Genomic DNA, 55,533 nt, shown 5'->3' with positions numbered 1-55,533 from the left:
ATCTGCATCGGGTTGCTCGGGTCGAGGATGACGTTGTCGAAGCGGTAGTCGTTGTGGACGATGCTGGAGGTCGGGTGATCGGTCGGCATCTTGTCGTTGAGCCAGGCTTTGACCTGTTCCCAGTGCGGTGCGTCCGGGGTCAGGGCTTTTTCGTAACGCTCGCTCCAGCCTTTGATCTGGCGGGCGACGTAGCCTTCCGGTTTGCCCAGATCGCCGAGGCCGCAGGCGTTGTAATCGACCCGGTGCAGCTCGACGAAACGGTCGATGAAGCTCTTGCACAGGGCTTCGGTTTTCGCCGAATCCAGCCCCAGCTCCGGCGGCAGGTCCGAGCGCAGAATGATCCCCTTGACCCGTTCCATCACATAGAACTCGGCGCCGATCACCGAATCGTCGGTGCAGTGCACGTAGGCTTTCGGGCAATACGGGAAACCGTCGCGCAACTGGTTGAGGATGCGGAATTCGCGGCCCATGTCGTGGGCGGACTTGGCCTTGTGGCCGAACGGCGGACGGCGCAGGACGAATTCCTGGTCCGGGTATTCCAGCAGGTAGGTCAGGTTCGACGCGCCGCCGGGAAACTGGCTGATCTGCGGTGTGCCGGTCAGGCCCGGAATATGCGCCTTGAGGTACGGATCGATCAGGCTGGCATCGAGTTCTTCGCCAGAGCGGATACGGGTGGACTGGTCAGTAAGCGCCATGCTTATCCCTTCTGCTTATTTTGGAGGCCAGACATCATTGGCTAATCTAATGGCGCGCTCGGGCGGTCACAAGCGCGGTTCGGTCTTATAGGTTAGCGTGTTGGACGATAATCACCTTTGGGAATGTGCGCGGCAGGCCGCTGGCGACTAAGGTTTAGCGCAGATGCCTTGTTCACAAAGGAGCTTTGAAATGGGCTGCCCGCAAGTCTGTGCCAGCGCCACCCTGCAATGCAGTTTCGGCGCCGCACCGGCGGTGCTCAACGTGCTGCCGGTCAACCGCACGCTGACCGGCGGGATGCCGGCGGCGAACATCATGGATCATATTCCGCTGGTCAACGTCACCACCTTCGGCATGTGCATGAGCATGGCCAACCCGATGGTCGCCGCTGCCACGGCTGCGGCATTGGGCGTGTTGACGCCGATGCCATGCATTCCCGCTACCGCCACGCCGTGGATTCCCGGCGGCGCTCCGACGTTGCTGCTGGGCGGGATGCCGGCGATCGATGCCAACAGCACATTGATATGCAACTGGGCGGGGGTGATCAAGATCGTGATGCCGGGGCAGATGCAGATGTTGATTCCCTGATTCAGGCTTGCTATGGATCCGTCCACTTGCGCAACCACCAGCGCATCCGGGAAATCGGCTTGCCATCGGCATCCAGCGGCCGCCCGTCCTCGGCAAATCCTTGTTCCGGTTCCATCAACTGTCCATTCAGATAGCGCGCATCCACCGCCGGTTTGCCATTGGGATGAAACCGTTGATAGCGCCCCTCACGCACGCCATCGCGATAGAACTCGGCCTCCGCTACTTTCCCGTCGGGAAAGTAGTTGAATGCCTCGCCATGCAACAGCCCGTGGCGGTAGGTGGCCTTGCGCTGTAACCAGCCCTCGGGTGCGTAGAAACTGGCGATGCCTTGCAGCTTGTCGCGCACGAACGGCATCTGCGCCGAGACCTTGCCGTTGGGGTGGTAGAGCAGGGACGTGCCCTGCAATTCGCCCTGGCTGTAATTCAGATCTGCCTGCGGGCGACCGTCATCCTTGATATTCAACGGGCCGTCGAGCTGGCCGTCCTGCAGACGCCCCTTGAGGTGTTTGTCGTCCTGCTGCAGGTCCAGCAGTGTGATTGCCATGGCTTCTCCTTGTCAGTTGACCTGTACCAGTCCGCCCTTGATGGTCAGCATGCCGCCGCCGTCCACGGTCTGTGAAGCCGCGCCCTTGTTGGTCAGGCTGATACCGGCGTCGTTGGTCAGCGTCGTCCCGGCCTTGTTGTCCAGCGAGGTACCGGCCTGATTGGTCATGGCGGTGCCGGCCTTCTGGGTGATCGAGGTGCTGGCCGAAGTCGCCAGATCCGCGCCGCTCTTGATCGTGAAGCTGCCGCCACTTTGCAGGGTGAGGGTGCCGCTGACCTTGATCGTCAGGTTGCCATCCACCGTCAGGCTGTAATCACCGGTGACCTTGTCGGTGTAGTTGCCGCCGGTACTGTGGTTCTGGTCGGCGCCGACCTTCACGGTGCGGCTGTCCTTCACATCGAGGCTGTCGCTGCCGGTCTGGATGGTCACGCTGCGTTTGCCTTTCTCCAGCGTCACGGTTTCATCGCCGTCCTTGACCGTGCGGGTGCGGGCGTTCTGTACCGTGAGGGTTTCGTCATGGCCGACGGTGGCGGTGGTGTCGTTGAGCACGTTGATCTTCAGATCTTTCTGCGCTTGCAGGAACACTTCTTCGGCGTCTTTCTTGTCCTCGAAACGCAGCTCGTTGAACCCGCCGCCACCCTTTGAAGATTGAGTCTTGATCCCGGACTGGGTCTGGTTCGCCGGCAAGGCATAGGGCAGGGCGTTGTCGCCGTTGTACACGCAACCGGTGACCAGCGGCCGGTCCGGGTCGCCGTCGATGAAGGTCACGATGACTTCCTGACCGATGCGCGGCACAAACTGCATGCCGAAACACTTGCCGCTCCAGGGCAGCACCACGCGCACCCAGCAGGAACTGGTTTCATCGTTCTTGCCGTCGCGATCCCAGGGGAACTGCAACTTGATCCGGCCGTATTCGTCGGTCCAGATTTCTTCGCCGGACTTGCCGACGACGATGGCGGTTTGTGGATGCATGCGCGGTTTTGGTGTGAGGCGTTGCGGACGAAATGGCGTGGCCTTGGGGATCGCTTCGAAGCGATTGCGATAGCTTTCGTGGCTGACGTCGTGGGTCACCCGAGTGATGACCCAATCGATGTTCAGGGTCGCATCTTCGTGGCCGTCGAGGGTGAACCAGTGACCCGGAATCAGCCAGCGGCAGTCGCTTTCGCCGACGAAACGTTTCTCTTCACTGCGCAAACCGTCGACCCGCTGCTTGGTCAACGCATCGCCCCGAGCCTTGGCGTTGTAACCGCCGGGATGTTCATAGATCGAACGCGGCCCGGCCACGGCTTCGGCCTGCCCGTATAGCGAAGTGGTCGGCGTGGTGAATTCGTAATCCGTTGCCTTGTACACGCCGGCCACCGCTTGCAGACACACCTGGCCTGAGCGGATGCCGTGCAACTCACGCTCACCCATTTGCTGGCCCAGATACTTGACCTTCGGGCCGTTGGGGATCTGCACGAATGCATCGTTGCTATCACCCAGCACCAGCGTGTGCTTACCCTCGTCGTGGGTGAAAAACCAGAAGATGCCTTCCTCCTCCAGCAGCCGCGAGACGAAGGCGAAATCGGTCTCGCCGTACTGCACGCAGTATTCGCGTGGGGTGTAGCTGCCGGTCAGCGACAGCTTGAAGTCGGTAAAGCCGTGGGCCTTGAAAATCGTCGTGACGATGTCCGAAGTGGCGAGGTTCTGGAATACGCGGTTGTTGCTGGCCAGGGTCAGCCACCAAAGCCATGGCCTCAGAACCAGCTGGTAGCGCTCGGCGGTCGCGTCGGCGGGGAGCTGGCGGATCTCGGCGACCAAAGCGTCGAAGGGACGGAGCTGGGCGTCGTTGTGCAGGGTGGTGGTAACGTGGGTGGCGATGGCACTGGTCAGGGTGAGGGAGGTACCGTCGTTGAGGCCGTTGAGGGTTTGCGAGCCCAGAACGTTCAGCGCTTCGTCGCCGGACAGCGAATCAGGGTAAAGCGCCGACAGCGAGGTGCCGGTGAGGGAGAGGGTGGTGTTGCTGTCGGTCGGACGTGGCATCGAATCGTCTCAATATGGAAAGCAGTTGAAGACCAACCGGGCCTGGTACCGAGTCAGGATCCGATTCCCAGTTTTACGTTCGGATCCAGAATCACTCCATTGCCAATCATTTGATAGATCCGTGATCGTTCACTCTGTGGCAGTTCTTCCAGAGGTACTCCATACCATTTCATGGCGATGTGATTTGCGACGTTCTGATATTTTTTAGTCGACGCTGTAAAACCTTCCCGAAGCCTTTTTTGTTCTCTCGTTTCGATGAGGAAGGACAGGACGGGTAGTTCATTTTTCAGTAACTTGGTGATCGCTTCGTGGAGGTTTTCGGGACTGGTCAAGTCAAGCGGGTCCACAGTGTTGAACGGGGAGTTCGTAAAATCCTGGCCGACCTTGTTGCGATCGAACAGGAAGTCCCAGGCCGTTATGACGTCAGCCCAACGGTCACCGGGATCGACTTCAATCACTGAGGAAGCCAAGGGTTTGTAATGCTCCACCATCGGTATGTCGTGCGGGATGTCCAGATCATGTTTCATTTGCAGCAACATCTGTAACTGAATGCGATGGGATAGCTCACCATGCTCGGGATTGATCGTAGGATCTTTGAATGGGGCACCGCGGTCGGTGAGTTCGGCGAATTTTTTGCGGCTCAGAACACCGAAAATAGTCAAAGGGGTGGTAAATCGTTCCTGCTGCTCCTTGATTCGGAATACGCTGTCGAGCACTTTTTTCGGTTTGGTGAAACCGACTGGCGGGTTGGTATACAGCTCTATCTGTTCAACCGGTTTCAGTGTCAGATCCTTGAAATGAAGTTTGACACTCTGCTGCAGGTCGCTTTCGATCTTAAGCAGGTATTGCTTGTATTTGGCTTGTTTACTTAACGCCTCGACACCACTGGTCAGAAACCCTTCGAAGTGTTGATGCTGGCGAAAAGCAGTTCCAAACAGACCACCAAGTACATATTTGCCGGACATAATTCCTCCTTGATGACGGCTGAGAAAATGGAGTTAATCCAGTTCTTCTATATGAATAGCACTGGACGCTGACGGAGCTATGGAAATTGCCGGAGTAGTGTCTGTTGCCGAAGACATTAAAAAAGGAAACGTGTGGCTTTCGGGGAAAAGGTATTGCGTAGGATCAACCCAGTCCTTGCTTTCGCTTTCGTCATGACTCTGATGAAACCGTATTTTCAGTTGGGTCAGCTTGCCTGTGCACTTCAGGCAACATGCTTTGGAAACGCCGATATACCTCGGGTTCAGAGGGATTTCTGCCATCTCGTGATACCGGATCAGCTGCATTTCGGCATGGAACGTGCGGTCGAGATCACCTTTTCTGTTGGGTATGAACAGGAACTTGGAAGGGTGTATTGAGAAGGTGAGGCCTAACATATAGGAAACCCGTTCAATCTGATTCCAGAAACGCTGTTTTTTGGAAAGTTCCAGTCGATACTTTTTCTTCTGCCAGAGGGTTGGCCTTTTCGGCAAACTCAGAATTGCCGCGGTGGCTGCGAGAATGTCTTCTTTTCCGTTTCGATCACTGAACAGATCATTTGCCGCTATGTAAATTTGATCTCCATCCGAGCTGACAGCGACGCAAGCCGAGTTCATGTACTTGGTTTGTGAGTAGGTTCCGGTAAACATGAACCGAAGCGAAAATTTGGCAATGAGATCGAGTTTTTCAGGGGAGTAAGGCATTTTTATTGCTCCAGTTTTTTATCAGGTCATTCCAGAACCCACTCCGCCAATTTCCCCGTCACCTGCGTCATCAATACGTTCTCGACATCCCGCGCCCCGGCCGCGCTGCATTTGGCGAGCACCGCTTTCACAATTCCCGAATCAAACTCGAACTGCTTGCCGGTCGCTGCCTTGTAGCGACCACGCAATTTCTCCAGCTTCGCCAACACAATCCCTTCCAGCGTCTGCTCATCCAGCGGCCGATACGCAACGACGGTCATGCGCGCCAGAAACGCCGGGCGGAAGGCTTGCAGGAGGACTTTGTGCAGTGCTTCGTTGAACGCTTCCGAGCCGAGTTGTGCAGTCGGTGTATCGAGCAATAACTCAGCGCCGACATTGCTGGTGGCGAGCATCACGGTGTTCTTGAAATCCACTACCAACCCGGTCCCGTCTTCCATCAAGCCCTTGTCGAACACGTTGTAAAACGCTTCCAGCACATCCGGGTGCGCCTTCTCGATTTCATCCAGCAACACCACCGAATACGGCTTGCGCCGCACGGCTTCGGTGAGCACGCCGCCACTTCCATAACCAACATAACCGGGCGGGGCGCCCTTGAGCTGGCTGACGGTGTGGGCTTCCTGGTACTCGGAAAGATTGATGCTGATCAGATTGCGTTCGCCGCCATACAACGCGTCGGCCAGCGCATACGCGGTTTCGGTTTTGCCAACGCCCGTGGGGCCGACCAGCAGGAACACACCGACCGGTTTCTGCGGATCGGTGAGCCCCGCACGATAGGCCTGCAATCGTTGGGCGATGGTATTGAGCGCAGTGCTCTGGCCCATCACTCGCTGGCCCATGCGTGTGCCGAGAGTGCGCACGGCATGGGCTTCGTCGGCGAGCATTTTGCCGACGGGGATGCCGGTCCAGCCGGCGATCACGGCGGCGACGGTTTTGCCGTCGACCTGCTCGGGCACCAGCGGATCGTCCTGACGGATCGCATCGAGTCCGGCTTCCAGGCGCAGCAGTTCGGCGGCAAGGTGGTCGATGCGACTGTCGATGGCTTCGTCGGGCTTGTCGCTGTCGGCGCTTTCGCTCAATGCCAGCAACTCGCGGCGAGTGTCGAGCAGTTCGCGCACGGCGACGCGCTCCTCGCCCCAACGGGTTTCCAGTTCGCGGATGGCCTGGACGTTGGTCTTCGATTCACTTTCCAGCAGGGTAATGCGCTCGCGGTGATCGAGCCCCGTGGCCTGTTCCCGGCGCAGACGTTCGACTTCTTCTTTGAGGCTTTGCTGACGATGGCGCAGGCTCTCCAGCGGTGGCGGCACGTCGTGCTGGCCGAGGGCGACCCGGGCGCACGCGGTATCGAGGACGCTGATGGCCTTGTCGGGCAACTGCCGACCGGAGATGTAGCGATGGGAGAGTTTCACCGCTTCGTGGATTGCCGCATCCAGCACCTGCACGCCGTGGTGCTGTTCGAGTTTGGCGGCGACGCCACGGAGCATTTCCACGGCGGTGATTTCGTCCGGTTCTTCCACCTGCACCAGTTGAAAACGGCGGGCGAGGGCCGGGTCTTTCTCGAAATATTTTTTGTATTCCATCCAGGTCGTGGCGGCCAGCGTGCGCAATTCACCTCGGGCCAGCGCGGGTTTGAGCAAGTTGGCCGCGTCGCTGCCGCCTTCGACACCGCCAGCGCCGATCAACGTGTGGGCCTCGTCGATGAACAGGATGATCGGCTTGTCGGCGCTGCGAACCGCGTCGATCACACCTTTGAGCCGCTGTTCGAATTCGCCTTTGACCCCCGCCCCGGCCTGCAACAGACCGAGATCGAGCACCCGCAAACTGACGTCCTGCAACGACGGTGGCACATCCCCGGCGGCGATGCGCAGCGCCAGACCTTCGACCACGGCGGTTTTACCTACGCCCGGTGCCCCGACCAGAATCGGGTTGTTCTGCCGGCGCCTCAGCAGAATGTCGATGCACTGGCGAATTTCACCATCGCGACCGACGATCGGGTCGATGCGCCCGGCATGGGCGTCGGCAGTCAGGTCCTGGGTGTATTGATCGAGCACCGAGTCTTGCCGTGGCGTTGAACTCCCCGAAGATACAGAGCGCGGGCCAACGTGCTCGCGGGAGTTTTCTGTCCACTCCAGCAGATTCGCGCGCAGGGCTTCTTTCGGAATTCGCAGCAATGACGACGCGCTGTTGAGCAGCAAACTGCGGCGCTCGTCACGGTCGATCAACGCCAATAAAAGCAGCCCGGAACGAATGCTGTCGATCCCCAACACACTGGCCTGTACCACGGCGTCTTCCAGCAATCCCAGGGTGTGCGAAGACAGCGCTGGTGTGCGGGTGCTGCCAGCCTTGAACAGGTCCAGCGCCTTGTTGATTTCCGCCGTCAGCGCATCCCGTTCCAAGCCAAAACGCGGCAGCAGAAACGCAAAATCGCCGCCCTCGATATCCAGCAACTCCAGCAACAGATGCTCGATCTCGACAAAGTGATGCCCGCGCTGCAAGCATCGTTGCGCGGCACGTTCGAGGGCGCGGCGGTTGTCCGGGTTGAGGCGTCCGATCAGGCTGGCCAGTTCCATTTCAGGTGATCTCCAGCTGACGCAGGCGGGTTTCGATCCGTTGTACGGCCAGGCTGGTCTGCCGTTGCAGGCCACCGTTCCAGCTCAACAGGGCCGGGGTTTGTCGGCCGAGTTGCAGTGGCCCCGCACCGCGCACCAGCAGCACCAGTTTCACGTCCAGATCCGGGCCGAAATACAGCGCAGCGAGGCTCGCCAGTGCCGGATGCGTCTCGCCGTCCGGTAGAAAACGTCCGGCCTGCGCCGAAGACAATGGCCCGAGCGTCAGGCGAATCCCGGCGTGTTCATCCCACACCCGAGTACCGGCGACAGCGCTGCGGCCGAGTTGCAGATTGCGTCCGCCGGCCTTCATGACGCTGCGGCTGGCGCGTGGAATCTCACGCCACGCCCCTTCATAAGCGCTCAGTTCCACCGCCACGGTAAACTGCTCACGGACAATCGCCGCGAACCCCGCCAATGACCGGCGGCCATCGGCGTACAACGCGGTGCATGCCAGAACGGCGCAGTCGGGAATCGCCTGGCGCTCTTGCAGGGATTTGGGCAATAACCCGGTCAGCGCCCGCAGTTGCGCCTGCACCGGCGAAGCGCCGGGCGTGGTGAAACCGAGGGCGATCCGGTGTTTGCGCATCACCTTGTACAGCAGACTCAGCAACCGATGCTGGAACAGGTCGAGGAACTCGGCGGGCGCATGATCCTTGGCTCGTGCCCGTTGTTGCAGCCATTCCTGATAGGCGTAAGGCAGCGGGCCGTCGGGGCCGCCGAGGCCGAACATCGGCGAGTTCAGGGTCAGCGGTTCACCGGGGTTTTCCTCCAGGCTTTCGATCTGGCTGGCGGCGAACAACGGCGTCAGCGGCCCGCGCAATTTCAGCGCTTCGGCCTGTGGCGATGTACCCGTACCAAGGGAGTCGGCCTGGGGTTGTTCGCGCTCCAGCAACAGCAACGCCTGCAACCATTCGAACGCCTGCGGATCACGGCGCAGGCGCTGGCTCAGGGTCAGAGCGACAGGGGCATGCCGGCTTGGGGTTGCCATGTCTTGACCTCCTTGTCTGCCTGCATGAGCACCGTGCGCACAAAGCGATTGGCCGTTGCGTACACCGAAAAGAACTGCGCGAGCACCGCCGAGAACAACACCGCGCTGCTGCCGACGAAATGCTGTGGATCAAGCTGCAATTGCACTTCAAGCCCGTTGCGCCAGCCGCGCCAGGCATCGGCGCCGACATGTCCGATCACTCGTTCACAACCGAGGCTCAGCAGACCTTCAATCTGGCGCAGGGCGCTGGCCTCATCGCGCAGGTTGTGCAGGGTCAGGATTTCCTTCAGCGCATCCAGCGCCTGGGGCCCTTCGACCAGTGACAGATGATTGAGGGTCAGTTGCGACACCAGCCGCCAGCGCGAATCACCGTCCAGACGCGGTAGGCTCTGCGGGCTCGATGGATTGCGCAGGCGTGCCCATGCCACCGGGCCCGGCCGTTCGAAACCCAGCGGCGTACCGGCGGGCAGGCTCTGGGCCAGATGCCGATTGGTGCAGAGCAATTCGGCGGTCAGGCTGTAATCGGGCAGGTCGGTCTGCGGTTCGAAACGGGTGTCGACGATGCTGACCAGAAGATCGCTGCCGAGCCGGTTCGGCGTCTGTCCGTTGACCCGTCGCGCATGCCAGTAACGTTGCCGGTCACCGCTGCTGTGCTGGCTGCCGTAGTACGCCGGCAGCCGTTGCACACCGCTGGCGGAACTGGCGCGGATGCTACGAATGCTGTGGATTTCGACGCTGTTTTCCCGGTGGCTGTCGGCGATCAGTCGGTATTCGCTGCGGGTGCCGTCCGGGCGCAGCGGCTCCGAAGTGCGCGGAAACAGGTTGATCACCGGTGCGCAACCCAGCGCGATATCGCTGGCCTGCAAGTGCAAGCGGCCGGCCGGGGCCCGATCAAAAACGATGTAGAGATACAGCGTCTGGCTGTCACTCGACACGCCGGACAGTGGCAGATCAAAGAAGTGGAATTTATCCGGGAACGCGAAGTACTCGGCCAGCAGACGCATGCCCGGATGCACGCCGTCTTCGTCCGGCAGCAGCACCTCGTCGTCGGCGAAACCGACGATCTTCGGCAGGCCTTTCACGCTGGCAGGAGTGCTCCCGGGCGAGCCGGCCAACACTTGCACCGCGTGGGCGCCGAGCAAGTCATAAAGGCTGGCGTTGACCACCGGTGACGCGGCCAGGTGAATGCGCAAGTGGTCGATGCCAAGCTCCGACCACTGGCTGTCGCCGAGACTACGCAGGCTCAGGCGTAGCGCCGAGCGGGACTGCGCAACGCCAGTCAGCGCCTGCGCTTCATCGCTGCCGAGCAACAAGGCTTCGCTGATTTCGACCGGCCACAACCGCACAGCGGCGCTGGTGCGAAAGTGAATGCTTTCGCCCTTGCTGGTGGTGACGAACAGCGGCGTGTCCCGGGGCAGGGGATAGCCGCCGTCGAGGTTGCCCTTGCTCGGATCCGGCTCGAACTGGACGATGGCGCAGGACGGCAGCGGGCGCATGGCCAAGGGATAAAGCTGTTCGAGCAATGCGTCGCTGAACTCGGCGTAGTCGTCATCCAGCCGCCGTTGCAGACGTGCGGCGAGCAGGGCGAAACCTTCCAGCAATCGTTCGACATGCGGGTCCGGGCATTCGCCGGGAGACAATTCCAGACGTCGCGCGACTTTCGGATAACGCTCGGCAAACTGTCCGCCGGCGTGTCGCAGCCAGGTCAGTTCGCGCTGGTAGTAGTCAAGTAGTTGCGGGTCAATCGAGTCGCTCATGGCGCACCTCCAGCCCTTCATTGCCGGGCTCGATGACAAAGGCCACCGGCCAGTGCTGCGAGCCGCTGCGCAACTCGCCGAGCAGGCGAATGCTCAGGCGCTGCGGATGCTCGGGCAGGGGATTGACCTGAACCTCGCCGAGCAGCAGACGCGGTTCGAAATGGGTGACGGCTTCGCGAATGTCCCGCGCCAGCCGACGACGGTCATCGCTGCGCTGTTGTTGCAGGGCGCTCCAGTCGGCGATGCCGTAATCGATGACGCTGGGCGGGGAGGTCAGGGTGCGCGGGCCACGGCGAGTGTTGAACAGGCGCGCCAGTTCGGTGTGCACCGAATCGAGCAGGTCCTGGCGATCGAACACCTGCACGACGTCCGTCTCGCTGGACGCGATGCGTTCGAACAGCGGCGGGAGAATGCCCGTGCCTGCCATGGCCGTTGCGTCCGGTTACTTGCTGGCCTTGTTCGCCGCCAGGTCCCAGACCGTGCCGGCGGTGCCTTCCTTGGTGCCGTCGTCCTTTTGCGCGGTGAGTTCCCATTTGATTTTGGTGAAGTTCAGGGAAAGCGTCTCCACCGGTTTGCCACCGGTGCCGCCACTGACGCTGACGTTAGAGATCACCACGTTGGTCAAGGTGTAGATGATGAACGGCATGATCTGCCCGCTGCCTTCGGCGGCGTTGCGACCGATGGTGATCTTGGCTTCCGGGATCGGCTTGCCGGCGCAGCAATACTCGTTGAGCGAGGGGGTCGAACTGTCAATGAATTTGGTCAGGGTAAATTCACCGATGTGCGGCCGGCCGGAGGTGCGCTCCGAGTTGCTGACGTCGTTGGTCACCTGCATCGCCACGTTGTGGCTGTAGGACATGACTTCGATCTTGTCCTTGTAACCCTCGAGCAGGCTGTCGCCTTTGATGTCGCCGCCGAGGTCGAGAATGATTGCATCCATCGCTTGAAACTCCTGAAAGGTGTCGTGCCAGGCAAACGGGGGAGCGCCCGCAGGAAAAACCTGGGGGCGCAGACAGGTCAGGCTGCTACCGGAGGCGGCAGGGTCGCGACCAGACGGATCGATGCGGTCAGCTCTTCAAGCTGAAAGTGCGGCCGCAGGAACACCGTTGCGCGATAGGCACCGGGCTTGCCGGCCACTTCGGTGACGTCCACCCGCGCTTCACGCAACGGGTATTGCGCCTTGATTTCCTGCGGTGCGTTGTCGTTGATCAGTACGTAGTCGGCGATCCAGTTGTTGAGATAGGTCTGGACGTTGTCGCGGGTCATGAAACTGCCGACCTTGTCGCGCATGATCACCTTCAGGTAATGGGCGAAACGCGAGGCCGCGAGCACGTACGGCAACATCGCCGAGATCCGTGCGTTGGCGTTGGCCTCGTTGGTGTTGTAGACCTTGGATTTGTTGGTGGTCTGGCCGCCGAAAAATACCGCGATGTCGCTGTTCTTCTTGTGGCACAGGGCGATGAAACCGAGGTCGTTGAGTTCCTTCTCGCGGCGGTCGGTGATCGCCACTTCGGTCGGACATTTCAGCGACAGATCACCGGAACTGGTGCGGAAGGTGTGCGCCGGCAGGCCTTCGACTGCGCCACCACCTTCAGCGCCACGGATCGCCGCGCACCAGCCGTATTTGGCAAAGGCCTCGGTGATGCGTTGCGACAGTGCCCACGCGGCGTTGCCCCACAGGTATTTGCTGTGGTCGGTGCCGTTGGTGTCTTCGACGTAGTTGATGCCTTCCACCGGCGAAGTGTCCGGGCCGTAAGGCAGGCGCAGCAGGAAGTGTGGCAGCACGAGAGAGACGTAGCGTGAGTCTTCGCTTTCGCGGAACGAGCGCCACTTGATCAGCTCCTGGCTCTCGAACACTTTCGACAGGTCACGCGGAACGGCCAGTTCGGTGAAGCTGTTCATGTCGAACAGGCGCGGGCTGGCGGCGGCAATGAACGGCGCGTGGGCAGCGGCGGCGACGTTCGACAGTTTCTCCAGCAGGCCGATGTCCTGCGGGTGACGGCCGAAGGTGTAGTCACCCACCAGCAGACTGAACGGGTGGCCACCGAAGGTGCCGTACTCCTCTTCATAGATCTTTTTGAACAGCGCGCTCTGGTCGAACTCGACGGCTTTTTCCAGATCGTTCTGCAGCTCTTTCTGGGTCACGTTGAGCAGGCGCAGTTTCAGCCGGGTGCTGGTTTCGGTGTTCTGTACCAGCATGTGCAGGCCACGCCAGGACGCTTCGAGCTTTTGCAGGTCCGGGTGGTGCAGCACTTCGTTGAGCTGGGCGCTGATCAGCTCGTCGATCTGGCTGATGCGGTCGTTGATCATCGCCACAGTGTCCTTGTCGATGGCCATGCCTTCGTCGAGTACCTGGGTGGCGAATTCCGCGAGCATGTCGCGGGCGTAATCCTGCTGACTGTCGTCATGGGCCATGCGGCCCTCGGCGATGATTCGGTCGAGCAGGGATAAAGTCTCGGCAGCAGCATTTTCGCTGGCTTGATTCTGGGCGGCGGCGGGCATGGCGAATTCTTCCTCGGTCAGGTGGACGATCAGGCTTGCGGTTCGGCCGGAGCTTCGGCATCAGCGGCCGGGACAGCGGTGTCCGGGCGGGCCGACTTGATTTCCTGCAAGCCTTCGGTGTTGGCGATGACGTCGCGCAGCAGCTTGTCCAGATCGTCATTGCCGTCGAGTTTGGTCAGTAGATCGCGCAAGCGCTGGCGGGCTTCGAACAGGCGCCGCAGCGGCGTGACTTGCTCCACCACCTTGACCGGGTCGAAGTCGTCGATGTGCTTGAAGTTGAGTTCGATATTGAGCTTGCTGTCGTCGCCGCTGAGGGTGTTGTTGACTTGCAGCGTGGCGCGGGGGGCGATGGAGGCGAGGACGTCGTTGAAGTTGTCGCGGTCGATTTCGGTGAAACGGCGTTCGGTCAGTTTCGCCAAGGGTTCGAGCGGCTTGCCCGAGAGGTCGGCCAGGATGCCGACCACCAGCGGCAATTCCTTTTTCTCGATGGCATTACCGATTTCGACGTCATAGGTGATTTGCACGCGGGGCGGGCGAACCCGGTCGAGCTTGTGCTGGGTACTTTCTGCCATGTCGGCGGACTCCGATGCGATGAGCGGGCGCAATGCATCGGGGAGGCCCGTTCATCGCTTTCCCTTGCTGGACCACAGGTTAGAAAGGGTGGCAGATGACCTGTCGTTCCTTTGACAAACCTTCCTCATTCGGCTGTAGGAACCGAACTACCCAAGACGCTAGAACAGGTCTATAAAAATGCAAGCGAAAAACTTTTTTGGACTGACTGGCGAAAAGGAAAATTCATTTTGTCTGCACGACTTTTTCTAACAATCGGGTTTGCGCTGCTCGCCGGTTGTTCGTTTTTCGGGCCGAAAGTCGATCTCGACAGCCTGACCCTCGACGTCGCCCCCAAGGCCAATGACGACACCCCGATCGCCGTGGATTTCATCGCGGTCAACGATCCGGATCTGCTCAAGCAATTGTCGGGCATCAGTGCCCGCCAGTGGTTCGCCGAGCGCGAGCAGTACCAGCGCGACTATCGTCAGCTGATGAGCGTGTGGGGACTGGAGCTGGTGCCGGGGCAATTCATCGACCGCCAGCCGTTCCCTTTGGGGGGCAAGCGGGCGGCTGGACTTTTGGTCTTCGCCAGCTATAACACTCCCGGAGCGCACCGCCTGCGGCTGGACGATCAGAGCGACGCATGGCTCAAGTTCGACAGTCGCGAGATGAGCCTGGTCAGCAAGGAAAACTGAAACACACCGTCCGCCGCCGGTTCGCGGTGCAGTCGAAGGGAGTCGTATGAGTCTGCTACCTGACGCGGTCTGCTGGCATGAAGGCATGCAATTGCTGCCCCAGCATTTTCAGTTACAGGGCCTGCGGGCCGAGGCCCTTGGAGCGCATCTGGCTCAGTCGTGCAATCCGTGGTTCTTCGGCGTCAGCCACATGGAGTTCGACCCGTCGGCGATGAGCGCCGGGGTGGTGCGGGTGCTGTCGTTACAGGGGACGATGCCGGACGGTCTGCCGGTCAATCTGCAAGTCGGCGTCGACCCGACGCTGGAGCTGGACGTCGCTGCCGCGATCGACGCCACGGAGGATGCGACGGTGACGGTTTATCTGGCGATCAGTCCGCTGTGGCGCGCCGGCCAGTTGTTGCCGCTCAAGGGACGTTTGCAATCGGTGGTCGGCGAGGCATTGCCGGATCTCACCAGCGGTGAATTTCCTGAATCGATCACGGTGTGGCGTCCCAATCCACGGCTGTGCACGCAACTGAACAAGGCCGATTCGATCTGCCTGCCGCTGCTGAAAATCCGCAAGGAGGGCGGCGGTTTCCTGCCATTGCCGTATACGCCGCCGACACCGGTCCTGTTGCCGGAATCCCCATTGGGTCGGCGGGTGGCCGGGCTCTGCGCGCGGGCACGGGAGAAGTGCCTGTTTCTCGGCGGGCGATTGCGCCAGGCGCAACAGGCCGGCAATCAGGATGACGCGCTGGAAATCCGTCGGCAGATGACGGCGTTGTGGGCGCGGTTGCCGGAAGTGGAAGGGGCGCTGATCAGCCGTGTCGCTCATCCGCAAAGCATTTATGTGCAACTGCTGGGACTCGCCGGTGCGTGGTCGGCGCTGGACCCGCTGGCGGGCGTACCGGCCTTTGCGCCACTGGATTTTCTCGAATTGCAGCGCGGTTACGAACCGCTGCTCGACTGGCTGGAAAACACCCTGGAGCTGATCCGCGCCGGTTACCGCAGCATCGCATTCGAGCGCGGCGAGCAGAGTTTTTCCATTCAGTTGCCGGACGAGCAACCGAGCCAGCGTCTGGTCATCGGCCTGCGCATGCCCAACGGCGCCAGCGAGCAGGCGGCCGACGAATGGCTGCGCGGCGCGATCATCGCCTCGGCTCCGCACATTACCTTGCTCAGCCGTCAACGCATGAGCGGTCTGACGCATCAGGCCATGAGCCGCAGCGAGCAGGTGGCCTACAGCGTCGGCGACGACACCCGGTTGTTCGTGGTGACCGCCGAAGGTAGCTGGTTCGATGCGCAACTGCCGCTGATGATCGCCGCGCCGGCCACCCGGCTGACCAGCAGTCCGTGGCAAGTAGTGTTGTTTGTCGCCCAGAACAGTGAACGTGCCTGATCACACAAGGAACGTCGTATGTCGCAAGGAAGTGCCGCAAGCCTCGGGTTGCAGGACGCTCCGCTGAGCAGTGCGTTCCGCCACACCTGGCAGCAGTGGTCGCATGACTGGAGCCAGTTGCCCAAGGACAGCGAGGACGAAGCGGCGCTGGTCGAAACCGTGGTCGAACTCTCGACCCAGGCTTCGCAACGGTTGTGGCGCACCGCGTTTGCCCGGGTCGGCGATTCGGCGACCGAGCAGGTCAAGGCGTTGGTGTACGCGTTTGTCGCGCTGGTCGATGAAACCCTGCTGTTCAGCCCGTGGCCGGGCCAGAGTGCCTGGCAGGAAAAGCCCCTGGAGTCGCGACTGTATTCCAGCCGTCAGGCCGGCGAGCAAGTGCCGGCGGCGATCCAGACCCTGCTCGATGAACAGCAGCCCACCACCCGCGATCTGGCCAACGTGTATTTGCAGTGTCTGATCCTCGGTTTTCACGGACGCCTGCGCGGTGAGCAGGGCCAGGTGCAGCGAGAGAAATGGCGGCGGGCGCTGTTCACGTTTGCCTGGCAGGACGAGGCCGATTACGAGGGTGTCAGCCTGCGTCTGGTACAGCCTTCGCTGGCGACACCCTTGCAGTTGCCGGTGCGCACGGCGTTGCCCGATGGCTTTCGTCTGGCGCTGGGCATTCTGGCGATGATTCTGCTGCTGACCGGGCTCGGGCAGTTTCTGTGGCGTGACATCCGTGAGGAACTGGAGCCGGTGTTGCAGGCGCCCGATACGCTGACGGCGCCGGAGCAAGACTCATGAGTACCCTGACGATCGTGGCCTGGGTGGTCGCCATCCTTCTGCTGCTGGTGATCATCGCGGTGGCGGTGTGGTGGTTGCGTACCCAGAGCGGCGCGGCGATCCGCAGTTTCTACGCTGCGGTGCGGCACATGGAACAGGAGCAGGGTGCCCACGACCGGTATCAGATGCCGTGGCTGCTGATGCTCGGCGATGAAACCCAGGGCGCGCAACTTGCCACCCAGTGGCGTTTGCAGCCGACTGATAAACCGGCGTGGTTCGGTCGCTGGTGGTCGGACTCCGAAGGCGCGGTATTGGTGGTGCCGCAGGCACTGTTTCTGCCGGAAGACGGCATGCACCTGCAACGCGGCGGCTGGTGGCGCCTGCTCGGGTTGATCCTGCGCCTGCGCAGCAAGCGTCCGCTGGACGGGGTGATCTGGACGGTGCCGGTCAGTCGGTTGAGCAATCTGGAACAGGCTACGCAACTGGGGCTGGCGGCGCGTCGGCGTTTCATCGATCTGTTGCAACGTTTTGGTCTGAGCCTGCCGGTGTACGTGGTCATCACCGGGCTGGAAGAACTCCCGGGATTTCAGGAACTGATCAGCGCCTTGCCGGACGAGGCTCGCGATCGCACCCTGGGCTGGTCGTCGCCCTATGCCCGCGATGCGGTGTGGCAGGGGCAATGGAGCGATCAGGCGCTGGATCGGCTGCACCGTTCGGTGGCGGAAGCGGTGATCGAAATCGGCACCTTGTCCGGGCATTTGAGTGCGGATCTGTACGCCTTGCCGGAACGTCTGGAAACCCTGCGCCGCGGTTTGCAGAACGTGCTTGAGCCGGTGTTTCAAGGCAATGCTCAGGGTGAGGCACCGTGTTTTCGTGGCGTTTACCTGACGGCCAATCAGCCGGCCGACGATGCGCTGGACGGCTTTTCTGCCGGTGACAGCGGTCTGCAGCAAAGTGCATTTGTCCGTCAGTTGTGGCGCCAGCGAATAGTCGGCGAACGCGGGCTGGCCCAGGGCGTGCCGCGCCTGTTGCGCTTGCGCCAGCGCTGGCAGCGAGTCACCGCCGGGGTGGCGCTGGTGGTCGGGGTGGTGTGGGCGGTGGCGATGCTCTGGGTCTGGCAGGCGTCGGTCAAGGACGCCCATGAACTGGCGCGGCTGCTGCTGGGCGCGCAGAAAAATTACGTGGCGGTCACCGACGACGAGCATCGGGTCGAGCCGACCCGGCGCAACGTGCAGAACTTCTGGCGGGTGCTGGAACGGGCGCCGCACTGGCACTACGTTTCGCTGGCCTTTCCGACGTCATGGTTTTCCTCGCTGGACGGGCGACTCGAACAGGAAGTGTTCAGGTCGACCCAGCGCCACATGCTGCAACCGCTGCACGATCTGCTGGTCGCGGAGCTCGCGAAAATCAAGGCGATCCGCGCCACCGACCGGCGCGCCAGCGTCGAAAGCGAAGACCCGGCGCAGTGGCAGAATTATCAGAAGGCCACGGATCTGGTCGAGCGGGCCTTGCGTCTGGAACAACAGAATCAGTTGTTCGCCCAGGTACAGAACAATCAGCGGACGCCGCTGGAGGATTTGGCGCAGCTGAGCAACAGCGCGCTGTCACTCAACCTCAACGCCGGCACCTTGCCCCATGCCGCCTACTACAACCGGCTGCTCGCAGCCAGTGATGGCGGCGACTTCCAGGCTCTGGATCTGAGCGTTGAACGGCCGTTGATCGTGAGTAATTTCACCGGGCTGATGGAGCGCTGGCTCGATCAGTATTTTCTGGCCGACAACTTCGTCAGCAAGGCCGGCTACCTCAAGTTGCATCTGGAACAGCTTGAAGCCGGGAGTGGCAACAGCCTCACCGAACTGGAAGACCTGCGCGCCCTGATCGACGACCTGCAAGCGGCGATCGCCCTGACCAACTCGACCTGGAGTCGCGGCAAGGGTCAGGAGCTGGTGCCGGGTTATCGCGAATTTCTCGACAAGGTGCGCAAGAGTTCATTGCTGGGCCCGCCCGTAGAGCAGCAGCTTGATGCGCAGGCCGGTAAGTTGCAGCAGAGTTTTCGCGATCAATGGATCGCCCAGGTGGGTTCGCGGGGCAATCTGCTGGTGCAGCAGGGCAGCGGGCAACTGGCGCTGCAGGATCAGGTGGTCAAGCTCAACAACGCGGTGCAGGCCCTGTTCAAGCGCGACTTTGTCTCGATTGCCCTGCGCGCCAGTCAGAACAGCGTCAATCGGCAAGGTCAGACCGTGGATGGCGATGACCTCAACGTGTCTCTGAATTATTTCGCCAGCTATAAAACTTACGTTGCCGAAGAGCTGCCGCGCATTCCGCCGGCCTATCGCGAAGCATTGCTGCAAGCGGCTGAAACCGCCGCGGCGCAGGCGATGTGGTTGAGCCTCAAGGATCACGATGACCAGACTCATGCCTACGCGGTGTTCAACGTGCAGGCGGTGCAGGCAATGAACCTGCAAAAGGCCTTTGTCGAGGTGCATCGCAGTGATCTGGCGGCGCGTCTGCAAGGGGCGTTGAACCGCCGGGCGATGGCGCAGATTGTCGGCGGGCTGGATGAAATTACCGCGCAGCCGCTGTTCGGCGGCCGTACGGAAATCAGCCAGTGGGACGGCTCGAAAAACCTCGGCCTGCAACTCTATGGCGCCAGCGATGTGCAGGATCTGAAACTGAGCCTCAAGCAGCAATTCAACACCATGCTCGGCATCACCGAGCGTCGCGCTCCGGCGCTGGAGTGGCTGAAGAACCAGCAGGGCAATCTGTCGGCGCTGGATTACGAGCGCGTGACCCAGTTCAGCGCGCTCAACGACGAATTGCTCAAGTACAAGGATTCCAACCCCGCCAGTTCACCGGCGCAGATCGAGCAACTGGTCAGCCGCGACTTCATTGAAATGGACACCGGCTCCTGCGTGCAGGTGTTGCAGACCGCCAATCTGACCGGCGGGCGTGGCACCCTGGCGATGCGTGCGGTGGAGCTGCAGCAGTCGGCCCTGCAACGCTGCCAGCTCCTGCAACAGCAACAGGCAGCCGCCGCGTGGAACGAGTTGGCCGGCTATTTCAATCAGTACCTGGCCGATCGCTTTCCTTTTGCCAACGGTGTTCAGGCTCAGGATGCCGACCCGGCGCGGGTTCAGCACTTTCTGGAAATCATCGACAAGCGCTTGCCGGTGGCTCAGGCCGGACTGGTTCTGAGCCAGACCCCGGAGCGGCTGGCGGCGGAAGATTTTCTCAACCGGGTGAAACAGGCCAGCGTCTGGCTGACGCCGCTGTTCGTGCGGGACAAGAGCGGGATTCTCGGCGTCGAACTCGACGTGCGCTGGCGCACCGATCGCGAAGAAGAGAGGGGCGCCGATCAGGTGATTGCCTGGGGCTTGCTGGCCGGTAATCAGCAGATCAGCTATCCCGCTGCCGACCAGCCGAACCTGCGCTGGATGCCCGGTCAGCCGATCCGCCTGACCCTGCGCTGGGCGCGCAACGGCAAGGAGCGTCCGGTCAACGACCCGCTGCAACCGAACCTGGTGGTGCGCGATCTGGAGGCCGGTTGGGAGTATGGCGGGCCGTGGTCGCTGCTGCGCCTGATGCGCGCGCACTTCTCGGTGCAACGTCAGCCGAGCATGGATTACACCGATTTTCCGTTGAGCCTGCGTCTGCCGGTGACCGCGCAGAATGACAGCGTCACCAGCGAATTCACCCGGATGTTCGTGCGCGTGTCTCTGATGAGCCAGGGCTCGAAACTGCCGTTGTCGATTCCGCCGTTGCCGACCCGTGCGCCGCGTTCGCCGTTCCAGGTGACCGGTACCACCGCCGCCCTTGAAGCGCAGAAGGAGGATTTGTGAGCCTGCCCTCGATCCCATTGCCTGACCTGATCGATCAGTTGCTTGCGCCCATCAGCGACGACGCGCCCTGTGGTGCGGACCTGCGCTATGAGCGCGAGTACGACCAGTTGCGCGATCTGCGCCGTGAGGACGACGCGAGTTTGCCCACCGGCGTCTGGCAGTCGACCCTGAAACGGGCCAACTGGCCGGAAGTCGAGCGGCTGACCACCCTGCTATTGCTCGAGCGCAGCAAGGACCTGATGCTCAGCGCCTGGTTGGGCGAGGCCTGGCTGCACCTGCAGGCACTCGACGGACTGCCGGGCAGTCTGGCGCTGATTGCCGGTCTGTGTGAGCGCTATCCCGAACAGTTGCACCCGCAGGCCGATGACGGTGACCAGTCGTGGCGGGCGATTCCGCTGGAGTGGCTGGTGCGTCGCTACAGTGAAGTGCTGCTGACCCGGGTGCCTTTATTTGGCACGCACAACAGCGACTTTGAGGGTTATACCCTCGAAACCTGGCGACGGATTCAGATGCAGCAGGTGCAGGCCAACGACTCCAAAGGCGCCAAGGCGTCAGCCGAAACTGCGCGCAGCGAACACAAGAAACTCATCGAACAGGTGCGGACCACGCCCATGGCCTTCTGGCTGCGCCATCAAGGCAATCTGCTGCTGAGCCTGCAACACCTGCAGCGTCTCGATGCCTGGTGCGATGCGTATCTGGGAGATCAGGGACCGGGGCTCGGGCCGTTGCAGGACACCCTTCAAGCGTTGCTGACACTGGTTCAGGAGTTTATCGCCATGCACCCACAACAACCGCTGTCGGCACCACCGCCTGCGCCGGTCGCGGTTTCGCCGGTTGAAGCGTCGGTCACGGCCTCAGTCGAAACCGCGCCAGTGCCGCGCGAACCCGCCAGTCGCGAAGAGGCTTATCGGCAATTGCTGTTGATCGCCGAGTACCTGGCCCGCACCGAACCCCATAGCCCGGTGCCGTATCTGATCCGGCGCGGGGTCGAGTGGGGCAACAAACCGTTGAGCGAGCTGCTCGGCGAGTTGATTTCGGCAGACGCCGAATCCCGGCGTCTGTGGACCTTGCTCGGCGTGCTTTAGTGCACGCGCTGGTTGTTGAGTTTCGGCGGTAGCTGGAGCGGCGTCAGTACCGGTTGCCCGGAGAAGAACGCCATCAGATTCTTGCCCACCAGCTCAACGGTGCCTTGGGTGGCTTCCGGTGACAACCCGGCGACGTGAGGGGTAAGAAGCACGTTGCTGAGGTTTTTCAGCGCATCGGGCACTTGTGGCTCGTGATCGAACACATCCAGCGCTGCGCCGGCGATTCGACGTTGTTCCAGTGCGGTGATCAAGTCGGCAGTGGCGATCACGCTGGCACGGGCAATGTTGACGATGAAACCATTGGGCCCCAGGGCATCAAGCACCGGGCGGGTCACCAGATGCTGGCTGCCGATGCCGCCGGGCGTGGCAACCACCAGAAAGTCCGAGGCCCGGGCCAGTTCGGTCGGGGTCGAGCAGAACGCGTAAGGCACGTCGCTGCGCACCTGACGGTTGTGGTAGCTGATCTCCATGTCGAAGCCCAGGCCCGCGCGTTTGGCAATCGCCATCCCCACCGCACCCAGCCCGAGAATCCCCAGGCGCTTGCCGGCCAGCGACGGGCGCATGATTTTCGGCCACTCGCCCCGACGCACCGCCGCATCGCAGCGCGGAATGTCCCGCACCAGCGCCAGCAGCATGGCCATGGCGTGGTCGGCCACCGACGAAGCGTTGACGCCGGCGCCGTTGGTCACGATCAGACCCCGGTCGCTGGCGGCCTGCAGGTCGACCTGCTCGTAACCGGCGCCGATCACGCAGATGATTTTCAGCGCGGGCAATGCGGCGATCTCTTCAGCATATAAACCCAGCGGGCCGCGGGTCAGCACCGCGTCAATCCGCGCCCCGTGGGTGGCGATGGCTTGCGCGCGTTCGGCAGGGGTCGGTGCAAGAATCAGGTGAAAACCCTGATGTTCGAGAATCGGCAAATAGTCATTGATGGTTTCAACCAGTACCAGAACGGTGGCGGGCATTGCTCGGCTCCTGTGATCGTCGGTCTTCGGGCGCAAAAGTCGGTTCAGAGTGCTGACTCCAGAGCGGTTTGGCAATGGCTGGCGCGGCCCCGCATCAGGCAGTGTAGGAGCTGATGCGGGGAGCGCGCGGGTGCTTCGTCAGAAGGTGAGGCCGGCGCCCGTGGTCACAGGATCAGGTCACATACTGGGCGATGCCGTTGCCGAACGACCAATTCTCTTTTTTCACCTCCACCAGATTGATGAACACATCCTCCTGACGCACGGCCAGTTGCTGGTTCAGGTTGCGCGCGATGGTCTGGAACAGCCGTTGTTTCATCTCGACGGTGCGGCCTTCGCTGATGGTCAGCTGGATGAACACGATGCCGTCGCTGCGCTGGATCCCCAGGTATTGCGGGTCATAGACGAAGTGCTGGTCGTCGTGCTCGGCCAGCACCTGAAAGTTGTCGTGTTCCGGCACATTGATCTCGCTGCGCAGGGCGGCGTAGATCACTTCGCCAATGCGTTTGGCGAACGTCGGGTCCGGGTTCTTCTTGATGTCGACGCGGACGAGGGGCATGGGATGGCTCCACAGGCGAGGGGGACTGGACGGGAATGTCAGTCAATTCGCCATTGGGTATAGCCGAAAAATGCCGGTCAGTGAGGTTGTTTAAAAACGTTAGGAAATGGACGCACCGTCCTGCGGGATTTACGGATGTTGCCTACGAGTGCTGCCGGATTCATCCGCTATACGGCGGGGTGAGAAGCGCGGAACCATAGAGAGCATGACGTGATGCGCTCTTCAGGACGGAGCGGCAACCCGGACGGAAATTGCCATCAGCCAAGGAAGGCCAATGTTTCATAACGATCGTGAAAGTCTGGAACTCGACAGGTTGGAACATGAGTCACGAAAGCTCGTGGCTGAAAGACAAAAGCTGCTGGCGGAGGAAAAGAAGCTGAGGTGGGAGGCAAACTTGTATCCAGTCGCGGTATTTGGTGGGGTGTTGACTGCATTCACTGCAGTAGCAGGATTTTTTTTCAAATTTTGAGTGTTCGCCTTTCAAAACAGTCAGGCCCAGGGAACCCAGAGGAAGATCAGCATGAGTACATATGACCGCAAGGCCAGAATGGAACGCTCAGAGCGAGAGCACGATGAGTGGGTCGAAAGAATGCGCATCAAACACAAAGGTGAAATGCTTCCGATGTTGGGGTTATTTGGCTTCGGCATCTTCTGCATGTCCCTTGGCTTCATATTGGCCCGATTGATCTGATCGGGCTTTCCCATGGCTCATTCGGCGCCTGCGCATGCCATAAAACGACATTTGGCGTATCTTGTGCCGACAGTCTTTTTCCCAAAAGCGACAAGCCTCCGATCTGCTCCGCACAACCATTCCTCAGCTAAGTCTTTGCTTCTGCTCATTTATCGCGGAGAATCGCGCCCCTGTTTCGGCCGGAGCATGTCTGTCGGTTTTTTCCGACGCGTCCTGACCGAGTGGCAAGTGACCGGAATGCGGAGATCCGACCGGATGAATGATCAGGCCAATAGCGTCGAACAACGCTTTGAGGCGGCAGCACCAGCCGAACTGTCGAGCTGGAATCGCCATGACACTACCTGGATGTTGGGACTGTTTGGGACGGCCATCGGCGCCGGTACCCTGTTTTTGCCGATCAACGCAGGTCTGGGTGGCTTCTGGCCGCTGGTGATCCTCGCGCTGCTGGCGTTCCCGATGACGTTCTACGCACACCGCGGTCTGACCCGCTTCGTGCTCTCCGGTCGCGAAGGCGCCGACATCACCGACGTGGTGGAACAGCATTTCGGCATCAAGGCCGGCGCGCTGATCACCCTGCTGTACTTCTTCGCGATCTTCCCGATCCTGCTGATCTACAGCGTCGGCCTGACCAACACGGTCGCCAGTTTCCTCGAACACCAACTGCACATCACGCCGCCACCGCGTGCGCTGCTGTCGTTCGTGCTGATCCTCGGCCTGCTGGCCGTGGTGCGCTGCGGCGAGCAAGTGATCGTCAAGGCCATGAGCCTGATGGTGTATCCGTTCATCGTCGCGCTGCTGTTCCTGGCGGTGTACCTGATTCCGCACTGGAACGGCGGCATCCTGACCACCGCTTCGCAAGTGCCGGCACCGTCCGCGCTGCTGCACACGTTGTGGCTGGCGATTCCGGTGATGGTGTTCTCGTTCAACCACTCGCCGATCATCTCGGCGTTTGCTGTGGACCAGAAGCGTCGTTACGGCATTCACGCGGATGAGCGCAGCTCGCAGATCCTGTCTCGCGCGCACCTGCTGATGGTGGTGATGGTGCTGTTCTTCGTGTTCAGCTGCGTGCTGACCCTGTCGCCGGAGCAACTGGCCGAAGCCAAGGCGCAGAACCTGTCGATCCTGTCGTACCTGGCCAACCATTTCAGCAACCCGACCATCGCGTTCGCGGCACCGCTGATTGCGTTTGTGGCGATTTCCAAGTCGTTCCTCGGCCACTACATCGGTGCCAGCGAAGGCCTGAAGGGCTTGATCGTCAAGAGCGGCAAGCGTCCGGGCGCCAAGGCGCTGGACCGCATCGTGGCGGCGTTCATGCTGGTGGTGTGCTGGATCGTGGCGACCCTGAACCCGAGCATCCTCGGCATGATTGAAACCATCGGTGGCCCGGTCATCGCGGCGATCCTGTTCCTGATGCCGATGTACGCGATCCGCAAAGTGCCGGCGATGGCCCGTTATCGTGGGCAGATGTCGAACGTGTTTGTCACCGCAGTGGGTCTGGTGGCGATTTCGGCGTTGATCTATTCGCTGACGGCTTGAGGTTCAACACCAGATCCCGATTGATCTTGTGAAACACAAAGGCCGATCTGCCTCGCGGGTCGGCCTTTTTTGTGCCTGCGATCTTCGCGGGCAGGTTCGCTCCCAAGATGATCGTTCCCACGCTCTGCGTGGGAACGCAGCCAAGGACGCTCTGCGTCCTGAACCGTAACGCAGAGCGTCACAAGAGGCATTCCCACGCAGAGCGTGGGAACGATCAGCGCCAGCCGTTCAGCAGGCATAAAAAAACGCCGCTCATCTCGCGATGGGCGGCGTTTTTCATTGCGTTGCAGCGTTAGGCTTGAACGACCGGGATCTTGGCGTTCGCAGCAGCTTCACGGAACTCGGCAATCTGGTCGAAGGACAGGTAGCGGTAAACGTCGGCCGCCATGCTGTCGATCTTGCCAGCGTATTCCATGTACTCCTCGACGGTCGGCAGGCGACCCAGGATCGAAGCGACGGACGCAAGCTCAGCCGAAGCCAGGTAGACGTTCGCGCCGTCGCCCAGACGGTTCGGGAAGTTACGGGTCGAGGTCGACACCACGGTGCTGTTCGGCTCAACGCGTGCCTGGTTACCCATGCACAGCGAGCAGCCTGGCATTTCCATGCGGGCGCCGGCCTTGCCGTAGATGCCGTAGTAGCCTTCTTCGGTCAGTTGGTGAGCGTCCATCTTGGTCGGCGGCGACAGCCACAGACGGGTTGGCAGCTGACCCTTGACCTGATCCAGCAGTTTACCGGCAGCGCGGAAGTGACCGATGTTGGTCATGCACGAACCGATGAACACTTCGTCGATTTTCTCGCCAGCAACGCTGGACAGCAGACGGGCGTCGTCCGGGTCGTTCGGCGCGCACAGTACAGGCTCGCTGATATCGGCCAGATCGATTTCGATGACTTCGGCGTACTCGGCGTCGGCATCGGCTTCCATCAACTGCGGGTTGGCGATCCAGGCTTCCATCGCTTGAGCACGACGCTCCAGGGTACGCGCATCGCCGTAGCCTTCGCCGATCATCCAGCGCAGCAGGGTGATGTTGGACTGCAGGTACTCGGTGATCGACTCTTTCGACAGCTTGATGGTGCAACCGGCAGCCGAACGTTCGGCCGAGGCGTCGGACAGTTCGAACGCCTGTTCCAGGGTCAGACCTTCCAGGCCTTCGATTTCCAGGATGCGGCCGGAGAAGGCGTTTTTCTTGCCTTTCTTCTCGACGGTCAGCAGACCGTTCTGGATGGCGAAGTAAGGAATGGCATGAACCAGGTCACGCAGGGTGATGCCAGGTTTCATTTTGCCTTTGAAGCGCACCAGGATCGATTCCGGCATGTCCAGCGGCATGACGCCGGTGGCAGCGGCGAACGCGACCAGGCCGGAACCGGCCGGGAACGAGATGCCCATCGGGAAACGGGTGTGCGAGTCACCACCGGTACCGACGGTGTCCGGCAGCAGCATGCGGTTCAGCCACGAGTGGATGATGCCGTCGCCCGGACGCAGGGAAACACCGCCGCGGGTCATGATGAAGTCAGGCAGGGTGTGGTGGGTGGTCACGTCGATCGGCTTTGGATAGGCCGCGGTGTGGCAGAAGGACTGCATCACCAGATCAGCGGAGAAGCCCAGGCACGCCAGGTCTTTCAGTTCGTCACGGGTCATTGGACCGGTGGTGTCCTGAGAACCTACGGTGGTCATCTTCGGTTCGCAGTAGGTGCCAGGACGAACGCCTTTGCCTTCTGCCAGACCGCAAGCCTTGCCGACCATTTTCTGCGCCAGGGTGAAGCCCTTGGTGCTTTCAGCCGGTGCTTCCGGCTTCTTGAACAGGTCGAACGCTGGCAGACCCAGTTCGGCGCGAGCCTTCTCGGTCAGGCCACGGCCGATGATCAGCGGGATACGGCCGCCGGCGCGGACTTCGTCCAGCAGGACCGGGGTTTTCATTTCGAAGGTGGTGATGACTTCGTCGGTACCGTGCTTGCAGACTTTGCCTGCGTGCGGGTACAGGTCGATCACGTCGCCCATGTTCATGTTCGATACGTCGAACTCGATTGGCAGTGCGCCGGCATCTTCCATGGTGTTGTAGAAGATCGGGGCAATTTTGCTGCCGAAGCAGAAACCGCCAGCGCGCTTGTTCGGCACGTAAGGGATGTCGTCGCCGAAGAACCACAGAACCGAGTTGGTCGCCGATTTACGCGAGGAACCGGTACCGACCACGTCACCGACGTAGGCGATAGGGAAGCCCTGGCCGCGCATTTCTTCGATCTGCTTCATCGGGCCGGTCTTGCCTTGCTCGTCCGGAACGATGCCGTCACGGGCCATTTTCAGCATGGCCAGGGCGTGCAGCGGGATGTCTGGACGCGACCAGGCGTCAGGAGCAGGGGACAGGTCGTCGGTGTTGGTTTCGCCAGTCACCTTGAAGACGCGCAGGCTGATCTTGTCGGCCAGCACCGGACGCTTCTTGAACCACTCGCCGTCAGCCCAGGATTGCAGCACGGCCTTGGCGTGAACGTTGCCGTTCTTGGCCTTTTCAGCCACGTCGTGGAAAGCATCGAACATCAGCAGGGTGTGCTTGAGTTCCTCGGCGGCCACTGGCGCCAGCTCGGCGTTGTCCAGCAGTTCAACCAGGGTCACGATGTTGTAGCCGCCCTGCATGGTGCCGAGCAGTTCTACAGCGCGCTTCTTGTCCAGCAGAGGGGAGGAGACTTCGCCCTTGGCCAGTGCGGAGAGGAAACCGGCCTTGACGTAGGCGGCTTCGTCCACTCCTGGTGGTACGCGATTGGTGATCAGGTCAACGAGGAAAGCTTCTTCGCCAGCCGGAGGATTCTTCAGCAGCTCGACCAGGCCTGCAGTTTGTTCGGCGTTAAGCGGCTGGGGAACGATACCCAGGGCTGCACGCTCTTCGATATGTTTGCGGTAGGCTTCAAGCACAGTTATTACCCTCATCAGTGGTCCCAAATGGGTGTCCGGGACGCTCATCCCGAAATTGCCGTACTCATGCTCCTCACGACGTTGTGGGTCGTTCGGCCAGAATTACCGGCAATTCCTTACAGAAGCTGCTTTCAAAGTTTTACGCCTGCAGAACGGGGAGCTGATGAGGGTTGGCGTATGGTTTTTCCCCGCTGGAAAAACCTTCCGCCAACACCGCTCTGAAGGAACGACTGTGCTCGTGACGCTTTGAAAACAGCTTCTAACGGACATTGGCGCCTAAAAAGGCTGGCTGATTCTACGGCAAAAAAAATTTAAAGGTAAGTCGCGCTCTATTGGACTTTGGTTGCGTTGTGCACGGTTGGGGCAAACCCTGATCCGGCGCTTGCCCCTGACGTTTGAGGGGTGATGAATGGCGGACAAAGGGCTAACATGCCGACCTGTTCCGCGTTTCAAGTGTTTTGCCCACTCTATGCCCAATCAGACCATCAAGACCCCCTGCGTCGGCCTCTGCTCCACCGTTTACGGTGATCTGGTGTGCCGTGGCTGCAAGCGTTTCCACCACGAAGTGATCCATTGGAACGGTTACAACGAGGAGGAAAAGCGCGCGGTCTGGCTGCGTCTTGAGCAATTGCTGTCACAAGTGATGGCGAGCAAGGTCGAGGTCTTCGATCCGGCGCGCCTGCGTCTGCAGCTGGAACAGCGCAAGATCCGCTTCGTGCCGCATCAGTCGGAATATTGCTGGGCGTATCAGCTGATCGCCCGGGGCGCGCGGGTGATCATTAATCTGGAAGCCTACGGCATGGTGCTGCTGCCGGAGTTTCGCGACTGGAACCTGCCGGAACTGCGCGATGCCATTGATCGGGAATTTTTCCTGCTGTCGGAAGCGCACTATCAGCGCTACATCGCGCCCGGTTTTCTTAAGGATGCGCTCGGCGACTGAGGTTGGCTTGCGGCCAGGGAGATTGCTCCCTGGCCGCAAAGGTCAATGCTTGACCGCCAACTCCACCAGATGGTCTTCAACCTCCTGAGGCTTGAGCACCAGCACGTCGCTTTCCAGCTGATCCAGCACCTGTTCGGCGGTATTGCCAATTAACGCACCGGATACCCCGCTGCGCGCCACGGTGCCGATCACCGTCACCGCCGCCTGCAGCTTGTGCGCCATGAACGGAATCAGCACATCGGCCGGGCCTTCCTCGACGTGCAGGTGAGCGTCATCGATGTCGAATTCAGCCTGAAACGCCCGGCATTGCTCGCGATAGCGCGCCTCGATGGTTTCCTTGAGCTGGAACGTCGGGTCGGCCGCCGACAGCATCGGCGACGGATGGGCGGTGATCACGTGCAGATGCCCCTTGGCCAGGCTGGCGATGTCGAAGCCGTGGTCGATGATCGTGGTGTGCAGATGACGGTGTTCGCCGTCGGCATTGCCCACGTCGACCGCCGCAAGAATCACCTTGTCCTTCCACGAACCGGCGGTTTTCACCAGCAGCACGGGAGTAGGGCAATGGCGCAGCAGTTTCCAGTCCGCCGGGGTCAGCAGGGCCTTCTTCAGCGAGCTGTCGGGGAAATGCTGTTTGATCACCAGCCCGCAACCTTCGGCCTGCTGCACGTCGATGATGGTTTCGTGCAGGCTCTCGTTCCACGCCTGTTCGGTGGTGACGCTGTAGCCGTCCGCCAGCAGCGCGGCCTTGAGCACGCTGAGCATGCCGGCGTGATCGTGCTTCTTGTCGCAGACCAGCAGGTGCAGATGGGCCTGGGTCACCCCGGCGATCAGCTTGGCGCGCTTGAGCGCCAGGCTTTCCGCGTGTTCGGGTTCGATAACCACCAGAATGCTGCGAATGGCTTGCATAGCGGAGTCTCCAGCAATGAAAAGGCACGGCGTTGCACAACTATAGTTGCTGCTGCCGTGCCTGCGACTTGATGCATATCAACGCCGGCCGCTGGTGGTCTACGGGCAGGCCGGTATAATCGGCGCCCTTCGCTCGAACACCTTTTGACCGTGAGCCCCATGATCCTTCCCGAAATCCACGACTTCCTTGGTTGCCGCACGCCTGACGCCTGGGTTGAAGCCGCGCTGGCCGATCAGGAAACCCTGCTGATCGACCACAAGAACTGCGAGTTCAAGGCCGCCAGCACCGCCTTGAGCCTGATCGCCAAGTACCATTCCCATGTCGATCTGATCAACATGATGTCGCGTCTGGCCCGGGAAGAGCTGGTGCACCACGAGCAGGTGATGCGCATTATGAAGCGACGCAAGATCGAACTGCGCCAGCTGCATGCCGGCCGTTATGCCTCGAGCCTGCGCAAAGTGGTGCGCAGCCATGAACCGGTGAAACTGGTCGACACCCTGGTGGTCGGCGCCTTTATCGAAGCGCGCAGTTGCGAGCGGTTCGAAGCGCTGGTGCCGCACCTGGACGAAGAACTCGGCAAGTTCTACTTCGGCCTGCTGAAAAGCGAGGCCCGGCATTTTCAGGGTTACCTGAAACTGGCCTATCAGTACGGCGACGCCAAGGACATCGCCCAAGTGATCGAGAGAGTCCGCGCCGCCGAGCGGGACCTGATCGAATCGCCGGACGAGGAATTCCGTTTCCACAGCGGCGTACCTGTCGCGGCATGAATTGTTAAAAACTCTTAAGAGTATGAAACATCAACGAAAACCGGCCCCAGAGGCCGGTTTTTGCTGCCTGCGATAAACGACTCGCCCGCGAATGCCGCCATAATGGCGCCCACTTCACAAAGCGGTTGGCGGCGGTTGTTATGGATAACCTGGGTTTTGGCAGAGTCCTGCTGGTGGAAGACGATGAGCGGCTGGCCGCGCTGATCGCCCACTTTCTCGAACAACACGGCTACGAGGTACGCACGGTGCATCGCGGCGATCTGGCCGTGGCCGCGTTTCTCGAATTCAAGCCCAAAGTGGTGGTGCTCGACCTGATGCTGCCGGGGCAGAGCGGCCTGCACGTGTGCCGGGAAATCCGCAGCGTGTCGGACACACCGATTGTCATCCTGACCGCCAAGGAAGATGACCTCGACCATATTCTGGGCCTGGAGTCCGGCGCCGACGATTACGTGATCAAACCGATCAAACCGCCGGTTCTGCTCGCACGCCTGCGGGCTCTGCAACGCCGGCAGGTGCCGGACAGCGGCGTGGTCAGTTCACTGGAGTTCGGCAACCTGATCATCGACCGCAGTTGCCGCGAAGTGCGTCTGGCGGGCGAGCTGATCGAGCTGACCACCATGGAATTCGAACTGCTGTGGCTGCTGGCCAGCGCCGCCGGCAAGATCCTGTCGCGCGATGACATTCTCAACCGCATGCGCGGCATCGCCTTCGATGGCCTCAACCGCAGCGTCGACGTTTACATCAGCAAGTTGCGCAACAAACTCAAGGACAACCCTCGCGAGCCGGTGTGCATCAAGACCGTGTGGGGCAAGGGGTACCTGTTCAATCCGTTCGCGTGGGAGTTGTAGATGCTGCGGTTATTTCTCGGGCTGTTTCTGGTGATGACCGTCGGGCTGGTGGCGGCGCTGCAAACCGTCGAGCACACCTTCAACGCGTTGCTCGACAACCAGATGCAGGCCTACAACCGTGAAGCGGTGCGCGGTCAGGCCTGGTCGCTGGTCGAACACATGCGCGACCAGCAGGGCGCGGCGCGCGAGGCGCAACTGGAGGCGTTACGGCCGCACTACGGGCTGACGTTGAGCCTGGTCGAGGCTGACCAATTGAACCTCAGCGATCAGGAAAAAGCCGAACTGGCCCAGGATGTGTTGGTGATCCGCGATGACTACACCCAGTTCATCAGCAACATCGACGGTGGTTCGCAGTTGCTCAGTATCAAGCTGCCGCCCGAGCCGAGCCTGATGCCGTTCTACATTGCCGGGGCCTATATGATGTTGGCGGTGCTGCTCGGCATCGTTTTGTACTTCTGGGTTCGCCCGCACTGGCGCGATCTGGAAAAACTGCGCCTGGCCGCCGAGCGCTTCGGCGACAACGACCTCTCGGTGCGGATCCAGCTGTCCAAACGCTCGAACATCCGCGACCTCGCCGGCCACTTCAACCTGATGGCGGCGCGCATCGAAGGCCTGATCGCCAATCAGCGCGAACTGACCAACGCCGTCTCCCACGAACTGCGCACGCCGATTGCCCGGTTGTCGTTCGAGCTCGATCAACTCAAGCAGCAACCGGACGCCAGCCAGAACCGCGAACTGATCGCCGACATGTACGCCGACCTCGGCGAGCTGGAGGAAATGGTCTCCGAACTGCTGACCTACGCCAGCCTCGAACGGGGCGCGACCGTGATCACCCGCGAAAACATTCAGGCCGCCAACTGGCTCGACAGCGTGGTCGGCAGCGTGGCGCTGGAGGCCGAGGCCGCCGGGGTGCAGCTATTGATCGTTGATTGCCGGGTCGATGAAGTACGGATCGAACCGCGGTTCATGGCGCGGGCGGTGATCAATCTGCTGCGCAATGCCATTCGCTATGCCGAGCAGCGTGTCGAGGTGTCGCTGGTGCGCATCGGCGATCAATACGAAGTGCAGGTCAACGATGACGGCCCGGGCGTGCCGCTGGATGGACGGGAGAAAATCTTCGAACCGTTCTCGCGTCTGGACGCCAGCCGCGACCGCCGCACGGGCGGCTTCGGCCTCGGCCTGGCGCTGGTGCGGCGGGTGTCGCAATCCCATGGCGGGCAGGTCGAGGTCGGCGATTCATCATGGGGCGGGGCGTCGTTCCGCATGACCTGGGCGCATCTGGATTAATGACTCTCCCTTCCCGGAAATGGAGGCAGTCGATTAACTGAGGACGTAGTCCACCGGTTTCAGCGCTGGCGGCAACGGTTCCGTTCCCAGCTCCGAGAGAATATCCCGCTCGATGCTGCGCACCAGCGCATCGGTCGGCAAATCGTTTTCATCCCGGCCGAACGGGTCTTCCAGCTCATCGGCAATCGCATCCAGCCCGAAGAAGGTGTAGCTGACAATCGCCGTGAACAGCGGCGTCAGCCAGCCCAGCGGTTCGGCCATGGCGAACGGCAGCAGGATGCAAAACAGATAAATCGTGCGGTGCAGCAGCAAGGTGTACGGGAAGGGCAGCGGCGTGTTCTTGATCCGCTCGCACACGGCCTGTGCTTGGGTCAGGCTGGTCAGGTGATTGGCCAGCAGCATGTAGCGCCATTCGCTGAGAACGCCTGATTCGTGCAGATCGGAGCATTGCTGACCCACCGTCTGCAGGATGCGCCCGCTGTAATCCGGCACCTGCGCATCGTGCTGCGGGGTGATCCACTCGGCGCTGGCGGCGGCTTCGTCTTCCCGGCGCAACCGCGCATTCAGCGCGTGGGCAAAACCTGCGAGGTTGAGCAGCAACAGATGGCGCTGGGCCGATTCGCGAATCACATGGGTCTCGCGGATCACCGAGCGCACATGCACGATCACTTCGCCCCAGGCCTTGCGCGCTTCGTACCAGCGGTCGTAACAGGCGTTGTTGCGAAAATTCATGAAGATCGACAGCGACAGGCCGAGCAGGGTGAACGGTGTGGCGTTGACCTTGGTGAAGTTGCTCGGGTGGAGCATTTCCACCAGCACGATGGCCGACGCCAGCAGCGTCACCATCAGGGCGCGCAGGGCGATGCGCTTGGCAATCGAGCCCTTGAGGGTGAAGAGAATGGCGAATTGATTGACCTTGGGTCGGATAATCATGCGGCTCTCTGCCTTGCAAACGTGGCGGATCAGCCGCCGGTCATGTTCATGAAACGCACCACTTGCACGTCGTCGTTCACTTCAAAGTTGTGCCGGTAAGGCTTGAGTTTCATCGCTTCGATGATGGCTTTCTCGAGCCGTTCCGGTTGGCCCGGATGAGCCCGCAGCACCGCTTTCAGATCCACCGAATGCTCGTTCCCCAGACACAGTAGCAAACGCCCCTCGACCGTCAGCCGCACCCGGTTGCAGGTGCCGCAGAAGTTGTGGCTGTGGGGCGAAATAAACCCCAGCCGGATGTGCGGGGCTTCGGCCAGCCGCCAGTAACGCGACGGGCCCTGGGTCGATTCGGCGGAGTCGATCAGGGTGTAGCGCTCGGCGATTTTTTCGCGCACCTGAGTGCTGGAAAAGAACGACTCGGCGCGGCTGTGTTCGCTGATGATCCCCAGCGGCATTTCCTCGATGAAGGAAATATCCAGATCCCGCTCGATGGCGAACTGCACCAGATCATTGATCTCGTGATCGTTGCGGCCCTGCATCACCACGCAGTTGAGTTTAGTGCGGGTAAATCCGGCGGCGCGCGCGGCGTCGATGCCGTCGATCACCTGGCCCAGGTCGCCGGTGCGGGTCATCTGCTTGAAGCGCTCGGCATCAAGGCTGTCGAGGCTGACGTTGAGGCGTTTGACCCCGGCGTCGAACAGCGGGCTGGCGAGTTTGCCGAGTTGCGAGCCGTTGGTGGTCAGGCACAGTTCGCGCAGGCCGGGCAGGGCGGCGATCTGCTTGCACAAGCCGACGACGCCGGGGCGAATCAGCGGCTCGCCGCCGGTCAGGCGGATCTTGCGGGTGCCCAGTGCAACGAAGCTCTGCGCCAGTTGATAGATCTCCTCCAGCGTCAGCACCCGTTGGCGCGGCAAAAACTGCATGTCTTCGGCCATGCAATACACGCAGCGGAAGTCGCAGCGGTCGGTGACCGACATGCGCAGGTAGTCGACGCGGCGGTTGTAACCATCGATCAAGACGCGCTCTGACATGACAGCCTCGCTTGGGTGAAATCCGCTATTGAAGGGATTGGGTCGGCGCAGGTTATGAGCAACTTCGAACAGCGTCCAATCACTCTTGATTACCGGCCGATTGATGCTGTCGATGATGAAAAATTTATTCGTCATTTTTCCCTTCCTGGTTTTGCAAGTGCCCGGATTTAAAGGGATTAAGTCGGTGATAGATGCTTTCGATAACGCAGTCATTAATAGCGATTAGACAAGTTTTTGCAGCGGTTCCTATCCTTGGCCCCGTCAAACGAAACGACCGCTTTTTAACCTGAAAGTCAGTCGTCGCTGTTTAAATCCGATCAGGTTTTTGCCTGTGTGCATCGTCATGGAGAAGTCCCATGTCACAAGTCGACCGTTACAAACCCTACAAGGGCGCCGCTGCGGGTTGGGGCGCTGTCATCAGCCTCACCAAGAACTGGCTGGGCAGTGAAAACGCCCTGAAAAACATCCGCGCCATGCTCAAGACCAACCAGAACGGCGGCTTCGACTGCCCCGGTTGCGCCTGGGGTGAAGCACCCGGCGCGAGCATGTTGAAGTTCTGCGAGAACGGCGCCAAAGCGGTGAACTGGGAAGCCACGGGCCGCCTGGTCGATCCGGCGTTCTTCAACAAGTACACAGTCTCGAGCCTGGCCGAGCAAAGCGATTACTGGCTTGAGTATCAGGGCCGGATCACCCATCCAATGCGCTACGACGCGCGGGTCGACCGCTATGTCGAAACCACCTGGGACGACGCCTTTGCGCTGATCGCCAAGCACCTCAAAGGCCTGAAATCGCCCCACGAGGCCGAGTTCTACACCTCGGGTCGCGCCAGCAACGAAGCGGCGTTTCTCTATCAGTTGTTCGTCCGCGCCTACGGCACCAACAATTTCCCGGATTGCTCGAACATGTGCCACGAAGCCAGCGCCGTCAGCATGGGCGAGAGCCTGGGCGTCGGCAAAGGCACGGTGGTCTATGAAGACCTGCACCACGCCGATGCGATTTTCGTGATCGGCCAGAACCCCGGCACCAACCACCCGCGCATGCTCGAACCGCTGCGCGAAGCGGTGAAACGCGGCGCGCAGGTGGTGTGCATCAACCCGCTCAAGGAGCGTGGGCTGGAGCGTTTCCAGAATCCGCAGAACCCGATCGAGATGCTCAGCAACGGCTGGGAAGCGACCAACACCGCGTACTTCCGCCCGGCACTGGGCGGCGACATGGCGATGATTCGCGGCATGGCCAAATTCCTGCTGGAGTGGGAGCGCGAAGCCCAGGCCACTGGCGGCGAACCGGTGTTCGATCACGCCTTCATTGCCGAGCACACGTCGGGTCTCGACAGCTACCTGGCCGAAGTCGATGCCACGAGCTGGGAGCACATCGTCGAGCAGTCCGGCGTGCCGCTGCATGACATCGAACTGGCCGCGCGCATGTACGCCCGCGCCAAGAGCGTGATCATGTGCTGGGCCATGGGCCTGACCCAGCACGTACACTCGGTGCCGACTCTGCAGGAAGTCATCAACCTGCAACTGTTGCGCGGCAACGTTGGCCGTCCGGGCGCCGGGCTGTCGCCGGTGCGCGGCCACAGTAACGTGCAGGGCGACCGCACCATGGGCATCAACGAACTAGCCCCGACCGAGCTGATGGACGCCCTGGAAAAACGCTTCAACTTCAAGGTGCCGCGGATGCACGGCCACAACACGGTCATGGCGATTGGTGCCATGGAACGTGGCGAAGCCAAGGTGTTTATCGGGCTCGGCGGCAACTTCGCTCAAGCCACGCCGGACACTCCGCGCACCCACGCCGCGATGCGCAAACTGGACCTCACCGTGCACATCTCGACCAAGCTCAACCGCAGCCATCTGGTGACCGGGCGTGATGCGTTGATCCTGCCGTGCCTCGGTCGTACCGACATTGACGTCCAGGCCGAAGGTCCGCAAGGCGTGACTGTGGAAGACACCTTCAGCATGGTGCACTTGTCGTTCGGCCAACTGAAGCCGAAGTCGGCGCACCTGAAATCCGAGCCGGCGATCATTGCCGGGATCGCTGCCGCCACATTGGGCAAACACCCGATCGATTGGGAATGGGCGGTGGGCGACTACGGGCGCATCCGCAACCTGATCGCCGACGTGATTCCGGGCTTCGAGAATTTCAACGAGAAGCTGCTGATCCCCGGTGGTTTCCACCTCGGCAACAACGCCTCAGACCGGGTCTGGAACACCGAATCCGGCAAGGCCCAGTTCACCACGTGTGTGCTGCCGGAACATCTGATCAGCGAAGGCGTGCGCAACCTGCCGGTCAAACCGCACCTGATCCTGCAAACCATGCGTTCCCACGATCAGTACAACACCACGCTGTACGGCCTCGACGACCGTTATCGCGGTGTATACGGGATGCGCGACGTGGTGTTCGCCAACGAACAGGACATCCGCCGGCTCGGTTTCGAACCGGGGCAAAAGGTCGATCTGGTGGCGCTGTGGGGCGACGAGCGTGAGCGTCGGGTCAGCGGTTTCACCCTGATCGCCTACGACATTCCCGCCGGGCAGGCTGCCGCGTACTACCCGGAAACCAATCCGCTGGTGCCGCTGGAAAGTTACGGTGACCGCACCTACACGCCGACCTCCAAATTCGTGGCGATCCGCCTCGAAGCGGCCGAGGCGAGCAACCTGATCCCGTCGTCGGTGGCCTGACCGACCCACGCGATCCAACCCTTTTGCATTTTGACTGGCTGCAGGCGTTAGCGCCTGGCGGTGGCCCGGCCGTGTGCTGCCGCTTTTCAGCCTGGATGAGGACATCATCATGTTCAACCTGGAGGCACTGGACCTGGCGCGAATTCAATTCGCGTTCACGGTTTCGTTCCACATCATTTTCCCGGCGATCACCATTGGTCTCGCGAGTTTCCTGGCGGTACTCGAGGGCCTGTGGCTGAAAACCGGTAACGACACTTACCGCGATCTTTACCACTTCTGGTCGAAGATCTTCGCCGTCAACTTCGGCATGGGCGTGGTGTCGGGGCTGGTCATGGCGTACCAGTTCGGCACCAACTGGAGCGGGTTTTCCGACTTCGCCGGCAGCGTCACCGGGCCGTTGCTGACCTATGAAGTGCTGACCGCGTTCTTCCTCGAGGCCGGGTTCCTCGGGGTGATGCTGTTCGGCTGGAACCGTGTCGGCCGTGGCTTGCACTTCTTCGCCACGGTGATGGTCGCCATCGGCACGCTGATCTCGACCTTCTGGATTCTCGCCTCCAACAGCTGGATGCAGACCCCGCAGGGCTTCGAGATCGTTGACGGCCGGGTGATGCCGGTTGACTGGCTGGCGATCGTGTTCAACCCGTCGCTCCCGTTCCGTCTGGCGCACATGGCGATTGCCGCGTTCGTCGCCACGGCGTTCTTTGTCGGCGCTTCGGCGGCCTGGCATTTGCTGCGCGGCAACGACAGCAAACCGGTGCGCAAGATGTTTTCCATGGCGCTGTGGATGGCGCTGATCGTGGCACCGATTCAAGCGGTGGTCGGTGACGCCCATGGCTTGAACACCCTGGAACACCAACCGGCGAAAATCGCCGCCATCGAAGGTCACTGGGAAAACCCCGACAACGGGCCGACCCCGCTGGTGCTGTTCGGCATCCCGGACATGCAGGCGGAGAAGACCAAATACGCGATCGAGATTCCGTACCTCGGCAGCCTGATCCTCACCCACAGCCTCGACAAGCAGATTCCGGCGCTCAAGAGCTTCCCGAAAGAAGACCGGCCGAATTCGACCGTGATTTTCTGGAGCTTCCGCGTGATGGCCGGGCTGGGGATGTTGATGATTCTGGTCGGTGTGCTGGGCCTGGCGTTGCGGCGCAACGGCAAGATCTACCGGCATCGCGGCTTCCAGCGGCTGGTGCTGCTGATGGGGCCGAGCGGACTGATTGCGCTGCTGGCGGGGTGGATCACCACCGAAGTCGGGCGTCAGCCGTGGGTGGTGTACGGCCTGATGCGCACCCATGACGCCGCGTCCCATCACTCGGTGGCGCAGATGAGCACCTCGCTGGCGCTGTTCGTCGTCATCTACTGCACGGTGTTCACCGTGGGCATCGGCTACATGATGAAACTGGTGAGCAAGGGCCCGCAGCCGCACCACGAACATCCGCCCGAAGGCACTCAGGTGCAGACCCCGCGCCGGCCACTTTCGGCGGTCACCGACAACCTCGAATCCGCGACCCGGGTCCACTGAAAAAGGAGCATTGAGTCATGGGTATTCAAGGTATCGATCTCTCGTTGATCTGGGGCGTGATCATTGCCTTCGGGGTGATGATGTACGTGATCATGGACGGCTTCGATCTGGGCCTCGGGATCCTGTTCCCGATGATCAGCGACGAGCAGGAACGCGACGTGATGATGAACACCGTCGCACCGGTGTGGGACGGCAACGAAACCTGGCTGGTGCTCGGCGGGGCGGCGTTGTACGGCGCGTTTCCGCTGGCTTACGGGGTGATTCTCGAGGCGCTGTATCTGCCGTTGATCTTCATGCTCGCGGGGTTGATTTTCCGCGGTGTGGCGTTCGAGTTTCGCTTCAAGGCGCCGGCTGAAAAACGCCATCTGTGGGACTGGGCGTTCATTGGCGGTTCGCTGCTGGCGACGTTCTCCCAGGGCGTGGTGATCGGCGCGTATGTGGCGGGGATTCCGGTGGTGGATCGGCAGTTCGCCGGTGGCGGTCTCGACTGGCTGGCGCCGTTCCCGCTGGTCTGCGGCGTCGGTCTGGTGATCGCCTACGCCTTGCTCGGCAGCACCTGGTTGCTGGTCAAGACCGAAGGCATGCTCGAATCGCGGATGCGTCACTACAGCCGTCCACTGGCGTGGCTGTTGCTGGCGATGGTGGTGGTGATCGGCGTGTGGACGTTGCAACTGCACCCGGAACTGGCCAGCCGCTGGTTCAACCATGCGCACCTGACCGTGTTCGCCGGGCTGGTGCTGTTGGCGGTGCTGGCGTTGTTCGGGCTGTTGCGTTCGCTGCGTCAGCGCCACACCCACTGGCCGTTCGTGTTCACCCTGGTGCTGATGTTCCTCGGTTACATCGGTCTGGCACTGAGCATCTGGCCGAACATCATCCCGCCGTCGGTCAGCCTGTGGGCGGCGGCTTCACCGGCCACCAGCCAGCTGTTCGCCCTGATCGGCGCGCTGTTCATCCTGCCGGTGATTCTGATGTACACCTTCTGGAGCTACTACGTGTTCCGCGGCAAAGTGAGGATTGGCGATGGCTACCATTGATTCGCGTGAGGTGAAATCCAGCCCCTGGTACAAGCGTCTGGGCTGGCTGCTGCTGATCTGGTTGGGCAGCGTGGTCTCGCTGGCGGTGGTGGCGAGCCTGCTGAAACTGGCGATGTATGCGGCGGGGATGAGAACCCATTGACCACAAAAAACCGGAGCCGGGCTCCGGTTTTTATTGCGCGGGATTTACTCCCCGCCAAACATCGCCGTCCAGTAAATCCCGGCGCTGCTCTTCGGATCGACTGCGTAAGCAGCGCCCAGTTCGCGGTACTGCGGGTTCATCAGGTTGGCGCAATGACCGGGGCTGGCGAGCCAGCCGGCGACGACCTTCTGCACCGTGTCCTGCCCGGCGGCGATGTTCTCGCCGACCTGCTGGCCGCTGTAGCCGGCCAGTTCCGCGCGGTCGCCGGGAGTGCCGCCGTTGCGGTCCTTGTGGTCGAAATAATTGTTGTTGGCCATCTCGCGGCTGTGTTCCTGGGCAACGCCGCCGAGCACTGCGTTCCACGCCAGCGGCGCAGTTGCTGCGAAGGCCTGACTGCCGCACTGGCGCGGTTGGGCGCGGGCGGCATTGAGTTGTTCGAGGAGTTTCTGGCCTTCCGCCTGACCGTCGCCGAGGCGGGCGGACAGCAGCGGTCGGGCCAGAGTGATGCGCCAGTCACGGTCGGCGCGACTGACGCCGATATCGACGAACTGCGGATCCAGCACCACCTGACAGAAGCTTTCCTGAATCGCCTTCATCGCCGACGCCGCGTCCCGTGGTCCGTTCAGGGTGATCGCCTGCACGTTGACCATCGGGTAGCGAGCGCTAGACATCGCCTGCTGCAAATCCACCACGCCGGTGGCCGGCAGAATCAGGCGCGGATCGGCCGACAGCGGCGGCAATTCGCTGGACGCCTGGCTGCCACAACGCTGCGGCTGGCTGCGGTAGCTGTTGATCGATTCGATCAATTGCGACTCGTCGGTGGCCATGGCCGAAGTGGCCAGCGCCAGGCCCACGGACAACGCGGCGAGTCGCAGAACGGATGGCATGAAGCGCATGGAAATCTCCCTTGGGCTGAGTGCGCACATCATGCGCGAAAGGGCCCCGGTTGGTGCAATGTCTTTTTCTTCATGGCACGGATTTTTCTGCGGAACGATGCTGTGAAAATTGCCGTCTACACTTCGCGAAGAGCCCGGGATCCGGGCGTCTCAACCACGTAACACTTTGCCCGCAGCGGGCCCTGCCGGAAGAATGATCATGGGATTGAACGGGTTGCTTTGCTGTCTTGCGTTGACCCTGCTGAGTGGTACGGCACTGGCCACCGATCAGGCGCCGATCAAGGAAAAGGCCGAAGCGAAAGCCGAAGTACTGGAAGAGAAAGCGGCCGACAAGCCCGACGCGCCCCCGGCACCCAAATCCGAAGCCATCACCCCGACCGAAGCGCAGGCGGTTGACCCCGCCGGTGCTGCGCCGCTGGACGATCCGATCACCTGTCTGGCGCGCAGCATCTATTGGGAAGCCAAGGGCAAGGACACCGCCGACATGGAAGGCGTGGCCAGTGTGGTGATGAATCGCTTGGGGCATGACGGCTTTCCAGGCACGGTCTGCGCGGTGGTCAAGCAGGGCTCGGAAAGCAGGAGCTGCCAGTTTTCGTGGTGGTGTGACGGGCGTCCGGATCAGGTCAAGGAAGATGCCGAATACGCGCTGGCCAAGGAAATCGCAGGCAAGGCGCTGAACCGCCAGCTTACCGACCGCACCCACGGCGCGCTGTATTTCCACGATCGCAACGTTCATCCGAGCTGGGCGAAGGAGTACAGGAAAACCGCCGAGACCAGGAAATTCCTGTTCTATAAGCCCGCTGGCGGGGATGCGCGTTAGGCGCAGACTTCGCGCACACAATGGCGCCGTCGCACTGCATTTTCCTTGTGGGAGCAGGTTCGCTCCCACAGGGAGAACTTGGCGAAATCAGTCGCGGGGTTGTCGGGCCGGAAAGAACAGTTCAAAGCAGGTGATCCCGTCGGCGCTGCTGACGCTGTAGCGGCCCTGATGCAACTGCATGATGGTCGCGACAATCGACAGGCCCAAGCCGTTGGACTGGGCCGAGCGCTCGCGGGACGGATCGACGCGGTAGAAACGCTCGAACAGTCGCGACAGATGTTCCGCCGGAATCGTCGCGCCCTGGTTGCGTACCCGCAGGTAGCTGCCGTCCGCTTCAGCGATGGCTTCGACCTGCAACGTCGAATCCGCCGCGCCGTACTTGATCGCGTTGGCGCACAGGTTGGCCAGGGCCCGCCGCAGCAGCATCGGCTCGGCCCAGATCACGCCGCTGCCACTGGCCTCGATGGTGACGCCGACGTCCGCCGCCAGCCCTTCGAAGTAATCGGCAATGCGCTGCATCTCATCGCCGGCGTCCAGCTCCTGCCGCTGACTCAGTGCGCTGGCCGGGTCGGTGCGGGCAAGAAACAGCATGTTGTCGAGCATCCGCGCCAGCCGCTCGAGTTCTTCGACGTTGGAGGCGAGCAACTGCTGATAGGCGTCCACGCTGCGGCTCTGTTGCAACGCGACCTGGGTTTCGCCAAGCAGGTTGTTGATCGGCGTGCGCAGTTCGTGGGCCATGTCGGTGGAGACCTGGCTCAGTTGCGCAACCCCTCGGTCGAGCCGGTCAAGCATCGCATTGAAAGCTTCGATCATCGGTTGCAATTCCCGGGGCGTGCCGTGGCGGTGGAGGCGTTCGCCGAGGTTGGCGATGCCGATCCCGTGGGCATGCCGGGCAATCCGCCGCAATGGCAGCAAACCGCGATACACCAGCAGGCAGCCGACCAGCGCCAGCACAATCGCGGCCAATGAAGCGAGGCCGTACACGCTGAGCCGGTAATTGGCGAGCATTGCCGTGCGCTCGGTCATCAGGCGTCCGGTGAGCACCTGCAGGTTGCCCAGATCGCCCGAGTCGATGGTCGCCGCCACCGCCGAAAACGGCACACCGTCGACGCTCGGCAAGTGCTGTACATCGCTCAGGGCCATCGGGTGATCGATCGGTACGGCGGGCAAGTTCGGGGTGGCGAGGTTGCCGGGGTTGACCACCAGCAACGGCGGCTGGCCGGGTGCGCCGATGGTCAGCAAGGCTTCGCGGTTGCCGAGCATGTTCTGAAACAGCGCCGGCTTGTTCTTGATCAGTTCCAGGGTGTTGCTGTCGTTGAGGAGGGTGCGCAACTGATCGACGCGACTGACCAACTGGATGTCGTCGCGGCGAATCAGAGCTGCTTCCAGTTGGTTGTACAGCGCCGCGCCCAGGCCTCCCAGCGCGGCGAAGGCGAGCACGGCGAAGACCAGCGCCAGACGCAAGGTCAGAGAGTAAGTGCCGGCGATTTTCATGGCTGGGTATCGAAGCGGTAGCCGATGCCGCGCACGCTGTGGATCAGCTTGAGCGGGAACGGATCGTCGATTTTCGCCCGCAGGCGGCGTACGGCGACATCGACCACGTTGGTGTCGCTGTCGAAATTCATGTCCCACACCCGCGAGGCGATCAGCGAGCGCGACAGCACCTGGCCGGTGTGGGTGGCGAACAGTTGCAGCAGGGCGAATTCCTTGTTGGTCAGGGTGATCCGGTTGCCGGCGCGGCTGACCCGGCGCTTGAGCACGTCGATCTGCAGATCGGCCACCTGCAATTGCTCTTCTTCATGGATCGGCCCGCGCCGGGTCAGGGTGCGCAGGCGCGCCACCAGTTCGGCAAAGGAAAACGGCTTGATCAGGTAATCGTCAGCGCCCAATTCCAGGCCTTTGACCCGGTCGGCGATGTCATCGCGGGCGGTGAGGAACAGCACCGGCGTGTCGGTTTCCTTGCGCAGCCGGCGCAGGACTTCCCAGCCATCCATTTTCGGCATCATCACGTCCAGCACGATCACATCGAAGTCGAATTCCAGCGCCAGGTGCAGGCCGTCGGCGCCGTCCCGGGCCAGGCTCACGCTGTAGCCCAGTTCCTGCAAGCCGTTGAGCAAATAATTGCCGGCCTTGGGTTCGTCTTCGACAACAAGGATATTCATGGCTACTGCGCCTCAATGGTCGTTGGTGCAGCCGCTGCCTTGCACTTGATAGTCCAGCACATGTTCACGGCCCTGGTGGTCGAGGTAGTCGAGCTGCGCGGGGATCACGCCGCAGGCCTGGGAAATATCGGTGCTGGAGAGGACTTTGTCGACATCCAGATGCACGAAGAAGCCGGTTTTGTCATGAATGACGGCAGCGTCCGGCGCAGGTGCGGCGAACACGGAACCGGTGGCGAGGAGGGCGGTGAAAGCGAGGATCAGGGTTTTCATGATGGGTCACTCGAATCGTTGAAGTTGATCGGCGTTCTGGCCGGGACAACTTCAAGCTACCGGGCGATCCGCTCGGCAAACCGACAACTCGATGACAAATCTGTAATAAACCGAACCTGTGGGAGCCAGCGCACTCCCACAGAGTATTCAGCTGGCGTGGGTGCTGAGAATGCTCGCGATCTGTTGCGGCTGGCAGTTGAGGTACGGCGAGGATTTCAGCCACTGCTGATCCGGATACCAGGAGAACATGAATTGGCCGTTCTTCAGGCTGTCGATCACCCGTTTGGCAACCTGCGGTCGCACCGCCGGGCAACCCTGGCTGCGGCCCAGGCGGCCGGTACGTTTGCTCCAGAACGGGTTCACGTAGTCGGCGGCATGGATCACGATGGCGCGGTCACGGGCCATGTCGTTGATGCCTGGTTCCAGGCCGTCCATGCGCAGCGAGTAACCGTGGGTGCCCTGGTAACTTTCCTGGGTGCGGAACAGGCCGAGGCTGGATTGAAAACTGCCTTCACGGTTGGAAAACCGGGTGGCGAAGTTTTCCCCGGAGTTTGAACCATGGGCGACCAGATCACGCAGCACCAGTTTTTTCCGGGTCAGGTCGAAGATCCACAACCGGCGCTCGGTGGACGGCTGCGAATAGTCGATGATCGCCAGGTGACGGGACTGCTTCGCGCCGTTGTTGATCGCACATTGCATGGCGTTCAAGGCACCTTTCAGCGCCTGGGGATTGAGTTCCGGAGCGGCGTGCGCGAGGCTGGTGTACAGAACCGGCGAAGAGGTGCCGGCGGCAAAGGCTGGGCTGGTCAGCACGCCAAGGGCGGTGGCAGTCAGCAGAAGTCGGCGCAAAAACGTCAACATTTAAAGTGAGTCTCCACTTGCTACTTGTTTGGCACTTAGGCTCCTGACGTCCAGTCGTTCCCGGCAAGCCCGCGAATCGGGCCTGACTGTGCACCGCACCTGAGGTAAGGTTGACCGTCAATCAAGACGGCCATGGATTGGAGTAAAGCAGTTGTTCAAAAAGTACGCATGCTACTTGAGCATTTGTTTGCTCGCTGCGCCGTTTGTCGCTTGCGCCGAAGAGCCGTTGCCGGGACTTCCGACGCTGCCGCCCGTGCCGACGGAAATGCCCATCGAACCGCAGAGCCCGTTGCAGGCTGCGCTGATCAGCCTGCCTCAGGCGTGCCCGACGATCGGTACCAGTCTCAACGGCCCGGCGCTGGATCAGTTGCGCGCGTTCTACCAGCAGCAGGACTGGCTGCCAGTGTGGGCCGATGGCGGGCAATTGCCGGCCTTGCATGCGCAATTGCAGCTGTTGGCCGACGATGGCCTAAACCCGAAACGCTATCCGGTAGCGCTCACTGCCCCGCAGGACGGCGAACTGTGCGCCGATATCGAGATCAGCCGCTATTACCTGCAAGCCCTGCAGGATCTGCATTACGGCCGCCTGTTGCAATCGCACTTCGAACCGCTGTGGCATTCCGACGAAACGCCACGCGACCGGCAGGCCGAATTGCTGGCGATCGCCGTGCCGGGCGTGCACAACGTTCCCGCCGCCTTCGATCTGGCCCGGCCGCAGTTGGCGCAGTACCAGAACCTGCGTCATCTGTATGCCGCGCAGCGCCTGCAAGCCCTGCCTCAGTGGACGTCGGTGGGCAACGGCCCGTTGCTGCGTCCGGACATGGAAGACAAACGCGTGCCGGAACTGGCCCGGCGGCTGTACAGCGAAGGCTACCTGAGCAGTGTGGTCGGCACGCCGGACAACGCTTATCAAGGCGTATTGGTGGAGGCGGTGAAGCGTTTTCAGGCCAACCATTCGTTGCAGGCCGACGGGGTGGTCGGGCCGGGAACGATTGCCGAACTCAACATCAGTCCGTTGACTCGCCGCGAACAGTTGCGGGTCAACCTTGAACGTTTCCGCTGGATGGCTCAAGACATGGAGCCGGACGGTCTGCTGGTCAACGTCGCCGCTGCCGAGCTGACGCTTTATCAAGGTGGCCTGCCGGTGTGGCAGACCCGCACCCAGGTCGGGCGCGCCGAACGCCAGACCCCGCTGCTCAAATCCCGGGTCACGCGCCTGACGCTGAACCCGACCTGGACCGTGCCGCCGACCATCTGGAAGGAAGACAAACTGCCGGAAATCCGCAAGGATCAGACCTTCCTCAGCCGCCAGAACCTGCAAGTGCTTGACGCCAACGGCCAGCCGCTGGCTGCCGCCGACATCGACTGGGACAACCCCGGCAACATCCTCCTGCGCCAGGACGCCGGGCCGCGCAACCCGCTGGGGCAAATGGTCATCCGTTTCCCTAACCCGTTCTCGGTGTACCTGCACGACACGCCGAGCAAGGCACTGTTCGACAAGGGACCGCGGGCGTTCAGCTCCGGCTGCGTGCGGGTCGAGCATCCGATGAAGCTGCGCGATTTCCTGCTCAGCCCGGCGGAGAAGGCGCGCACCGACACCTTGCTCGCCACCGGCACCACCCATGAATTCCGCCTGAGCAATCCGGTGCCGATCCTCATGACTTACTGGACGGCACAGGTCGACGGCCAGGGTCGTGTGCTCTACGCGCCGGACATCTACAGCCGTGACAGCGCGTTGCTGGCGGGGCTGGACCGGGCGCATTGATCCTCAGTGGCTGGCGTGTTTCCAGAAAAACCGCGCCAGCCACGCATCCACGCTCAACTTGCCGGCCCCGGCAAACACCAGCGGCAGCAGCGCAGCCAAATAAATCGCCGGCAGCTTGAAGTTGCCGAAGCCCTTGTTGGTGATCGCATAACCCTGGGCCAGCTCACTCAACGATGACCAGTCCGCCGGCCAGTGCACGGCAGCGGTGGCGACCACGGTCACGACGATCAGAGAAATCGCCGAAATCCGCGTGCCGAATCCGATCAGGATCGCCAGCGCGCAGATCAGCTCGGCCCACATCGACAGTTCCCAGTTCAGCGTGGCGGGCAAGTGGTCGAAGGGAAACGGGAACCGCTCCTGAATGTCTTCGAACCAGTTCTGGCCGTTGAATTTCTCCAGCCCCGATTCGAAAAATTCCCAGGCGATGAACAGGCGCAAGGTCAGCGGCGCGAGCCACTGGCCGGCGCGGTCGAGGTTCCAGTGCAGGCCTTTGACGGCCGACGAGAGAGCTGTGGTCATGGGAAGGCTCCATTCATTCGAAAGAAAACGGGGCACCAACGTGCCCCGTGAAAAGGGTTACTCGCCGGCGCCACACTTGCCTTCGCCGCATTTGCCTTCCGAGGTTTTTTCCGCCGAGTCGGCCTTGGCCTGGGTCTGGCTGTAGCCGTGATCCAGTTGCTTGACGCTGAACGCTTCGGAAGCCGAAGCGGCGTTGGACAGGGCCAGGCCACCGGCAAGCAGCAGGCCCAGAGTCAGGGAGGTTTTCGAGAGCTTGGTCATGGTGAATCTCCGATGCGATAGGTGAGTTCAAAGGCTTGATCGGGGTTGCCGATCGACAGGTTCATTTGAACGCCGGGCTGTATCGGTGATGTGTCGCGAAGGGCCGGATTTGTGGGCGGGATGTGTCGGGCGTCGGGCCGTACACACTGCGATACACCGCGCCGGTGTGATTCGATTGCCGGGCGCAGCGTCTAGCCACCGTGTCCCCGCAATCCCATGGGGCGAGACTTCGAGACCCGGCATGCAAGCGCTGTTGAACGAGATCCTTGACGCTGTCCGGCCCCTGATCGGGCAGGGCAAGGTGGCTGACTACATTCCCGCCCTCGGCACCGTGCCGGCCAATCAGCTGGGCATCGCCGTGTATGGCAACGACGGCGAGATGTATTGCGCCGGCGACGCCGAGACGCCGTTCTCGGTGCAAAGTATTTCCAAGGTATTCAGCCTGGTGCAGGCCATCGAACATTCTGGCGAGGCCATCTGGGAGCGTCTGGGCCATGAGCCGTCCGGCCAGCCGTTCAACTCGCTGGTGCAGCTGGAGTTCGAACGCGGCCGTCCGCGCAATCCGTTCATCAATGCCGGGGCGCTGGTGATCTGCGACATCAACCAGTCACGCTTTGCCGCACCGGCCTTGTCGATGCGCGACTTCGTGCGGCGGCTGTCGGGCAACCCGCAGGTGATGGTTGACGGCAAGGTCGCTGACTCCGAATACCAGCACCGCGCGCGCAACGCGGCGATGGCGTACCTAATGCAATCCTTCGGCAATTTCCACAACGACGTTGAAGCGGTGCTGCGCAGCTACTTCAGCCACTGCGCGTTGCGCATGAACTGCATCGATCTGGCCCGGGCGTTCTGCTTCCTGGCCAACGACGGTTTCTGCAAGCACAGCGGTGAGCAGATTCTTACTCGCCGCCAGACCCAGCAAGTCAACTCGATCATGGCCACCAGCGGCCTGTACGACGAGGCGGGCAACTTCGCCTACCGCGTTGGTCTGCCGGGCAAGAGCGGCGTCGGTGGCGGCATCGTCGCGGTGGTGCCGGGGCAGTTCACGGTGTGCGTGTGGTCGCCTGAGTTGAACACGGCGGGCAATTCGCTGGCGGGGATGGCGGCGCTGGAAATGCTCAGTTCGCGGATTGGCTGGTCGGTGTTCTGAGCCCGTGTTGCGTTGAGGGAGGCCAACCTATACATTTTCCGGCCGCCCTCAATATGGTGAATCCGCTCCATGTCTCTCGCGCTCGAACGTCTCGTCGCTGGCACGCCTATCCCTTTCGCCGGTAACCGCGTCACCGTGGTCAGCCCCGAACTGGCCGAGCGTTTCCGACCCGGCGACCATCTGCTGGTGGAGCAGGTGAGCGGCGAGCTGTTGCTGATTCCGGTGGTGGATCAGCAGGCTGCATCGGTGGCGATCGAGCGTGCAGCGGCGGCGTTTACCGCGTTGTCCGCGGTGTCGGACGAGGCCATCAGCCGCTTCTTCGATCTGTTTGCCCAACGTCTGGAAAACCCGGACGCCTGGGCGCTGATCGAAACCGCCAACCTCGCCGACATCGAGCGGGCCAAGGCTCGCAGTCGTTCCACTACCCGGTTGCTCGCTGACGAGCGCATGCGCCGCGACATGATCGCCGGCCTGCGCGCCTGGCGTGATGCGCCGGCCACCCGTGGCAAGGTGATCAGCAGCGTCGAACATGACGGCTGGAAGGTCGAGCAAGTGGTGTCGCCCCTGGGCATCGTCGCATTCGTATTTGAAGGCCGGCCAAACGTCTTCGCTGACGCCGCTGGTGTACTGCGCACCGGCAACACTGCCGTGCTGCGGATTGGCAGCGATGCGCTGGGCACCGCGCAAGCCATCGTCACCCACGCCCTGAACCCGGCGTTGGCCGATGCCGGTCTGCCGGCGGGTGCGGTGTCGCTGGTGGAGAGCGTCAACCACGCCGCCGGTTGGGCGATGTTCGCCGACCGGCGTCTGTCGCTGGCGGTGGCTCGTGGTTCGGGCCGCGCAGTCAGTCAGTTGGGCAGCATCGCCCAGCAGGCCGGCACCGCCGTCAGCTTGCACGGCACCGGTGGTGCGTGGCTGATTGCTGATCGTGATGCCGATGCCAAACGCTTCGCCGCGGTGGTGCGCAACTCGCTGGACCGCAAAGTCTGCAACACCTTGAACGTCTGCCTGATCCAGCGCGACCGTGCCGCCGAACTGGTGCCGCTGTTCCTCGACGCCTTGCAGCAGGCCGGCACCGCGCGTGGTCAGGGCTGCAAATTGCACATCGTCGAAGGCAGCGAAAGCTACCTGCCGAGCGACTGGCAGAACGCGACGGTCGAGGTCTATCGCGCCGAGGGTTACCAGACCGAGGCCCTGGCCGAGCCGCTGCCCGAAGATCAACTGGGCCGCGAGTGGGAATGGGAAGAAACCCCGGAAACCAGCCTGATGATCGTCGACGATCTGGATCAGGCCATCGCACTGTTCAATCGCTACAGCCCGCAATTCACGGTGTCGTTGATCAGCGAAGATCCAGCGGTTCAGGAACGTTTCTACAGCGCGGTCAATGCGCCGTTCGTGGGCAACGGGATCACCCGTTGGGTCGATGGCCAGTACGCGCTGAACAAGCCGGAACTGGGTCTTTCGAACTGGGAAAGCGGTCGGTTGTTTGCTCGCAGCGCGATTCTCTCCGGCGACGGTGTGTTCACCGTGCGCAGCCGCATGACGCAAATCGATCTGGGCGTAAAACGCTGAACAGAACAACGCCGCGCCCGTCGCAATGACGGGCGCGGCGTTGTGTTTTCAAGCCGCATCGACTGCCTGGCCGTACACCGCGCACGTCGACGGTTGCTCGGCCAGCGAGACAAAGGTACGGCGGTCGGCACTCAGTGCGTCGATCGAGCCGGTCTCGATGTCGTACACCCAGCCGTGCAGATTCAGCAGGCCTTTCTCCTGGGCCAGGCGCACGCTCGGGTGAGTCTGGATGTTCGCCAGTTGCGCGATCACGTTTTCTCGCACCATCGAACTCAGCTTGGCTGCGTCATTGGCATGAGGCCGCGATTCGTTGACCACTTTCGCCGACTCGGCGTGTTGCAGCCAGCCGCTGACGGCGGGCAGGTGATCCATGCATTTGCACTGGGCGATGGCGGTCATGGCGCCGCAATCGGAGTGGCCGCAGATCACGATGTCGGTCACGCCGAGCACGGCCACCGCGTATTCCACCGTTGCCGAAACCCCGCCCGGATGCGGACTGTAGGACGGCACGATATTGCCGGCGTTGCGGATCACGAACAGCTCGCCGGGTTCCTGCTGGGTCAGCAGTTCCGGAACGACGCGGCTGTCGGAGCAAGTGATGAACAGCGTGCCCGGGGTTTGGGTAGTCGCCAGGTGTTTGAACAGCTCGGTGCGTTGCGGAAACGCTTCGTTCTGGAATTTCAGGAAGCCTTCGATCAGGTTTTTCATGGTGTGTCCTCTCAGTTCGAACAGCCGGTGCCGAATTCGCTGTATTGAAGAATGTGTTTTGCGCCGTGGCTGTCGAGGTAAGTCATTTCGACCGGCACCACGCCGCAGACGTCGGCGACCGGGGTGATGCTCACGACCTGCGCGATGTCCAGCGACATGCCGTAGCGGTAGGCGACGGCCTCTTCATCAGCCTGGGCCTGGGCAGCAAGGCCGGCGAGCAGGGTCAGGGTCAACAGAATTTTTTGCATGGGGCAGCCTCCAGACAGATGTGGTGATGTCTTGGCAAATCAGGTTTGAATGGGCCCGCACGCGGGGGGCGGGCCCGGAGGGATCAGAACGGACGCAGCGGAAGGAACTTGCCGTCGAGGGTGACCACAGCGCGGGAACCGCCTTCAGGGTCTTCGACTTTCTTGATGTCGAGCTTGAAGTTGATCGCGCTGATGATGCCGTCGCCGAACTGCTCGTGAACCAGCGCCTTCAGGGTGGTGCCGTAGATCTGGATCATCTCGTGGAAGCGGTAGATGGTCGGGTCGGTCGGCACACCGTCGAGGCTGCCGCGCAGCGGGATGATTTGCAGGGCGGCGACGTCTTCGGCGCTCAGCTCAAGCTTGTCGCCGACCACTTCGGCCGCGGCTTTCGGCAGTGGATGCTGGCCGAGGAGGGCGGCGGTGACGTAGGCCAGGCTCAGGCCGGTGCCGTCGGCCAGATCCTGCCACGACAGGTTTTTCTGTGCCTTGGCATCCAGGGCGCGGGTGGTCAGGGCGATGCGGCTGTCGTTGTAGGCTTGGGATTGCATGGTGCTTCTCCTTTCGGGGTTGGCTTGCTGTGTGGATTCATCTTCTGCCGATTGATCCATAGCGTCCAAGACCGATATACAATGCCAAGCATAAGTAATGCCTATAGATGGAGCGTTCCATGCTGCTGCGACATTTGCGATACCTGCTGGCCGTGGCCGATCACGGCGGCTTCACCCGGGCGGCCGAGGCGCTGCACGTGTCGCAGCCGACCCTGTCGCAACAGATCCGCCAACTGGAAGAAAGCCTCGGTGTCGATCTGTTTGATCGCACCTCGCGCTCGGTCAAACCTACGGACGCCGGACAGGCCTATATCGAATGCGCGCGACGGGTGCTGGTGGAGCTGGAGGCGGGCAAGCGCGCGTTGCATGACGTGAAGGATCTGTCCCGAGGCTCGCTGCGGCTGGCCATGACGCCGACGTTCATGGCGTATCTGGTCGGGCCGCTGGTGCGCGATTACGTGGCGCGGTATCCGGGGATTCACCTGGAGATTTTCGAGTTGTCGATGGATGACATCGAGGCCGGGTTGGCGGATGACTCGCTGGATATTGCGATTGCCTTCACGCCGGTGCGCAATCCGGACATTGAGTGCATTCCGGCGTTTGTCGAGACGTTGGGGGTGATGGTCGGGCGTGAACATCCGTTGTATGCCAGTGCTTCTGTGCTGACGCCGGATGACATTGCGCAGCTGGATTTCGCCTTGCTGGCGCCTGACTTTTTCACGCGCCTGTCGATCGACGAATATTTCCGCCAGCACGGCATCACGCCCAAGGTGCAGATCGAGGTGAACTCGGTGAGTACGTTGCTGGAAGTGATCCGGCATGCGCCGATTGCGACCATGCTGCCCGAGGCGATTGCGACCGAGGACCGGGCACTGCGTCGGTTGCGGGTCGAGAGCGAGGCGCCGCAGCGGGGAGCGGCATTGTTGCGGCGCAAGAACAATTATCACAGTGCGGCGGCTGAGGCGTTCATGAAGCTGGTGCTGGAAACTCGCTCATGAGCTTTTTTTGCGAGCAATAAAAAGAGCCTGCTTCGTTTTCGAAGCAGGCCCTTGTTTTATTGAAGTTTTAACTTAGCAAAACCGATCAATCACCCGAACTTCGTTCTTGTTCTGCATCGAGTCCCACGCCTGTTTCAGCGTTTGCAGAACATTACCGATGAAGTCCTTGTCGGCCGCGGCTTTCTTGCCGACATAGCCGTGGCCACGGCGGTACATCTTCAGGCGGGCCAGCAGGTTCTGGTTGTTCCGATCGAACTCTTCTTCACCAGCATGGGGCGACAGGCAGTCGATATGGACCTGACCCGACTTGCTGATCCACAGAATATGGCTGTCGTGGCTGTCTTTTTGCGCAGCGAACATACGAGCCAGTTCTTCGATAGTAGGTTGATTGTTCAGATTCATCATATTGCCCCTTGACCAGTCTGGTGATGTTTCAAAGTTGATTCGCTAATACAGGTAGCCCATCGGTTAGTTGATCCCTGGCACCGAAACCAGGACGTCAGCGGTCGCCCGTGTGAAGTACGGGGTCATGCGTCTGTTGCATGTAGTCGTGTTGAATAACTGCTACGCAAAAGCGTCACAACGAGGAGAAGCAGCGAAAACCGGGAGGCTCCTTGACGACGTTTTCAGGGTCGACCACAAGCGTCTTGAGAATTTTCGCCAGCGCTTCTCGTCCTTGTACTGGACGTTCAGGCCAGGTCAGCTTCTTCAATCTGCCTTGTGGGCAGCGTGTATCCGGAAAAACAGCTCGGCGGTCAGACGAGCTTGCTCAAGCGTGTTGCCAGTGCTCCCGATCGGGGAGACGTCTGCATCATGCAAAAGCAAAACGATGCCGTCAACGGTTTTGTAGTGATTATTTTTGGTCACTACATATTGTCGGACAAAGTCATTCTGGAATGAAAAAAGAGGTCTTCAGACAGCGGGAGAAAGGCTGCGCAGGCAGTAGAACGTACAGGGATAGCCGTCCACTGTTTTGGTCTGGCGGGTAAAGTCGCCGCCGCTCAGCTCGGGGATGAGCCGGGCCCAGAACCGCTGTGCAGGCAGGTTGGCGTCGACATGGAAAATCTGCCATCGACCGGGCAAGTGGCTCAAGAGGGCAGAGGCGACAAACTGCGCGACGCCTTGGCCACGCCAGCGCCGGCTGACGAAGAAATAGCCGATGTTGTAGTCGGCGCCTTCGATGAGAAGGTGGTCATCCACGGTCACGAACCCCGCCAGTTCGCCGTCGACGTGGATCAGGAATGGCCGCGTCGCCGGCTGGCGCCAGTAATCGTCTTTCAACTGGATTGGGAAGAACCCATGCCCGCCGAGCTTCAGCGGCAGCCACTCGCTGAAATCATAGGTATAGAACTGCATCAGGTTTTCGAGGGTGTCCAGTTCGTCGCGCCGGGCGACGCGCAGTTCGATGACAGACATGCCGCTGCCTCCTGACCATCACTGTTGAAACAGTAGCGCGCAGCGGGCTATTTGGCCGCCGGTTTCGCCGAGCGTTTGCCGGTTCCGGTGGTTTTGCGCCGAGTGGTCTTGCGTTTGTTCTTCCATGGCGTAGCGGCCTTGCCGGCAGGTGGCGGGCCGCTGATGGTCAGGCTCAGCCCGGCGCAGCGGGTCACTTGCTTGCTCATCCACGCGGCCTGTTTGGTGACGAATTCCTCCAGACTCATTTCGCCGCTCTGCACCATGTCCAGCGCCTGCTCCCAGATCGCTGTGGTGCCGGGGTCGGCAATCGCCCGCGGTACGGCGTCGATCAGGCTGAAGGCGGCGGGCGTGGCGGACAGCGCCTTGCCGTTCTTCACCAGATAACCGCGATCCAGCAACCCTTGAATGATCGAGGCGCGGGTGGCCTCGGTGCCGATGCCGGTGGTGTCCTTGAGTTTCTGCTTGAGCAGCGGGTCTTCCACCAGTTTGGCGACGTTCTTCATGGCCTTGATCAGGTCGCCTTCGGTGTAGGGCTTGGGCGGTTGCGTCCAAAGGTCCTTGAGCTTCACGTCCGCCACGGCGCACTCGGCGCCTTTGGTCAGTGTCGGTAGCGTCTGTGGCGCGGGGGCTTCACGTCCCCTGGCCGGGGCCAGCGCTTCGGGCAACGCGCGTTTCCAGCCCGGCTCGATGATCTGCTTGCCGACCGCGCGCAAGGCTTCCCCGGCGCAATCGAAATCGGCCTGGGTGCGGTCGTATTCGTGATTGGGCAGGAACTGCGCCAGATACCGCGCGCGAACCAGCGTGTAGACCGCGCGGTGCTTGCCGGTCAGACGCTCCAGGTTTTTCGCGGCAGCGGTCGGAATGATGCCGTGGTGGGCGCTGACCTTGGCGTCGTTCCAGG

54 protein-coding genes (2 of these 54 only partly in view) are annotated in these 55,533 nt (G+C 61.5%); 23 read left to right on the top strand and 31 right to left on the bottom strand.

Translation table 11 applies throughout. From position 1 onward, the window contains the following. Positions 1–695, bottom strand: partial view of a phosphotransferase family protein gene (locus AC07Y2_RS09800; protein WP_074688799.1) — the 5' portion only. It extends 373 nt beyond the left edge of the window; 695 of the gene's 1,068 nt are visible here — the first part of the coding sequence; it begins with the start codon at positions 693–695; the stop codon falls past the left edge of the window. A 190-nt stretch (positions 696–885) separates the two neighbouring features. On the opposite strand from AC07Y2_RS09800, the gene AC07Y2_RS09795 reads away from it, so the two are divergent. Next, positions 886–1,281, top strand: a complete 396-nt coding sequence (locus AC07Y2_RS09795) for a DUF4280 domain-containing protein (RefSeq protein ID WP_103385961.1) — start codon at positions 886–888, stop codon at positions 1,279–1,281. 10 nt (positions 1,282–1,291) lie between these two features. On the opposite strand, the gene AC07Y2_RS09790 is transcribed toward AC07Y2_RS09795, so the two are convergent. The 11 genes from AC07Y2_RS09790 to tssB all read right to left on the bottom strand — a co-directional run bounded on the left by AC07Y2_RS09790 (position 1,292) and on the right by tssB (position 13,957). After that, entirely contained in the window at positions 1,292–1,825 is a 534-nt protein-coding gene (locus tag AC07Y2_RS09790; RefSeq protein ID WP_103385962.1) for a toxin-antitoxin system YwqK family antitoxin, read from the bottom strand. 12 nt (positions 1,826–1,837) lie between these two features. Continuing rightward, the gene (locus AC07Y2_RS09785) at positions 1,838–3,847 is read right to left on the bottom strand and encodes a type VI secretion system Vgr family protein (protein ID WP_103385963.1); all 2,010 of its coding nucleotides are present in this window, start codon (positions 3,845–3,847) and stop codon (positions 1,838–1,840) included. Positions 3,848–3,900: 53 nt separating this feature from the next. Then, the gene (locus AC07Y2_RS09780; RefSeq protein ID WP_039767179.1) at positions 3,901–4,812 is read right to left on the bottom strand and encodes a LirA/MavJ family T4SS effector; all 912 of its coding nucleotides are present in this window, start codon (positions 4,810–4,812) and stop codon (positions 3,901–3,903) included. 33 nt (positions 4,813–4,845) lie between these two features. After that, positions 4,846–5,532 (bottom strand): nucleic acid/nucleotide deaminase domain-containing protein, encoded by a 687-nt coding sequence (locus tag AC07Y2_RS09775; RefSeq protein ID WP_039767177.1) that lies wholly within the window; start codon positions 5,530–5,532, stop codon positions 4,846–4,848. A 26-nt stretch (positions 5,533–5,558) separates the two neighbouring features. After that, positions 5,559–8,099 carry a type VI secretion system ATPase TssH gene (gene tssH / locus AC07Y2_RS09770; protein ID WP_103385964.1) on the bottom strand — a complete coding sequence of 847 codons (2,541 nt, stop codon included), beginning with the start codon at positions 8,097–8,099 and terminating at the stop codon, positions 5,559–5,561. A gap of 1 nt (position 8,100) precedes the next feature. Then, positions 8,101–9,126, bottom strand: a complete 1,026-nt coding sequence (gene tssG / locus AC07Y2_RS09765) for a type VI secretion system baseplate subunit TssG (protein WP_103385965.1) — start codon at positions 9,124–9,126, stop codon at positions 8,101–8,103. After that, the gene (gene tssF, locus AC07Y2_RS09760) at positions 9,090–10,883 is read right to left on the bottom strand and encodes a type VI secretion system baseplate subunit TssF (protein ID WP_103385966.1); all 1,794 of its coding nucleotides are present in this window, start codon (positions 10,881–10,883) and stop codon (positions 9,090–9,092) included. The genes tssG and tssF overlap by 37 nt, the downstream gene beginning before the upstream one ends. Further along, positions 10,867–11,310, bottom strand: coding sequence for a type VI secretion system baseplate subunit TssE (tssE, locus tag AC07Y2_RS09755; protein ID WP_074688781.1), 444 nt, complete (start codon positions 11,308–11,310; stop codon positions 10,867–10,869). Before tssE ends, tssF begins: the two co-directional genes overlap by 17 nt. 15 nt (positions 11,311–11,325) lie before the next feature. Continuing rightward, positions 11,326–11,823 carry an Hcp family type VI secretion system effector gene (locus AC07Y2_RS09750; RefSeq protein WP_025111453.1) on the bottom strand — a complete coding sequence of 166 codons (498 nt, stop codon included), beginning with the start codon at positions 11,821–11,823 and terminating at the stop codon, positions 11,326–11,328. Between the two features lie 77 nt (positions 11,824–11,900). Beyond that, the gene (tssC, locus tag AC07Y2_RS09745; RefSeq protein WP_039767165.1) at positions 11,901–13,385 is read right to left on the bottom strand and encodes a type VI secretion system contractile sheath large subunit; all 1,485 of its coding nucleotides are present in this window, start codon (positions 13,383–13,385) and stop codon (positions 11,901–11,903) included. 29 nt (positions 13,386–13,414) lie between these two features. Further along, a complete protein-coding gene (gene tssB, locus AC07Y2_RS09740; RefSeq protein ID WP_007958861.1) occupies positions 13,415–13,957 on the bottom strand; it encodes a type VI secretion system contractile sheath small subunit in 543 nt (180 codons plus the stop codon). Between the two features lie 228 nt (positions 13,958–14,185). Here tssB and AC07Y2_RS09735 point away from each other — a divergent pair, with 228 nt between their 5' ends. From AC07Y2_RS09735 to tssA, 5 genes are read left to right on the top strand one after another with little or no spacing between them, the layout of a single operon-like run. Then, the gene (locus AC07Y2_RS09735) at positions 14,186–14,632 is read left to right on the top strand and encodes a hypothetical protein (RefSeq protein WP_039767163.1); all 447 of its coding nucleotides are present in this window, start codon (positions 14,186–14,188) and stop codon (positions 14,630–14,632) included. Between the two features lie 46 nt (positions 14,633–14,678). After that, entirely contained in the window at positions 14,679–16,010 is a 1,332-nt protein-coding gene (tssK, locus tag AC07Y2_RS09730) for a type VI secretion system baseplate subunit TssK (protein ID WP_039767161.1), read from the top strand. 18 nt (positions 16,011–16,028) lie between these two features. Further along, a complete protein-coding gene (locus tag AC07Y2_RS09725) occupies positions 16,029–16,793 on the top strand; it encodes a DotU/TssL family secretion system protein (RefSeq protein WP_103385967.1) in 765 nt (254 codons plus the stop codon). Further along, positions 16,790–20,611 (top strand): type VI secretion system protein, encoded by a 3,822-nt coding sequence (locus AC07Y2_RS09720; protein WP_103385968.1) that lies wholly within the window; start codon positions 16,790–16,792, stop codon positions 20,609–20,611. The genes AC07Y2_RS09725 and AC07Y2_RS09720 overlap by 4 nt, the downstream gene beginning before the upstream one ends. Next, positions 20,608–21,696, top strand: coding sequence for a type VI secretion system protein TssA (gene tssA / locus AC07Y2_RS09715; RefSeq protein WP_039767153.1), 1,089 nt, complete (start codon positions 20,608–20,610; stop codon positions 21,694–21,696). Before AC07Y2_RS09720 ends, tssA begins: the two co-directional genes overlap by 4 nt. On the opposite strand, the gene AC07Y2_RS09710 is transcribed toward tssA, so the two are convergent. Both AC07Y2_RS09710 and AC07Y2_RS09705 read right to left on the bottom strand, forming a co-directional pair. Beyond that, positions 21,693–22,661 carry a 2-hydroxyacid dehydrogenase gene (locus AC07Y2_RS09710; protein WP_039767151.1) on the bottom strand — a complete coding sequence of 323 codons (969 nt, stop codon included), beginning with the start codon at positions 22,659–22,661 and terminating at the stop codon, positions 21,693–21,695. The genes tssA and AC07Y2_RS09710 overlap by 4 nt on opposite strands. A 172-nt stretch (positions 22,662–22,833) precedes the next feature. Continuing rightward, on the bottom strand, positions 22,834–23,217 hold the full coding sequence (locus tag AC07Y2_RS09705) for a tautomerase family protein (protein WP_007958838.1): 384 nt from the start codon (positions 23,215–23,217) through the stop codon (positions 22,834–22,836). A 274-nt stretch (positions 23,218–23,491) separates the two neighbouring features. Between AC07Y2_RS09705 and AC07Y2_RS09700 the strand changes: the two genes are divergently transcribed. From AC07Y2_RS09700 to AC07Y2_RS09690, 3 genes are all read left to right on the top strand, one after another. Next, positions 23,492–23,686 (top strand): hypothetical protein, encoded by a 195-nt coding sequence (locus AC07Y2_RS09700; RefSeq protein WP_085667572.1) that lies wholly within the window; start codon positions 23,492–23,494, stop codon positions 23,684–23,686. A 51-nt stretch (positions 23,687–23,737) separates the two neighbouring features. After that, positions 23,738–23,908, top strand: a complete 171-nt coding sequence (locus AC07Y2_RS09695) for a hypothetical protein (protein WP_166742324.1) — start codon at positions 23,738–23,740, stop codon at positions 23,906–23,908. A 255-nt stretch (positions 23,909–24,163) separates the two neighbouring features. Next, positions 24,164–25,444, top strand: coding sequence for an HAAAP family serine/threonine permease (locus tag AC07Y2_RS09690; protein ID WP_064597506.1), 1,281 nt, complete (start codon positions 24,164–24,166; stop codon positions 25,442–25,444). 292 nt (positions 25,445–25,736) lie between these two features. Here AC07Y2_RS09690 and acnB read toward each other — a convergent pair whose 3' ends face one another. Further along, complete coding sequence (acnB, locus tag AC07Y2_RS09685) at positions 25,737–28,346, bottom strand: bifunctional aconitate hydratase 2/2-methylisocitrate dehydratase (protein ID WP_039767143.1); 2,610 nt, start codon at positions 28,344–28,346, stop codon at positions 25,737–25,739. A 469-nt stretch (positions 28,347–28,815) separates the two neighbouring features. On the opposite strand from acnB, the gene AC07Y2_RS09680 reads away from it, so the two are divergent. Then, the gene (locus tag AC07Y2_RS09680) at positions 28,816–29,286 is read left to right on the top strand and encodes a DUF1289 domain-containing protein (protein WP_039767141.1); all 471 of its coding nucleotides are present in this window, start codon (positions 28,816–28,818) and stop codon (positions 29,284–29,286) included. 42 nt (positions 29,287–29,328) lie between these two features. Here AC07Y2_RS09680 and AC07Y2_RS09675 read toward each other — a convergent pair whose 3' ends face one another. Next, complete coding sequence (locus AC07Y2_RS09675; RefSeq protein WP_007958823.1) at positions 29,329–30,192, bottom strand: universal stress protein; 864 nt, start codon at positions 30,190–30,192, stop codon at positions 29,329–29,331. Positions 30,193–30,351: 159 nt separating this feature from the next. Here AC07Y2_RS09675 and AC07Y2_RS09670 point away from each other — a divergent pair, with 159 nt between their 5' ends. The 3 genes from AC07Y2_RS09670 (at position 30,352) to AC07Y2_RS09660 (ending at position 33,095) form a co-directional block, all read left to right on the top strand. Continuing rightward, positions 30,352–30,960, top strand: a complete 609-nt coding sequence (locus AC07Y2_RS09670) for a MiaE family protein (RefSeq protein WP_103385969.1) — start codon at positions 30,352–30,354, stop codon at positions 30,958–30,960. Positions 30,961–31,100: 140 nt separating this feature from the next. Then, positions 31,101–31,808 (top strand): response regulator, encoded by a 708-nt coding sequence (locus AC07Y2_RS09665; protein WP_011334763.1) that lies wholly within the window; start codon positions 31,101–31,103, stop codon positions 31,806–31,808. Continuing rightward, the gene (locus tag AC07Y2_RS09660; RefSeq protein ID WP_074688763.1) at positions 31,809–33,095 is read left to right on the top strand and encodes an ATP-binding protein; all 1,287 of its coding nucleotides are present in this window, start codon (positions 31,809–31,811) and stop codon (positions 33,093–33,095) included. Between the two features lie 33 nt (positions 33,096–33,128). Here AC07Y2_RS09660 and AC07Y2_RS09655 read toward each other — a convergent pair whose 3' ends face one another. Both AC07Y2_RS09655 and moaA read right to left on the bottom strand, forming a co-directional pair. Continuing rightward, on the bottom strand, positions 33,129–34,028 hold the full coding sequence (locus AC07Y2_RS09655) for a bestrophin family protein (RefSeq protein ID WP_103385970.1): 900 nt from the start codon (positions 34,026–34,028) through the stop codon (positions 33,129–33,131). A 29-nt stretch (positions 34,029–34,057) separates the two neighbouring features. After that, entirely contained in the window at positions 34,058–35,056 is a 999-nt protein-coding gene (gene moaA, locus AC07Y2_RS09650; RefSeq protein WP_039767130.1) for a GTP 3',8-cyclase MoaA, read from the bottom strand. Positions 35,057–35,412: 356 nt separating this feature from the next. Between moaA and AC07Y2_RS09645 the strand changes: the two genes are divergently transcribed. The 4 genes from AC07Y2_RS09645 to AC07Y2_RS09630 all read left to right on the top strand — a co-directional run bounded on the left by AC07Y2_RS09645 (position 35,413) and on the right by AC07Y2_RS09630 (position 40,438). Then, positions 35,413–37,737: an FdhF/YdeP family oxidoreductase gene (locus AC07Y2_RS09645; protein WP_103385971.1), complete on the top strand. Its 2,325-nt coding sequence runs from the start codon at positions 35,413–35,415 to the stop codon at positions 37,735–37,737. 109 nt (positions 37,738–37,846) lie between these two features. Next, positions 37,847–39,262, top strand: coding sequence for a cytochrome ubiquinol oxidase subunit I (locus AC07Y2_RS09640; protein ID WP_103386012.1), 1,416 nt, complete (start codon positions 37,847–37,849; stop codon positions 39,260–39,262). Between the two features lie 17 nt (positions 39,263–39,279). Further along, positions 39,280–40,296: a cytochrome d ubiquinol oxidase subunit II gene (gene cydB / locus AC07Y2_RS09635; protein ID WP_074688759.1), complete on the top strand. Its 1,017-nt coding sequence runs from the start codon at positions 39,280–39,282 to the stop codon at positions 40,294–40,296. Continuing rightward, positions 40,283–40,438 carry a DUF2474 domain-containing protein gene (locus AC07Y2_RS09630; protein WP_102687029.1) on the top strand — a complete coding sequence of 52 codons (156 nt, stop codon included), beginning with the start codon at positions 40,283–40,285 and terminating at the stop codon, positions 40,436–40,438. Before cydB ends, AC07Y2_RS09630 begins: the two co-directional genes overlap by 14 nt. 44 nt (positions 40,439–40,482) lie before the next feature. On the opposite strand, the gene AC07Y2_RS09625 is transcribed toward AC07Y2_RS09630, so the two are convergent. Next, positions 40,483–41,334 carry a CAP domain-containing protein gene (locus AC07Y2_RS09625; protein ID WP_039767125.1) on the bottom strand — a complete coding sequence of 284 codons (852 nt, stop codon included), beginning with the start codon at positions 41,332–41,334 and terminating at the stop codon, positions 40,483–40,485. A gap of 199 nt (positions 41,335–41,533) precedes the next feature. On the opposite strand from AC07Y2_RS09625, the gene AC07Y2_RS09620 reads away from it, so the two are divergent. Beyond that, positions 41,534–42,154 carry a cell wall hydrolase gene (locus AC07Y2_RS09620; RefSeq protein ID WP_103385972.1) on the top strand — a complete coding sequence of 207 codons (621 nt, stop codon included), beginning with the start codon at positions 41,534–41,536 and terminating at the stop codon, positions 42,152–42,154. A gap of 87 nt (positions 42,155–42,241) precedes the next feature. Here the strand turns inward: AC07Y2_RS09620 and AC07Y2_RS09615 are convergent, their stop codons facing one another. The 4 genes from AC07Y2_RS09615 to AC07Y2_RS09600 all read right to left on the bottom strand — a co-directional run bounded on the left by AC07Y2_RS09615 (position 42,242) and on the right by AC07Y2_RS09600 (position 45,447). Then, positions 42,242–43,648 carry a heavy metal sensor histidine kinase gene (locus AC07Y2_RS09615; RefSeq protein ID WP_103385973.1) on the bottom strand — a complete coding sequence of 469 codons (1,407 nt, stop codon included), beginning with the start codon at positions 43,646–43,648 and terminating at the stop codon, positions 42,242–42,244. Then, positions 43,645–44,316, bottom strand: a complete 672-nt coding sequence (locus AC07Y2_RS09610; protein WP_039767117.1) for a heavy metal response regulator transcription factor — start codon at positions 44,314–44,316, stop codon at positions 43,645–43,647. The genes AC07Y2_RS09615 and AC07Y2_RS09610 overlap by 4 nt, the downstream gene beginning before the upstream one ends. A gap of 12 nt (positions 44,317–44,328) precedes the next feature. Beyond that, the gene (locus AC07Y2_RS09605; protein WP_064597487.1) at positions 44,329–44,586 is read right to left on the bottom strand and encodes a DUF2790 domain-containing protein; all 258 of its coding nucleotides are present in this window, start codon (positions 44,584–44,586) and stop codon (positions 44,329–44,331) included. Positions 44,587–44,733: 147 nt separating this feature from the next. After that, positions 44,734–45,447 carry a murein L,D-transpeptidase catalytic domain family protein gene (locus tag AC07Y2_RS09600; protein WP_011334749.1) on the bottom strand — a complete coding sequence of 238 codons (714 nt, stop codon included), beginning with the start codon at positions 45,445–45,447 and terminating at the stop codon, positions 44,734–44,736. Between the two features lie 151 nt (positions 45,448–45,598). Here AC07Y2_RS09600 and AC07Y2_RS09595 point away from each other — a divergent pair, with 151 nt between their 5' ends. Continuing rightward, the gene (locus AC07Y2_RS09595) at positions 45,599–47,212 is read left to right on the top strand and encodes a L,D-transpeptidase family protein (RefSeq protein WP_103385974.1); all 1,614 of its coding nucleotides are present in this window, start codon (positions 45,599–45,601) and stop codon (positions 47,210–47,212) included. Positions 47,213–47,215: 3 nt separating this feature from the next. On the opposite strand, the gene AC07Y2_RS09590 is transcribed toward AC07Y2_RS09595, so the two are convergent. Both AC07Y2_RS09590 and AC07Y2_RS09585 read right to left on the bottom strand, forming a co-directional pair. After that, positions 47,216–47,731 (bottom strand): HvfX family Cu-binding RiPP maturation protein, encoded by a 516-nt coding sequence (locus AC07Y2_RS09590; protein ID WP_039767109.1) that lies wholly within the window; start codon positions 47,729–47,731, stop codon positions 47,216–47,218. A gap of 57 nt (positions 47,732–47,788) precedes the next feature. Continuing rightward, positions 47,789–47,992, bottom strand: a complete 204-nt coding sequence (locus AC07Y2_RS09585) for an HvfA family oxazolone/thioamide-modified RiPP metallophore (protein WP_007950576.1) — start codon at positions 47,990–47,992, stop codon at positions 47,789–47,791. A gap of 241 nt (positions 47,993–48,233) precedes the next feature. On the opposite strand from AC07Y2_RS09585, the gene glsB reads away from it, so the two are divergent. Continuing rightward, entirely contained in the window at positions 48,234–49,142 is a 909-nt protein-coding gene (glsB, locus tag AC07Y2_RS09580; RefSeq protein WP_011334745.1) for a glutaminase B, read from the top strand. 69 nt (positions 49,143–49,211) lie between these two features. Next, positions 49,212–50,714, top strand: coding sequence for an aldehyde dehydrogenase family protein (locus AC07Y2_RS09575; RefSeq protein ID WP_103385975.1), 1,503 nt, complete (start codon positions 49,212–49,214; stop codon positions 50,712–50,714). Positions 50,715–50,762: 48 nt separating this feature from the next. Here the strand turns inward: AC07Y2_RS09575 and AC07Y2_RS09570 are convergent, their stop codons facing one another. The 3 genes from AC07Y2_RS09570 to cynS form a co-directional block, all read right to left on the bottom strand. Beyond that, the gene (locus AC07Y2_RS09570) at positions 50,763–51,422 is read right to left on the bottom strand and encodes a carbonic anhydrase (protein WP_007950573.1); all 660 of its coding nucleotides are present in this window, start codon (positions 51,420–51,422) and stop codon (positions 50,763–50,765) included. An 11-nt stretch (positions 51,423–51,433) separates the two neighbouring features. Further along, a complete protein-coding gene (locus AC07Y2_RS09565) occupies positions 51,434–51,670 on the bottom strand; it encodes a DUF2790 domain-containing protein (protein ID WP_103385976.1) in 237 nt (78 codons plus the stop codon). Between the two features lie 83 nt (positions 51,671–51,753). Next, entirely contained in the window at positions 51,754–52,218 is a 465-nt protein-coding gene (gene cynS / locus AC07Y2_RS09560; protein ID WP_011334741.1) for a cyanase, read from the bottom strand. A gap of 119 nt (positions 52,219–52,337) precedes the next feature. Here cynS and cynR point away from each other — a divergent pair, with 119 nt between their 5' ends. After that, entirely contained in the window at positions 52,338–53,216 is an 879-nt protein-coding gene (gene cynR, locus AC07Y2_RS09555) for a transcriptional regulator CynR (RefSeq protein WP_103385977.1), read from the top strand. A gap of 72 nt (positions 53,217–53,288) precedes the next feature. Here the strand turns inward: cynR and AC07Y2_RS09550 are convergent, their stop codons facing one another. Further along, complete coding sequence (locus tag AC07Y2_RS09550) at positions 53,289–53,618, bottom strand: hypothetical protein (RefSeq protein ID WP_047293552.1); 330 nt, start codon at positions 53,616–53,618, stop codon at positions 53,289–53,291. Positions 53,619–53,945: 327 nt separating this feature from the next. Here AC07Y2_RS09550 and AC07Y2_RS09545 point away from each other — a divergent pair, with 327 nt between their 5' ends. Beyond that, the gene (locus AC07Y2_RS09545; RefSeq protein ID WP_158248852.1) at positions 53,946–54,116 is read left to right on the top strand and encodes a hypothetical protein; all 171 of its coding nucleotides are present in this window, start codon (positions 53,946–53,948) and stop codon (positions 54,114–54,116) included. Positions 54,117–54,128: 12 nt separating this feature from the next. On the opposite strand, the gene AC07Y2_RS09540 is transcribed toward AC07Y2_RS09545, so the two are convergent. Continuing rightward, a complete protein-coding gene (locus AC07Y2_RS09540) occupies positions 54,129–54,632 on the bottom strand; it encodes a GNAT family N-acetyltransferase (protein WP_103385979.1) in 504 nt (167 codons plus the stop codon). 47 nt (positions 54,633–54,679) lie between these two features. After that, positions 54,680–55,533, bottom strand: the final stretch of a protein-coding gene (locus AC07Y2_RS09535; protein WP_103385980.1) for a DNA topoisomerase III. 1,090 nt of this gene lie beyond the right edge of the window; the window shows 854 of its 1,944 coding nt (coding positions 1,091–1,944); the start codon falls outside the window, past its right edge; the stop codon is at positions 54,680–54,682.

This window comes from Pseudomonas sp. GW456-12-1-14-TSB6, from assembly GCF_059424205.1.
Note: the sequence above shows the minus strand (reverse complement) of the source record. Positions and strands in the feature narration are given on the sequence as shown.

Coding starts and splice junctions, on each gene's coding strand:
- AC07Y2_RS09690 (WP_064597506.1), top strand. CDS start 24,164: ATGAATGATCAGGCCAATAGCGTCGAACAACGCTTTGAGGCGGCAGCA.
- AC07Y2_RS09720 (WP_103385968.1), top strand. CDS start 16,790: ATGAGTACCCTGACGATCGTGGCCTGGGTGGTCGCCATCCTTCTGCTG.
- AC07Y2_RS09695 (WP_166742324.1), top strand. CDS start 23,738: ATGAGTACATATGACCGCAAGGCCAGAATGGAACGCTCAGAGCGAGAG.
- glsB (WP_011334745.1), top strand. CDS start 48,234: ATGCAAGCGCTGTTGAACGAGATCCTTGACGCTGTCCGGCCCCTGATC.
- tssB (WP_007958861.1), bottom strand. CDS start 13,957: ATGGCAGAAAGTACCCAGCACAAGCTCGACCGGGTTCGCCCGCCCCGC.
- AC07Y2_RS09640 (WP_103386012.1), top strand. CDS start 37,847: ATGTTCAACCTGGAGGCACTGGACCTGGCGCGAATTCAATTCGCGTTC.
- AC07Y2_RS09625 (WP_039767125.1), bottom strand. CDS start 41,334: ATGCGCTTCATGCCATCCGTTCTGCGACTCGCCGCGTTGTCCGTGGGC.
- AC07Y2_RS09660 (WP_074688763.1), top strand. CDS start 31,809: ATGCTGCGGTTATTTCTCGGGCTGTTTCTGGTGATGACCGTCGGGCTG.
- tssH (WP_103385964.1), bottom strand. CDS start 8,099: ATGGAACTGGCCAGCCTGATCGGACGCCTCAACCCGGACAACCGCCGC.
- AC07Y2_RS09725 (WP_103385967.1), top strand. CDS start 16,029: ATGTCGCAAGGAAGTGCCGCAAGCCTCGGGTTGCAGGACGCTCCGCTG.
- AC07Y2_RS09665 (WP_011334763.1), top strand. CDS start 31,101: ATGGATAACCTGGGTTTTGGCAGAGTCCTGCTGGTGGAAGACGATGAG.
- AC07Y2_RS09645 (WP_103385971.1), top strand. CDS start 35,413: ATGTCACAAGTCGACCGTTACAAACCCTACAAGGGCGCCGCTGCGGGT.
- AC07Y2_RS09600 (WP_011334749.1), bottom strand. CDS start 45,447: ATGTTGACGTTTTTGCGCCGACTTCTGCTGACTGCCACCGCCCTTGGC.
- tssK (WP_039767161.1), top strand. CDS start 14,679: ATGAGTCTGCTACCTGACGCGGTCTGCTGGCATGAAGGCATGCAATTG.
- AC07Y2_RS09655 (WP_103385970.1), bottom strand. CDS start 34,028: ATGATTATCCGACCCAAGGTCAATCAATTCGCCATTCTCTTCACCCTC.
- AC07Y2_RS09630 (WP_102687029.1), top strand. CDS start 40,283: ATGGCTACCATTGATTCGCGTGAGGTGAAATCCAGCCCCTGGTACAAG.
- cynR (WP_103385977.1), top strand. CDS start 52,338: ATGCTGCTGCGACATTTGCGATACCTGCTGGCCGTGGCCGATCACGGC.
- AC07Y2_RS09680 (WP_039767141.1), top strand. CDS start 28,816: ATGCCCAATCAGACCATCAAGACCCCCTGCGTCGGCCTCTGCTCCACC.
- AC07Y2_RS09565 (WP_103385976.1), bottom strand. CDS start 51,670: ATGCAAAAAATTCTGTTGACCCTGACCCTGCTCGCCGGCCTTGCTGCC.
- AC07Y2_RS09540 (WP_103385979.1), bottom strand. CDS start 54,632: ATGTCTGTCATCGAACTGCGCGTCGCCCGGCGCGACGAACTGGACACC.
- AC07Y2_RS09700 (WP_085667572.1), top strand. CDS start 23,492: ATGTTTCATAACGATCGTGAAAGTCTGGAACTCGACAGGTTGGAACAT.
- AC07Y2_RS09675 (WP_007958823.1), bottom strand. CDS start 30,192: ATGCAAGCCATTCGCAGCATTCTGGTGGTTATCGAACCCGAACACGCG.
- AC07Y2_RS09750 (WP_025111453.1), bottom strand. CDS start 11,823: ATGGATGCAATCATTCTCGACCTCGGCGGCGACATCAAAGGCGACAGC.
- AC07Y2_RS09775 (WP_039767177.1), bottom strand. CDS start 5,532: ATGCCTTACTCCCCTGAAAAACTCGATCTCATTGCCAAATTTTCGCTT.
- tssE (WP_074688781.1), bottom strand. CDS start 11,310: ATGGCAGGCACGGGCATTCTCCCGCCGCTGTTCGAACGCATCGCGTCC.
- AC07Y2_RS09585 (WP_007950576.1), bottom strand. CDS start 47,992: ATGACCAAGCTCTCGAAAACCTCCCTGACTCTGGGCCTGCTGCTTGCC.
- AC07Y2_RS09575 (WP_103385975.1), top strand. CDS start 49,212: ATGTCTCTCGCGCTCGAACGTCTCGTCGCTGGCACGCCTATCCCTTTC.
- AC07Y2_RS09785 (WP_103385963.1), bottom strand. CDS start 3,847: ATGCCACGTCCGACCGACAGCAACACCACCCTCTCCCTCACCGGCACC.
- tssC (WP_039767165.1), bottom strand. CDS start 13,385: ATGCCCGCCGCCGCCCAGAATCAAGCCAGCGAAAATGCTGCTGCCGAG.
- AC07Y2_RS09550 (WP_047293552.1), bottom strand. CDS start 53,618: ATGAATCTGAACAATCAACCTACTATCGAAGAACTGGCTCGTATGTTC.
- AC07Y2_RS09570 (WP_007950573.1), bottom strand. CDS start 51,422: ATGAAAAACCTGATCGAAGGCTTCCTGAAATTCCAGAACGAAGCGTTT.
- tssG (WP_103385965.1), bottom strand. CDS start 9,126: ATGGCAACCCCAAGCCGGCATGCCCCTGTCGCTCTGACCCTGAGCCAG.
- AC07Y2_RS09780 (WP_039767179.1), bottom strand. CDS start 4,812: ATGTCCGGCAAATATGTACTTGGTGGTCTGTTTGGAACTGCTTTTCGC.
- AC07Y2_RS09795 (WP_103385961.1), top strand. CDS start 886: ATGGGCTGCCCGCAAGTCTGTGCCAGCGCCACCCTGCAATGCAGTTTC.
- AC07Y2_RS09590 (WP_039767109.1), bottom strand. CDS start 47,731: ATGACCACAGCTCTCTCGTCGGCCGTCAAAGGCCTGCACTGGAACCTC.
- AC07Y2_RS09620 (WP_103385972.1), top strand. CDS start 41,534: ATGGGATTGAACGGGTTGCTTTGCTGTCTTGCGTTGACCCTGCTGAGT.
- AC07Y2_RS09705 (WP_007958838.1), bottom strand. CDS start 23,217: ATGCCCCTCGTCCGCGTCGACATCAAGAAGAACCCGGACCCGACGTTC.
- AC07Y2_RS09605 (WP_064597487.1), bottom strand. CDS start 44,586: ATGAAAACCCTGATCCTCGCTTTCACCGCCCTCCTCGCCACCGGTTCC.
- AC07Y2_RS09610 (WP_039767117.1), bottom strand. CDS start 44,316: ATGAATATCCTTGTTGTCGAAGACGAACCCAAGGCCGGCAATTATTTG.
- AC07Y2_RS09615 (WP_103385973.1), bottom strand. CDS start 43,648: ATGAAAATCGCCGGCACTTACTCTCTGACCTTGCGTCTGGCGCTGGTC.
- AC07Y2_RS09670 (WP_103385969.1), top strand. CDS start 30,352: ATGATCCTTCCCGAAATCCACGACTTCCTTGGTTGCCGCACGCCTGAC.
- AC07Y2_RS09790 (WP_103385962.1), bottom strand. CDS start 1,825: ATGGCAATCACACTGCTGGACCTGCAGCAGGACGACAAACACCTCAAG.
- AC07Y2_RS09710 (WP_039767151.1), bottom strand. CDS start 22,661: ATGCCCGCCACCGTTCTGGTACTGGTTGAAACCATCAATGACTATTTG.
- cydB (WP_074688759.1), top strand. CDS start 39,280: ATGGGTATTCAAGGTATCGATCTCTCGTTGATCTGGGGCGTGATCATT.
- cynS (WP_011334741.1), bottom strand. CDS start 52,218: ATGCAATCCCAAGCCTACAACGACAGCCGCATCGCCCTGACCACCCGC.
- moaA (WP_039767130.1), bottom strand. CDS start 35,056: ATGTCAGAGCGCGTCTTGATCGATGGTTACAACCGCCGCGTCGACTAC.
- tssF (WP_103385966.1), bottom strand. CDS start 10,883: ATGAGCGACTCGATTGACCCGCAACTACTTGACTACTACCAGCGCGAA.